This window comes from Janthinobacterium sp. SUN137, assembly GCF_030587265.1.
Classification (GTDB): Bacteria; Pseudomonadota; Gammaproteobacteria; order Burkholderiales; family Burkholderiaceae_D; genus Janthinobacterium; species Janthinobacterium kumbetense.
Genome location: NZ_JAPWHZ010000004.1, coordinates 630,503 through 686,630, shown reverse-complemented (window position 1 = coordinate 686,630; position 56,128 = coordinate 630,503). Strand labels below are relative to the sequence as shown.

At 64.4% G+C, this 56,128-nt stretch carries 53 protein-coding genes (2 of these 53 cut by a window edge); 14 read left to right on the top strand and 39 right to left on the bottom strand.

Going from position 1 to position 56,128, the window contains the following annotated elements; translation table 11 throughout:
* Positions 1 to 32: the start of a hypothetical protein gene (locus O3298_RS23580; RefSeq protein WP_099665627.1), read on the bottom strand. The gene continues 481 nt to the left of window position 1, outside the view; the window shows 32 of its 513 coding nt (coding positions 1-32); it begins with the start codon at positions 30 to 32; the stop codon falls past the left edge of the window.
* A gap of 364 nt (positions 33 to 396) precedes the next feature.
* Between O3298_RS23580 and O3298_RS23575 the strand changes: the two genes are divergently transcribed.
* The gene (locus O3298_RS23575; RefSeq protein WP_305060663.1) at positions 397 to 1,035 is read left to right on the top strand and encodes a PEP-CTERM sorting domain-containing protein; all 639 of its coding nucleotides are present in this window, start codon (positions 397 to 399) and stop codon (positions 1,033 to 1,035) included.
* Between the two features lie 80 nt (positions 1,036 to 1,115).
* Here O3298_RS23575 and O3298_RS23570 read toward each other — a convergent pair whose 3' ends face one another.
* A complete protein-coding gene (locus O3298_RS23570; protein WP_251349295.1) occupies positions 1,116 to 1,352 on the bottom strand; it encodes a hypothetical protein in 237 nt (78 codons plus the stop codon).
* Positions 1,353 to 1,564: 212 nt separating this feature from the next.
* Here O3298_RS23570 and O3298_RS23565 point away from each other — a divergent pair, with 212 nt between their 5' ends.
* Positions 1,565 to 1,945, top strand: a complete 381-nt coding sequence (locus tag O3298_RS23565; protein WP_099665628.1) for a hypothetical protein — start codon at positions 1,565 to 1,567, stop codon at positions 1,943 to 1,945.
* Here the strand turns inward: O3298_RS23565 and O3298_RS23560 are convergent, their stop codons facing one another.
* Positions 1,946 to 4,951, bottom strand: a complete 3,006-nt coding sequence (locus O3298_RS23560; RefSeq protein WP_305060662.1) for a CHASE domain-containing protein — start codon at positions 4,949 to 4,951, stop codon at positions 1,946 to 1,948.
* A gap of 264 nt (positions 4,952 to 5,215) precedes the next feature.
* Between O3298_RS23560 and O3298_RS23555 the strand changes: the two genes are divergently transcribed.
* Positions 5,216 to 5,935 (top strand): AraC family transcriptional regulator, encoded by a 720-nt coding sequence (locus tag O3298_RS23555; RefSeq protein ID WP_305060661.1) that lies wholly within the window; start codon positions 5,216 to 5,218, stop codon positions 5,933 to 5,935.
* Here O3298_RS23555 and O3298_RS23550 read toward each other — a convergent pair.
* The gene (locus tag O3298_RS23550) at positions 5,919 to 6,824 is read right to left on the bottom strand and encodes a sterol desaturase family protein (RefSeq protein ID WP_305060660.1); all 906 of its coding nucleotides are present in this window, start codon (positions 6,822 to 6,824) and stop codon (positions 5,919 to 5,921) included. The two genes, O3298_RS23555 and O3298_RS23550, sit on opposite strands and share 17 nt — an antisense overlap.
* A gap of 78 nt (positions 6,825 to 6,902) precedes the next feature.
* On the bottom strand, positions 6,903 to 7,628 hold the full coding sequence (gene queC / locus O3298_RS23545) for a 7-cyano-7-deazaguanine synthase QueC (RefSeq protein ID WP_305060659.1): 726 nt from the start codon (positions 7,626 to 7,628) through the stop codon (positions 6,903 to 6,905).
* Positions 7,629 to 7,849: 221 nt separating this feature from the next.
* Here queC and O3298_RS23540 point away from each other — a divergent pair, with 221 nt between their 5' ends.
* A complete protein-coding gene (locus tag O3298_RS23540; protein WP_305060658.1) occupies positions 7,850 to 9,763 on the top strand; it encodes an autotransporter assembly complex family protein in 1,914 nt (637 codons plus the stop codon).
* Complete coding sequence (locus O3298_RS23535) at positions 9,763 to 14,190, top strand: translocation/assembly module TamB domain-containing protein (protein WP_305060657.1); 4,428 nt, start codon at positions 9,763 to 9,765, stop codon at positions 14,188 to 14,190. The genes O3298_RS23540 and O3298_RS23535 overlap by 1 nt, the downstream gene beginning before the upstream one ends.
* A 73-nt stretch (positions 14,191 to 14,263) precedes the next feature.
* Here O3298_RS23535 and O3298_RS23530 read toward each other — a convergent pair whose 3' ends face one another.
* Entirely contained in the window at positions 14,264 to 14,503 is a 240-nt protein-coding gene (locus O3298_RS23530; RefSeq protein WP_099378551.1) for a hypothetical protein, read from the bottom strand.
* Between the two features lie 24 nt (positions 14,504 to 14,527).
* Entirely contained in the window at positions 14,528 to 14,680 is a 153-nt protein-coding gene (locus tag O3298_RS23525; protein WP_305060656.1) for a hypothetical protein, read from the bottom strand.
* 223 nt (positions 14,681 to 14,903) lie between these two features.
* Between O3298_RS23525 and O3298_RS23520 the strand changes: the two genes are divergently transcribed.
* Positions 14,904 to 15,422 (top strand): hypothetical protein, encoded by a 519-nt coding sequence (locus O3298_RS23520; RefSeq protein WP_251349301.1) that lies wholly within the window; start codon positions 14,904 to 14,906, stop codon positions 15,420 to 15,422.
* A gap of 9 nt (positions 15,423 to 15,431) precedes the next feature.
* Here the strand turns inward: O3298_RS23520 and O3298_RS23515 are convergent, their stop codons facing one another.
* The 8 genes from O3298_RS23515 to O3298_RS23480 all read right to left on the bottom strand — a co-directional run bounded on the left by O3298_RS23515 (position 15,432) and on the right by O3298_RS23480 (position 24,938).
* The gene (locus O3298_RS23515; protein ID WP_305060655.1) at positions 15,432 to 16,241 is read right to left on the bottom strand and encodes a hypothetical protein; all 810 of its coding nucleotides are present in this window, start codon (positions 16,239 to 16,241) and stop codon (positions 15,432 to 15,434) included.
* 88 nt (positions 16,242 to 16,329) lie between these two features.
* Positions 16,330 to 16,908 (bottom strand): nucleotidyltransferase family protein, encoded by a 579-nt coding sequence (locus tag O3298_RS23510; RefSeq protein ID WP_305060654.1) that lies wholly within the window; start codon positions 16,906 to 16,908, stop codon positions 16,330 to 16,332.
* Positions 16,909 to 16,912: 4 nt separating this feature from the next.
* Positions 16,913 to 17,917 (bottom strand): DUF4424 family protein, encoded by a 1,005-nt coding sequence (locus tag O3298_RS23505; protein ID WP_305060653.1) that lies wholly within the window; start codon positions 17,915 to 17,917, stop codon positions 16,913 to 16,915.
* Complete coding sequence (locus O3298_RS23500) at positions 17,917 to 20,748, bottom strand: ATP-binding protein (RefSeq protein ID WP_305060652.1); 2,832 nt, start codon at positions 20,746 to 20,748, stop codon at positions 17,917 to 17,919. The genes O3298_RS23505 and O3298_RS23500 overlap by 1 nt, the downstream gene beginning before the upstream one ends.
* A gap of 8 nt (positions 20,749 to 20,756) precedes the next feature.
* Positions 20,757 to 21,503 (bottom strand): hypothetical protein, encoded by a 747-nt coding sequence (locus O3298_RS23495; protein ID WP_077399077.1) that lies wholly within the window; start codon positions 21,501 to 21,503, stop codon positions 20,757 to 20,759.
* A complete protein-coding gene (locus tag O3298_RS23490; RefSeq protein WP_092608970.1) occupies positions 21,496 to 22,866 on the bottom strand; it encodes a hypothetical protein in 1,371 nt (456 codons plus the stop codon). The genes O3298_RS23495 and O3298_RS23490 overlap by 8 nt, the downstream gene beginning before the upstream one ends.
* Before the next feature lie 224 nt (positions 22,867 to 23,090).
* Positions 23,091 to 23,855: a DUF3108 domain-containing protein gene (locus O3298_RS23485; protein ID WP_305060651.1), complete on the bottom strand. Its 765-nt coding sequence runs from the start codon at positions 23,853 to 23,855 to the stop codon at positions 23,091 to 23,093.
* Entirely contained in the window at positions 23,856 to 24,938 is a 1,083-nt protein-coding gene (locus O3298_RS23480; RefSeq protein WP_305060650.1) for a DUF3108 domain-containing protein, read from the bottom strand.
* A gap of 149 nt (positions 24,939 to 25,087) precedes the next feature.
* Here O3298_RS23480 and O3298_RS23475 point away from each other — a divergent pair, with 149 nt between their 5' ends.
* A complete protein-coding gene (locus tag O3298_RS23475) occupies positions 25,088 to 25,798 on the top strand; it encodes a PhaM family polyhydroxyalkanoate granule multifunctional regulatory protein (protein WP_305060649.1) in 711 nt (236 codons plus the stop codon).
* Between the two features lie 21 nt (positions 25,799 to 25,819).
* Here the strand turns inward: O3298_RS23475 and O3298_RS23470 are convergent, their stop codons facing one another.
* The 11 genes from O3298_RS23470 to O3298_RS23420 form a co-directional block, all read right to left on the bottom strand.
* Positions 25,820 to 26,116 (bottom strand): hypothetical protein, encoded by a 297-nt coding sequence (locus O3298_RS23470; RefSeq protein WP_251349309.1) that lies wholly within the window; start codon positions 26,114 to 26,116, stop codon positions 25,820 to 25,822.
* A complete protein-coding gene (locus O3298_RS23465; protein WP_305060648.1) occupies positions 26,100 to 27,830 on the bottom strand; it encodes a tetratricopeptide repeat-containing response regulator in 1,731 nt (576 codons plus the stop codon). The genes O3298_RS23470 and O3298_RS23465 overlap by 17 nt, the downstream gene beginning before the upstream one ends.
* An 11-nt stretch (positions 27,831 to 27,841) precedes the next feature.
* Positions 27,842 to 28,561: a sensor histidine kinase KdpD gene (locus tag O3298_RS23460; RefSeq protein WP_289905682.1), complete on the bottom strand. Its 720-nt coding sequence runs from the start codon at positions 28,559 to 28,561 to the stop codon at positions 27,842 to 27,844.
* Between the two features lie 158 nt (positions 28,562 to 28,719).
* On the bottom strand, positions 28,720 to 30,522 hold the full coding sequence (locus O3298_RS23455; protein ID WP_305060647.1) for a family 2A encapsulin nanocompartment cargo protein cysteine desulfurase: 1,803 nt from the start codon (positions 30,520 to 30,522) through the stop codon (positions 28,720 to 28,722).
* Positions 30,497 to 31,429: a family 2A encapsulin nanocompartment shell protein gene (locus tag O3298_RS23450; RefSeq protein WP_071325557.1), complete on the bottom strand. Its 933-nt coding sequence runs from the start codon at positions 31,427 to 31,429 to the stop codon at positions 30,497 to 30,499. The genes O3298_RS23455 and O3298_RS23450 overlap by 26 nt, the downstream gene beginning before the upstream one ends.
* A 119-nt stretch (positions 31,430 to 31,548) precedes the next feature.
* Positions 31,549 to 31,773, bottom strand: a complete 225-nt coding sequence (locus O3298_RS23445; RefSeq protein ID WP_034784364.1) for a helix-turn-helix domain-containing protein — start codon at positions 31,771 to 31,773, stop codon at positions 31,549 to 31,551.
* Positions 31,774 to 31,780: 7 nt separating this feature from the next.
* Positions 31,781 to 32,767, bottom strand: a complete 987-nt coding sequence (epsC, locus tag O3298_RS23440) for a serine O-acetyltransferase EpsC (RefSeq protein WP_305060646.1) — start codon at positions 32,765 to 32,767, stop codon at positions 31,781 to 31,783.
* Positions 32,768 to 32,786: 19 nt separating this feature from the next.
* Positions 32,787 to 33,284 carry a rhodanese-like domain-containing protein gene (locus O3298_RS23435; protein WP_289912315.1) on the bottom strand — a complete coding sequence of 166 codons (498 nt, stop codon included), beginning with the start codon at positions 33,282 to 33,284 and terminating at the stop codon, positions 32,787 to 32,789.
* A gap of 213 nt (positions 33,285 to 33,497) precedes the next feature.
* A complete protein-coding gene (gene mnmC / locus O3298_RS23430; RefSeq protein ID WP_305060645.1) occupies positions 33,498 to 35,129 on the bottom strand; it encodes an FAD-dependent 5-carboxymethylaminomethyl-2-thiouridine(34) oxidoreductase MnmC in 1,632 nt (543 codons plus the stop codon).
* The gene (locus O3298_RS23425) at positions 35,129 to 35,692 is read right to left on the bottom strand and encodes a DNA-3-methyladenine glycosylase I (RefSeq protein ID WP_289919345.1); all 564 of its coding nucleotides are present in this window, start codon (positions 35,690 to 35,692) and stop codon (positions 35,129 to 35,131) included. The genes mnmC and O3298_RS23425 overlap by 1 nt, the downstream gene beginning before the upstream one ends.
* A 38-nt stretch (positions 35,693 to 35,730) precedes the next feature.
* Positions 35,731 to 37,206 carry a PLP-dependent aminotransferase family protein gene (locus O3298_RS23420; protein ID WP_305060644.1) on the bottom strand — a complete coding sequence of 492 codons (1,476 nt, stop codon included), beginning with the start codon at positions 37,204 to 37,206 and terminating at the stop codon, positions 35,731 to 35,733.
* A gap of 108 nt (positions 37,207 to 37,314) precedes the next feature.
* Between O3298_RS23420 and O3298_RS23415 the strand changes: the two genes are divergently transcribed.
* Positions 37,315 to 37,776 (top strand): OsmC family protein, encoded by a 462-nt coding sequence (locus O3298_RS23415; protein ID WP_289899463.1) that lies wholly within the window; start codon positions 37,315 to 37,317, stop codon positions 37,774 to 37,776.
* Positions 37,777 to 38,430, top strand: a complete 654-nt coding sequence (locus O3298_RS23410; RefSeq protein WP_305060643.1) for an FMN-binding negative transcriptional regulator — start codon at positions 37,777 to 37,779, stop codon at positions 38,428 to 38,430.
* Between the two features lie 267 nt (positions 38,431 to 38,697).
* Here O3298_RS23410 and O3298_RS23405 read toward each other — a convergent pair whose 3' ends face one another.
* The 3 genes from O3298_RS23405 to O3298_RS23395 all read right to left on the bottom strand — a co-directional run bounded on the left by O3298_RS23405 (position 38,698) and on the right by O3298_RS23395 (position 40,907).
* A complete protein-coding gene (locus O3298_RS23405) occupies positions 38,698 to 39,651 on the bottom strand; it encodes an AEC family transporter (RefSeq protein ID WP_305060642.1) in 954 nt (317 codons plus the stop codon).
* Between the two features lie 99 nt (positions 39,652 to 39,750).
* Positions 39,751 to 40,188: a CHRD domain-containing protein gene (locus O3298_RS23400; protein WP_305056670.1), complete on the bottom strand. Its 438-nt coding sequence runs from the start codon at positions 40,186 to 40,188 to the stop codon at positions 39,751 to 39,753.
* A gap of 161 nt (positions 40,189 to 40,349) precedes the next feature.
* Entirely contained in the window at positions 40,350 to 40,907 is a 558-nt protein-coding gene (locus O3298_RS23395) for a helix-turn-helix domain-containing protein (RefSeq protein WP_305060641.1), read from the bottom strand.
* Between the two features lie 254 nt (positions 40,908 to 41,161).
* Between O3298_RS23395 and O3298_RS23390 the strand changes: the two genes are divergently transcribed.
* On the top strand, positions 41,162 to 41,398 hold the full coding sequence (locus O3298_RS23390) for a hypothetical protein (protein WP_305060640.1): 237 nt from the start codon (positions 41,162 to 41,164) through the stop codon (positions 41,396 to 41,398).
* Here O3298_RS23390 and O3298_RS23385 read toward each other — a convergent pair.
* The 4 genes from O3298_RS23385 to O3298_RS23370 are packed head-to-tail and all read right to left on the bottom strand — an operon-like array spanning position 41,395 to position 46,079.
* Positions 41,395 to 42,402, bottom strand: a complete 1,008-nt coding sequence (locus O3298_RS23385; protein ID WP_305060639.1) for a spore coat U domain-containing protein — start codon at positions 42,400 to 42,402, stop codon at positions 41,395 to 41,397. The genes O3298_RS23390 and O3298_RS23385 overlap by 4 nt on opposite strands.
* Entirely contained in the window at positions 42,402 to 44,750 is a 2,349-nt protein-coding gene (locus O3298_RS23380; RefSeq protein ID WP_305060638.1) for a fimbria/pilus outer membrane usher protein, read from the bottom strand. Before O3298_RS23380 ends, O3298_RS23385 begins: the two co-directional genes overlap by 1 nt.
* Positions 44,751 to 44,807: 57 nt before the next feature.
* Positions 44,808 to 45,536, bottom strand: coding sequence for a molecular chaperone (locus O3298_RS23375; protein WP_305060637.1), 729 nt, complete (start codon positions 45,534 to 45,536; stop codon positions 44,808 to 44,810).
* A 12-nt stretch (positions 45,537 to 45,548) separates the two neighbouring features.
* A complete protein-coding gene (locus O3298_RS23370; protein ID WP_099665656.1) occupies positions 45,549 to 46,079 on the bottom strand; it encodes a spore coat protein U domain-containing protein in 531 nt (176 codons plus the stop codon).
* Between the two features lie 349 nt (positions 46,080 to 46,428).
* Here O3298_RS23370 and O3298_RS23365 point away from each other — a divergent pair, with 349 nt between their 5' ends.
* Positions 46,429 to 47,232: a response regulator gene (locus tag O3298_RS23365; protein ID WP_305060636.1), complete on the top strand. Its 804-nt coding sequence runs from the start codon at positions 46,429 to 46,431 to the stop codon at positions 47,230 to 47,232.
* Here O3298_RS23365 and O3298_RS23360 read toward each other — a convergent pair.
* The gene (locus O3298_RS23360; RefSeq protein ID WP_305060635.1) at positions 47,229 to 49,796 is read right to left on the bottom strand and encodes a TonB-dependent receptor; all 2,568 of its coding nucleotides are present in this window, start codon (positions 49,794 to 49,796) and stop codon (positions 47,229 to 47,231) included. The two genes, O3298_RS23365 and O3298_RS23360, sit on opposite strands and share 4 nt — an antisense overlap.
* 332 nt (positions 49,797 to 50,128) lie before the next feature.
* Positions 50,129 to 50,719, bottom strand: coding sequence for a nicotinamide riboside transporter PnuC (pnuC, locus tag O3298_RS23355; RefSeq protein WP_289905697.1), 591 nt, complete (start codon positions 50,717 to 50,719; stop codon positions 50,129 to 50,131).
* A gap of 252 nt (positions 50,720 to 50,971) precedes the next feature.
* Here pnuC and O3298_RS23350 point away from each other — a divergent pair, with 252 nt between their 5' ends.
* Positions 50,972 to 51,703 (top strand): ABC transporter substrate-binding protein, encoded by a 732-nt coding sequence (locus O3298_RS23350; RefSeq protein WP_305060634.1) that lies wholly within the window; start codon positions 50,972 to 50,974, stop codon positions 51,701 to 51,703.
* 6 nt (positions 51,704 to 51,709) lie between these two features.
* On the opposite strand, the gene O3298_RS23345 is transcribed toward O3298_RS23350, so the two are convergent.
* Together O3298_RS23345 and O3298_RS23340 are read right to left on the bottom strand one after the other, a co-directional pair.
* Positions 51,710 to 52,411 (bottom strand): isochorismatase family protein, encoded by a 702-nt coding sequence (locus O3298_RS23345; protein WP_305060633.1) that lies wholly within the window; start codon positions 52,409 to 52,411, stop codon positions 51,710 to 51,712.
* A 53-nt stretch (positions 52,412 to 52,464) separates the two neighbouring features.
* Complete coding sequence (locus O3298_RS23340; RefSeq protein WP_305060632.1) at positions 52,465 to 53,331, bottom strand: pirin family protein; 867 nt, start codon at positions 53,329 to 53,331, stop codon at positions 52,465 to 52,467.
* 119 nt (positions 53,332 to 53,450) lie between these two features.
* On the opposite strand from O3298_RS23340, the gene O3298_RS23335 reads away from it, so the two are divergent.
* Complete coding sequence (locus O3298_RS23335) at positions 53,451 to 54,356, top strand: LysR family transcriptional regulator (protein WP_305060631.1); 906 nt, start codon at positions 53,451 to 53,453, stop codon at positions 54,354 to 54,356.
* A 46-nt stretch (positions 54,357 to 54,402) separates the two neighbouring features.
* Positions 54,403 to 55,206 carry a metallophosphoesterase family protein gene (locus tag O3298_RS23330; protein ID WP_305060630.1) on the top strand — a complete coding sequence of 268 codons (804 nt, stop codon included), beginning with the start codon at positions 54,403 to 54,405 and terminating at the stop codon, positions 55,204 to 55,206.
* On the opposite strand, the gene O3298_RS23325 is transcribed toward O3298_RS23330, so the two are convergent.
* A complete protein-coding gene (locus O3298_RS23325) occupies positions 55,203 to 55,376 on the bottom strand; it encodes a hypothetical protein (protein ID WP_219117343.1) in 174 nt (57 codons plus the stop codon). The genes O3298_RS23330 and O3298_RS23325 overlap by 4 nt on opposite strands.
* Positions 55,377 to 55,641: 265 nt before the next feature.
* On the bottom strand, positions 55,642 to 56,128 hold the 3' portion of the coding sequence (bla, locus tag O3298_RS23320) for a subclass B3 metallo-beta-lactamase (protein ID WP_289905704.1). The gene runs 470 nt beyond the window's last position; only the last 487 of its 957 coding nucleotides appear in the window; the start codon falls outside the window, past its right edge; it ends in the stop codon at positions 55,642 to 55,644.

Genomic DNA, 56,128 nt, shown 5'->3' with positions numbered 1-56,128 from the left:
TCGTCAGAAAAATCGGGGAAATCGGTACTCATGGCGGTGCTCGTGATGGAAGGTCGGGGCTAGCATGATAGTCGAAAACGCCCGCCCGTGCCGCCTTGCCGCAAGGTAAGGCGCGGCCCGCCATAGTCGATCCAGGCAAGAAGACAAGCTATCAATGTAGCAGCTTTACTCTAGCAATCGCGCTTTGATATTTTTCAAGTCAACCTATTATTATTTTTGAATCTGAATTATGTTTTTTATATTTAAATATTGCATGTAGTAATGCTTGGCCTCAAGAAACTCCTGCCTCATGCGACGTCCCTCTTCCCCGCACGCCGTACTGCCTCGCCACGCCGGGCACTTTCGTCGTTCCTGATAAAAATAGTTGTGTACACCCATACATTCGAGGGAATCAACATGAAAATCTTGTCCACTCTGGCCTGCGCCACGTTCGCCGTCGCCGCAGGCAGCGCCAGCGCAATTCCCACCTTCACTACCGGCGGTACGGTACTGGCAGGCGAAGGGCTGGTCACATCCGTGGCCGGCGCCACCACCATCGATTTCAATGATGGCCTGGTGCCCGGCAATTACACGGGTAACGTCTTTACCAGCGATCACCCAAGCTACGCCGCGCAGCCACCGAACGATCTGACGGCCTTCTATTCCGTCGGCGTGACGAATGGCCAGATCACCCCTGGCGTCGCGACCTTCGGTGGCGGGTTGAGCTATTTTGGTTTCTACATGGGTTCGCCAGATGCGTATAACAGCGTCGTCTTCACCATGGGTGATCAAAGCACGGTCACCTTGACCGGATCGCAAATCGCCACCTTGGGCAATGTCAGCTCCAATGGCGATCAATCGGTCGGCCTGTATGTGAACGCGTGGGCGGGCGAAGGGGCAAAATTTACCTCCATCGCCTTCCACTCGACAGGCCAGGATGCCTTTGAAAGCGACAACCATGCCTTCATCGCCGCCGTACCCGAACCGGAAACCTATGCCATGCTGCTGGCCGGCCTGGGCTTGCTGGGCTTCATGCTGCGCCGCAAACAATCCTGATTCCAGGCATGCACCAGCAAAAGCCCGCATCGCGGGCTTTTGTCATTACCAGGCTGCTCGTTTCTTTCGACGACCAGGTATCAGCACATGGACATGGCAGGCCGGTTGGGCCAGGTCAGCGGCGGACCGGGCGGTACCCAGCGCGGGTCGATGGCCGGCAGCGGCGCATGGTAATTGAAGGGGTTGATGATGATCGGCGGTATCGCCGATGGCGCGCCGACGGGCTCGGCGCAGGACTGCGTGGCGCTACGCTGGCGCATGATGCGATGGTCAGGGGGGGATAGCGATTGATCCCCGGTATCTGCAAACAAAAGCATGTTGCCCTCCTTGCGAGACTGAGGTATTCAGTATAGGACGGCTTGCGCGCATTACAAGAAAAGAAATCTTGTTCCAGATCAGTGTTTTTCTGGCCCCCAGCGCCTTCCATACCGTGAAAATGACGGCCTGTCGCACGCCGCTGGCGGCAAGCCGGGCGCATCCCTACAGTGTGAGCATGCAACACCCCATCACCCACACACCGAGGCCTATCATGAAAAAATTGCTCACCTTCGTCCTCATCGTCATGCTCGCCTGCCTGTTCCTCGACAAGATCAGCGGCAGTGGCAGCGACATGCACATGCAGTTCAACGGCGACGATGTCGACGGGCCGCTGGAGTGGCTGTTCGGCCTGGTGTTTGCCGGCGGCGGCTTGCTGATCGCCGCCATCGCGGTGGTGTGCGCCGCCGTCATCACGGGAGTGGTCCTGGCCGGCGTGGGCGTGGTGCTGATCGCGGTGGTGGCACTCTGCGTGGTGCTGGCGCTGGCCTTGAGCACGCCCGTGCTGCTGCCGCTGCTCATTCCCGTCGCCATCGTCTGGCTGATCGTCAGCCGCAACCGCAAGCAGGCGCAAGCGCGTCAGCACAGCCTGTAATCACTGCGCCATGAACTTGCTGAGCACGCCGTCGCCGCCGCCGTCATTCTGTTCGATGCGGTTGCGCCCGCCCCGCTTGGCCCGGTACAGCGCCTCGTCGGCGCGCGCCAGCACAGCGTCGCAATCGGCATCGGTACCGGCCATGGCGGCCATGCCGATGCTCACCGTGATGGTGATCACAATGCCGCCATCGATGGTCAGCGAACTTTCCGCCACGCGCCGGCGCAGCCGTTCGGCGAACACGGCGGCGGCGCTCAGATCCGTGCCAGGCAGCAAGATGGCGAATTCTTCGCCGCCCACGCGGCCCGGCACGTCGACCTTGCGCAGCGCCTGGCACATCAGCGCGCCCAGGTGGCGCAGCACGGCATCGCCCACCGCGTGGCCATACTCGTCGTTGACGCGCTTGAAGTGATCGATGTCGAGCATCAGCACGCTGGCGCAGCTGGCCAGCTCGCGCTGCAGCCGCGCATGCTCGTTTTCCAGCGCCGCCATGAAGTGGCGCCGGTTCGGCAAGCCGGTCAAAAAATCCGTGGTGGCCAGTTGCAGCAGTTCCGCGTTCATGCGCTTGCGCTCGGTGATATCGAGCGAGGACACCATGACGAAATCGAGGCTGTCCGCATGGCCCGGCATCACCAGCAAGCTCAATTCATTTTGCCGCGCCGCACCATCGAGACGCACGAAGCTGCTCTCGCACTCGTACAGGTGGGCGCCGCCAGCCAGCGCCAGCAGCGCATCGCCAAAGCGCGGCAAGGCGCTGTCGTCGAAATTCTGCGCCAGGCCCAGCGCGCCGCGACGCTGGTCGTCTTCGTTGGCGCGCACTTGCGCCAGCGCGGCGCCGTTCGCATCGATGATGCGCACCATCCCCGCCAGCCGCTGCAGCGCCTCCGGATGGGCCTGGAAATGGGCGCCCAGGTCGCGCACGCCCGCTTGCTCGAGAACATCGAGCGCGGCGCGCACGGCCGACCAGTCCTGTTCCCACAGGGCCACGGGCGCATGGTCGTACAGGCTGCGGAAACGCGCTTCGCCGGCGCGCAGGGCCAGCGCCACTTGCGCCTGCTCAATGGCCATGCCGGCCAGGTGCGCCGCCTCGCTCAGCCGCGCCAGGTGCGCCGCACCCGGCAAGGTGGGCTGGCGGTGATACGCCATCAGCACGCCCAGCAGCTTGCCCGAGCCGCCACGCACGGGTTCGGCCCAGCACGATTGCAGCTGGGCCCGCCACGCCAGTTCCATCGTCTCTTGCGCATCGGCAACGGCGTGCAAGTCGCCGACGATCACGCGCAAGTCATCGCGCAGGGCTTGCGCGGCGATGCCATGCACGCCCTGCAGGGTGTCGAGGTCATGGCCATGGCTGGCCAGGTTGAAGAACGCGGGCAAGCCCGGCGCCGCGCCCAGCACCAGGCGGTGGCGGCTTTCATCGAGCAGCAAGATGCTGCACAGCATGGCAGGATGGTCCGCTTGCACGCTCAGCACCACGCTTTCCAGCACCCGTTCCAGCGGCGCGCCCGTGGCCAGCATTTCCAGCACTTGCCGCCGCGTATGCTCGCGCCGTTCCATCTGGCTGCGCTCGCTGATATCGCGAAACGTCCACAAGCGCGCCTGTTCATTGCCCAGTTGCATGCTGCGCACATATTGCTCGACCACCCGTCCATCGCGCAGGTGCAGCACGTCGCGCCGCTCGCGGTGGCCGTGCGGCGCATGGACGCGTGCTCCGAGGAAAGGCGCCGCCTGCTCCAGCTGGCTTTCCACATGGCGCACCAGCGCCGCGCCATCGGCTTGCCAGTCGAGCGCATCGGGCACTTGCCACAGGTCGCGGAAGCGCCGATTCGACGTGAAGATGCGGCCATCGATGTTGTCGACCAGAATGCCGTCGATGGTCGAATCGAGGATGCTGCGCAGCATGGCCTGGCTGCGTTGCGCCGCCTCGGCCATCGCCAGCACGCTCGCCTGCCCCTGCTCCAGCTGGCCCGTCAGTTCGCTCGAACGCGCCAGCGCCACCTGGGCGCGGGCGCGGCCCGCCGCCAGCAGCCAGGCGGTCAGCGCCAGCACGATGCTGGCCAGCAAGCCGGTCAAGGCCACCAGGCGGGGCCGCGCCAGCAGTTCGCCATCGAAACCGGGCATGGCGCGCACGCGCAAGGTCCAGGCATGGCCGGCGATGGTGATCGTTTCCTGCGCCACCAGGCTGTCCGAGGCGGCAGACGACAAGGCGCCCGGCAAGCTGTCATACATCAGGGCCGCCTCGGCCAGTTGCGCGCCATCATAGATTTCCAGGTCCAGCTGGCGCGCGCTCTCGCCGCCCACGCCAGCCATCAGGTCGCCCATGCGAAATGGCGCAAATACCCAGGCGCGCAAGGCGGCGCGCCGCTGCTCCACGCTGCCATGCAGCAAGCTATTCTCATACACGGGCAGCACGATGAGAAAACCATGCGACTGGGCGCTGCCGCCATCCTGCACCAGGTGGATCTTGCCCGTCATGGCGGCTTGCCCCGTGTCGCGCGCCTGTTCGAGCGCGGCGCGGCGCACGGGTTCGGAGCCGATATCGTAGCCGAAGGCCAGCAGGTTGCTCTCGCTCAAGGGTTCCAGATAGGTGATCGGCGCATACCAGGCGCGCTGGCCGTGCGGACGCACGGCATAGCCGGGATAGCCTTCCGCGCGCACGCTCGCTTCATGCCGCGCCAGGGCCGCGCCGGACAACAGCGGCAGGTAGCCGATGCCATGGATGCCGGGAAAGTGGCGGTCCACCTGCTGCACCGCCAGGTAGGCGTGGAATTCGCGGCGCGTGACTTCCTGCGAACTGGCATACAGTCCCTGCACCCCGTGCAGCACCTGGATATAGGTCTGCATGCGGCCGGCGATGTTGTTGACCAACTCGTGCACGCGGAAATCGAAATCGGCCCGCACCTGCTGTTCGCTGGCATCGTGGGCATTGCGCCAGGCGCCATACGTCAATCCCAGGCACAGCGCCAGCACCAGCGCGGCCAGCACGCGCGGTCCCACCCAGTGCGACACTGGCCCAGCAAACCACGACGTAGACGCGCGTGTAGGCATGACAGGATGACAAGCAGAACGGATATCAAACCGCTTCACGGCCAGCGACGTGGCTGGCGGCGGGCTGCAGGACTACCATCGGTAGTCGATGAGAATGATAGTACGTTACAGCGGGCGGCCTTGCAATGCTGAATATTGTATTAAAAAAATCACATATTGCGCCAATGCAATGATGTGTGCTCCAGGAAAATTCGATGCCGTGAAAACAATCCACCACTCGCTGATATGATCGCCCCGCAATCCATCACCTGGGAGTCGCGTTTGCAACAGGATAGCTGGCAGGGAACACTCTGGCTGGCGCCGGACTTCGCCATCTTGCATGGCGCGGCGGGCGCCACGGCCAGCCACGCCCATTATGCGCACCAGTTGATGCTGAGCACCGGGGCGCCTTTCACGGCCGAGCTCGACGGCATCGTCCACACGGCGCGGCACTTGCTGGTCGATAGCCTGCGTCCGCACGCCATCCTGGCCGCCCCGGCGCCCCTGCTGACCATCTATGCGGAGCCGCAGCGCCTGGGCGGCCCGGCCCTGCTGGCAGCGGCCGGCAGCGCAGGCATGCCCAGCCTGGACAGCCTGGCCGCCGCGCTGCAGGCGCAGCCGCGCGAGCACTTGCCCGATCCCCGCTTGCGGCGCGCGCTGGACAAGGTCGATGCGTTGTTGTCAGGCAAGGTCAGCGCAGCCGCCGTGGCCGAGGCGGCGCATTTGTCGCTGAGCCAGCTGGAACGCCTGTTCAGCGCCCAGCTGGGCTTGCCCGTGCGGCGGCTGGTGCTGTGGCGCCGCCTGCGCCTGGCCATCCGTTTCATTGTGCTCGGCAGCACCCTGACGGAAGCGGCCCACGGCGCCGGTTTTGCCGATGCCGCGCATTTTTCGCGTACCATGCGCAGCCTGTTCGGCGTGCGCGCCGACCGCAGCTTGCGCCAGCTCAACGTCAAGCTGCTCGATTGATGGCTTTACGCAAGTCCGCCGGCAATGCGGGCGCGCGCACGCCCTCTTCCGCGCGAAACGGTTCCAGCAGCTGCGCCCCGTACGCGGCCGGGTAATCGGGACGGCTGCCGATGCCCAGGTCCTCGCCCCGCATGCGGTAGCCGGGCGCATCGAAACGCGTGCCCAGCAAGCGATCCCAGCAGGTAAAGAACAGGCCGAAATTCACGTCGCCCGCCGTGCCGTATTTCATGTGGTGAAAACGGTGCAATGGCGCCCAGGCAAACACGTGGCGCAATGGCCCCATGCGCATGTCGACATTCGCGTGCTGCAGCAGCAGCTGGATCGCCACGGCAAACGCCAACACGCCCATGACACGCTCCGGTATGCCCAGCAGCAACAAGGGCAGCATGCCGCCCGCCGCTTCCAGCAGCAGGTGCAGCGGGTGTTTCATCCAGCCGTTGAAACCGTACAGGCGCGTCACGCTATGGTGCACGGCATGTAGTTTCCATAGAAAATAATAGCGGTGGCTCAGGTAATGCACGAGCGTGATGCCGCAATCGGCGATGAGGATGGCCAGCAACAGCTGCGCCCAGAACGGCAACTGGCCGGGCCAGAACGGACCCAGCGCCAGGTGCCCGGCCAGCAGGGGGAAGATGGCCAGTCCCAGCAGGTACAGCGCTTCATTGACGAGCGCGTGCGCAATGTCGCGCCAGCCGTCGCCGTGCTCGTGGTTCCACGCGCCGTCATACGGCAGGTAACGCTCGGCCAGAAAGGAGGTGAGCAGGGCCAGCAGCAACAGCGGCGGCAAGACCCGGAGGGAGAATTGGCAAAGCGCCACCAGCACGGTGGCGGCGCCGATGAAGCCGGCCCAGAACACGGGGCCGTACAGCGCGGCAAAGAGGGATTTCATGGCAAGACGCTCCTGTGGCAAAAACCACAGCATGGCCTTGTCCCCCGCCCCGCCGCTTGAAGAAACGGCGCAAACTGCTTATTTGACAGCCGGCTTCGTCGCCTTCCTCGCCGCGTATTGCTGGTAACCATTCGCGCGCAGGGCGCAGGCGGGGCAGGTGCCGCAGCCATAGCCCCAGTCGTGCAATTCGCCCCGCTCACCCAGGTAGCACGTATGCGTGCCGCTGCGGATCAGGTCGACCAGCGGCTGGCCGCCCAGGTCTTCCGCCAGGTCCCAGCTTTGCGCCTTGTCCAGCCACATCAGCGGCGTTTCCAGCTTCAGGCGCGTATCCATGCCCAGGTTCAGGGCCACTTGCAGCGCCTTCATCGTGTCGTCGCGGCAATCCGGATAGCCGGAGAAATCCGTCTCGCACATGCCGCCCACGAGCACCGTCAAGCCGCGGCGGTAGGCCACGGTGGCGGCCACCGTCATGAACAGCAAGTTGCGTCCAGGAACAAACGTGTTCGGCAAGCCGTTTTCCTGCATGACGATCTCGACGTTCTGCGTCATGGCCGTATCGGAAATGGCGGAAATCAGGGACAGGTCGATCATGTGATCCTGGCCCAGGCGGCTGTCCCACTCGGGCGACTGCCGGCGCATCTGTTCCAGCACGCCGGGACGCACGGTCAGTTCGATCGCATGGCGCTGTCCATAGTCAAAGCCGATAGTTTCCACGCGGCTATAGTGTTTCAAGGCCCAGGCCAGGCAGGTGGTGGAATCTTGTCCACCGCTAAAGAGCACCAGTGCGGAGTCCGTTGCTAGCATAATTTCTTTCTTTGAGTTTTGTTCTGTCCAATAGTGCGCGGGGAAACGAGATTCCCCATGCAAAAAATACTTATTCGTCCGCCATCAGTTTACCTATTCCGGTAACATGCAGTCAGCATTTACTCATCTGGAGCACCATGTTTTCTGCACGACCCATACGGCATACGGCTGCCGGCAAGGCGATACGACCACGAATTTTGGCACAAGTAGTGACAAAAGCAATGGGTCAACTGACACTGGCGGCCGCCGGCAGTGTCATCTTGCTGTTCCCCATCGCCCAGGCCGCCGCGCAGGAGGGTGCGCAACAGAGCGCGCAAGACGCGCCCGCCGACAGCGCCGCCACGGAAGCGGCGCCCGCCCCGCTGCAGTACGAGGTCAAGGTCAATGCACCGGGCGACCTCGATGAGTTGCTCGAAAAAAACCTGGACCTGGAACGCTTCCGCGGCAACCCGCGCATGGACCGCGAGCAATTGCAGCGCCTCGTCCGTGATACGCCCGAGCAAGCCAGGAACCTCATCGCCACGGCCGGCTACTATACGCCCGTCGTCACGGTGCGCGTCGATACGTCGGGCGCCAAGCCCGTCGTCATCGTCGACGTCGATCCTGGCCAGGCGGTGACCATCGACAAGGTCGAGCTGGAATTGCGCGGCTTCGACCCCACGCCGCCGCTGGCCGCCAGCGAGCCCTACGATACAGAAGCCCTGAAGCGCAGCTGGTCGCTGAAGACGGGCAGCGTGTTTCGCCAAGCCGACTGGGAATCGGCCAAGCGCGCCCTGCTGCGTGAAGTGGTGCAGACGCGCTACCCGCGCGCCCAGCTGGTCGACACGCAAGCCGTGGTCGACCCGGAAACGCATAAAGTCTCGCTGCTGGTAGTGCTCGACAGCGGCCCCGAGCTGCGCTTCGGCGAGCTGCGCATCGAAGGCTTGAAACGCTACGATCCCAGCATCATCCGCAACCTCGACAAAATACGCCCGGGCGAGTACTACAGCGAATCGGCGCTGCAATCGTTGCAGGCGCGCCTGCAGGACACGGGCTACTTTGCCAGCGTGGAAGTGAGCGCCGACATGAGCAGCATCCTCAGCGAGCAGATCGAGGCCGGCCAGGAAAGCCAGCAAGCCGAGGCCGAAGGTGCCAGCGCCGCCGCCGAAGCCAAGCCCGTCAACCGCGGCCCCGCGCCGCTGCTGCCGCTGGTGGTGCGCGTCACGGAAAACAAGCAGCAGAACGTCAGCGCCGGTCTCGGTTTCAGTACGAACACGGGCAATCGCGCCCAGCTCAACTATGACAACCTGAACGTGTGGGGCACGCGCTTCAAGAGCGCGATCACCATGGAAACGAAGAAACAGGCGGCGCACGCCAATTTTTACTTCCCAACGACCGAGCGCGGCTACAACGACAGCGCGGGCGCCTCGTTCGAGCGCAGCGACATTTCCAACGAAATCACGGCCGTCACGACCATCTCGGCCAAGCGCAACTGGGGCGGTACCAACCTCGAGCGCAGCCTGACGTTCGAGTTCCTCAGCGAGGACAAGACCGTCGTGGGCCTGGAACAGACGCGCAGCAAGAGCTTGCCGTTGACCTATGCCATCACCAAGCGCAGCCTCGACAGCCTGCTGTTTCCCACCAAGGGCTACGTCATCAACGCCCAGGTGGGCGGCGCCCTGCTGCCCGTGCTGACGGACGAGCGCTTCGTGCGCGTGGCCGGCAAGGCCGTGTATTACCGTCCGCTCGGTGAAAAAGGCGAGCTGATCGTGCGCGGCGAAATGGGCGCGCTGGGCTCGAAGGAAAAACGCGGCGTGCCGGCCGTCTACCTGTTCCGCGCGGGCGGCGACCAGTCCGTGCGCGGCTATGGCTACCAGGAACTGGGAGTCAAGGAAGGCGACGCCACCATCGGCGGGCGCTACATGCTCACCGGCAGCGCCGAATACCAGTACTGGTTCAAGCCGAAGTGGGCCATTGCCGCCTTCTATGACGCCGGCAACGCGGCCGATACCGTGAAGGCGGCCATGACGCCGAAATCGGGCTACGGCCTGGGCGGGCGCTACAAGAGCCCCGTCGGTCCCATCAATGTCGACGTGGCGTATGGCCACGCCGTCCACGCTTACCGTTTGCACTTCTCTCTGGGATTCACTTTCTGATGTCCGATATTACTACCGAGTCCCCCAACGGCGCCGCGCCGCCACCGTCGGCGAAAAAGGTCCGCCGCTGGCCCCGCTATGTGGCGATCGCCGTCGCCAGCCTGGCCGTGCTGCTGGGCGGCGCCTTCTGGTTCCTGGGCCGCGAATCGACCCTGCAGATGCTGGTGCAAAAAGTGGCCAGCGCCAGCGGCGGCGAAATCGCAGTGTCGGGCGTGTCCGGCTCGCTGTACAACCGCATGCACCTGGGCCACGTCAGCTACCGCAGCAAGACGCAGCACATCACGGCCGAGAATATCGACATCAACTGGTCGCCGTTCCAGTTCTTCTCGGAAGGCATCGCGATCAGCGAACTGCATGTGGCCAGCCTGTCCGTGGAAAGCACGGCGCCCTCCGAGGAACCGTCGACGATGCCCGCCAGCCTGGCTTCGCCGTTCAAGATCGGCATTGCCGACGCGCGCCTGGACAAGGTGACCCTGGTGAGTCCGGGCGGCAACACGGTATTTGAAAAGATCCATTTCACCTTGTCGGGCGACAAGACACAATGGCAGCTGGAAGACGCCTCGGCGCTCACGCCCTTCGGCCAGGCCACGGCCAGCGCGACGATTGCCGCCACGCAACCGTTCAAGCTGTCTGGCAAAGCCGGCTTGACGCAGATCAACCCCGCCGCCGGCGAAAAACCGGCCGCCCTGGCCCTGCAACTGGGCGGCGACCTGAATGTGCTGAACGTGACGGCCAAGGGCAGCGCGGGCGCGGCCACGGCCGACGCCCAATTGGCGCTGGCGCCGTTCGACCCCGTCATCATCCTGCGCTCGGCCAGCATCAAAGGCCGCAACATCAATCCGGGCAAGTTTGACGCGACCTTGCCGCAGGCGGACCTGAGCCTGGAACTCGACGCCGCCATCGATACGCGCCCAAGCGCGCAAAGCGTCTCGGGCAAGCTGGCCATCCTCAACCACGCGACACCGGGCCCCATCGACCAGCAAAAGCTGCCGCTGCGCCAGTTCGAGGCGAGATTAGGCGGTACCCTGACGGCCACCACCCTGGAGTCGGCCCTCATCGATTTCGGCACCGCAGGCAAATTCACGGGCAGCGGCAAGCTCAACCGCGACGCGGCCGATGCGCCCATCGGCAATGCGCAGCTGACCTTGCACACAGACAAGATCGACTTGCAGCACATTTACAGCAGCATCAACAGCACGAAGATCGTCGGCGATATCGTGCTCGACAGCGACGGCAAGACGCAAACCCTGCGCGCCAAGCTGGGCGAAGCCAAGCTGCGCCTGGACGTGGAAGCCACCCTCGCCGATTCCCTCGTGCAATTGCGCAAGGCGACCTTGCAAGCGGGCAAAAGCAGCGTCAACGCGACGGGCCAGATCAGCCTGAAGGATGAACAACCGTTCAAGGCCGTGGCCAGCACCAGCCGCCTGAACCCCGCCGACTTCGGCGCCTTCCCCGTGGCCGACCTGAACCTCGACGTGCGCGCCAACGGCCACGTGGCGCCGCAATGGCTGGCGAATGCGGACTTCACCGTGCGCCCCAGCAAGCTGCTCGACCAGCCCCTGTCCGGCAAGGGCAAGCTGACGGCCGATGCAGCCCATTTCAGCGGCATCGACGTGCAATTGGCGCTGGGCAAGAACAACGTGACGGCCAAGGGCAACTTCGGCGGCGCCGGCGAAAAACTCAACTGGAATGTCGATGCGCGGCAACTGTCCGCCCTGCAGTCCGACTTGCTGGGCAGCGTGCTGGCCAGCGGCGTGGTGCAAGGCACCATGCAGCAGCCGCGCACGACGTTTGTTGCCGATGCGAAAGGGCTTGGCTTGACCAGCGGCAAGCGTCCCGCGCCGGACAGCGCCATCCATGCCAGCGGCGACGTGGGCTTGACGGGGCCGAAGCAGGCAGCGGAACTGAAAGTGACGGGTTCCTTGCAAAAGATCAACCCGGCCGCGTTTGGTGCTGCACTGCCCAACGGCAACGTCAACGCGGATTTCAACGGCAGCGGCCGCCTGAGCGGCGACTGGCAAGTGGCCCTCAACCTGGCCCTGCGCGAATCGACCTTGCAAAATGCCCCGCTGGCCGGCTATGCCAAGCTGTCGGCCAATGCGAAACGGATCGACAGCGTGGATACGGAACTGCGCCTGGGGCCGAACAGCCTGCTGGCCAAGGGCGCGCTGGGCGGCGCCACGGACAAGCTGACGTGGAAACTTGATGCGCCGCAACTGTCGACCCTGGGCCCCCGCTTTGCCGGCGTGCTGCAGGCAGCCGGTTCCGTCAGCGGCAAGATGGACGCGCCGGCCGCGCAGCTGACGCTCGATGGCCGCGATCTGACCTTCTTTGGCGACCAGCAATTGAAATCCATCAAGGGCAGCGCCAGCGTGGGCGCCGGCCAAGGCGCGCTCGACCCCATGGTCAGCAGCCTGGACATCACGGGCTACAGCACGCCCACCTTCAAGCTGGGCAGCGCACGCCTGGCCACGACGGGCACGCGCGGCAGCCATACCGTGAGCCTGGCGGCGCGCAACGACGATTTCGATGCCACCGTGCAAATCCGCGGCAGCCAGAGCGGCGCCAGCTGGACGGGCACGATCGACAGCCTGCAAAACAAGGGCCGCTATGCGCTCGTGCTGCAAGCGCCCGTGCCCGTGAAAGTGGCGGGCCCTGCCGGCAGCGGCGTGGCGGGCCTGGGCCAGCCGGAGCAGATCAGCGTGGGCAACACCGCCATCAAATTGCCTGCGGGCAGCATCACCATGCAAAGCCTGGTCAAGAACGGTCCCCGCTGGACCAGTTCCGGCCAGGCGGCGGGCGTGGCGCTGACGTATCTGGCGCAAGTGATTCCCTCGCTGCAAGCCAATGCGCGCAGCGACCTGACCTTGGGCGCGCAATGGTCGCTCGACATGCAGGTGCCGACGGCGCAGCAGAAAGATCCCTCCCTGGCGGGCATGCTGCACATCTACCGCGAAAAAGGCGACGTAACGGTGGGCGTGGAGCAGCCGCTGGCGCTGGGTTTGCGCACCCTCGACGCCCGCGTGGATGTTGCCAACCAGCAGCTGCGCCTGGCCGTGAAACTCGACGGCGCACGCGCGGGGCAGAGCGATATCAATGCCACCGTGCAAATGCTGGGCGGCCGCATCAGCAACGACAGCGCCCTCTCCCTGACGGGCACGACCAGCATCGATTCGCTGGCCTGGCTGGCGCCGCTGTCGGGCCAGCCAGGCCTGGAACTGGGCGGCGCCTTGAAAGTGGCGCTGTCCGGCAGCGGCACCATCGGCGCGCCGCAATTGAATGGCGACATCAACGGCAGCAAGCTGCTGGTGAACTGGGCCGACCAGGGCTTGAAATTGCGCAATGGCGTGCTGCAAGCCAAGCTGGCCGGCGATCAATTGCAATTGCAGCGCCTGAGCTTTGACGGCGGCGATGGCAAGGTGCAGGCAGATGGCTGGGTACGCTTTGCGAATGGCGAAGCGAGCCTGGAACTGAAATTGATGGCCGACCGGCTGCAGGCGCTGTCGCGCCCCGACCGCACCTTGATCCTGTCGGGCAACAGCACCCTGGTGCGCAACGACAAGCGCTTCAGCTTCGAGGGCAAGTTCAAGGCCAACCGCGCGCTGATCGAGCTGGCGCCGCAAGACACGCCCACGCAAAGCAGCGACGTGGTGGTACTGGGCAAGGAAGTCAAGGGCAGCAAGGAAGCACCATCCTTGCCATTGAATATCGACCTCGAGTTTGACCTGGGCAATGCCTTCCACTTGCGCGGCATGGGTATCGATGCGGACCTGGCGGGCAATGTGCGCGCCAGGGTCATCAACCGCGCTGCGCCGCGCGTGACGGGCAGCATCAAGGTTGTCACAGGTCAATACGCCGCCTACGGACAAAAGCTGTCGATCGAACGGGGCTTGATCGCCTTCACGGGCGCCTACGACAACCCGTCGCTGAACATCCTGGCCGTGCGCAAGCGTCCGGAAGGCGAAGCCTTGTCGGAAACAAATGTGGAAGCGGGCGTGGAAGTGCGCGGCACGGCCCAGGCGCCGACGGCCAAGCTGGTGTCCACCCCGAGCGTATCGGACAGCGACAAGCTGGCCTGGCTGATCCTGGGCCACGGCGCGGAAACGGCGGCCGGCGATGAAATGGCCCTCTTGACGACGGCGGCAGGCGCCCTCTTCGGCGGCTCCGGCGGCGGCTTGCAAGGCAAGCTGGCCAATTCGCTGGGACTCGACGAAGTGGGCCTGTCGCAGGCGCAAGGTCTGGAAAGCACGGTCGTCACCGTCGGCAAGCGCCTGTCCTCGCGCGCCTACCTGACGTTCGAGCAAGGCACGAGCACGGCGACGAGCTTGGTCAAGCTGCGTTACAAGCTGAACCGCCGCATCACCCTGCAATTCCAGACCGGCACGAACAATGCCCTGGACGTGTTGTACACGTGGGCGTTCGACTAATCAGACGTTGAAGTGCAAGAAACAACAAAGGGCGCCTCGGCGCCCTTTTCTTTGATCTGCCGCAAAGGCAAACTTACTCGGCCACGTCGAGGCCCCGCTCGATCATGCCTTCGACGTACGCGCGCAGATATTGTTCCAGCGCGGGGCCGGACAGCACGTTGGCCGTCAGCGCGCCATGGGGCGAGCCTTTCAGCACGCCGTCGTGATACACGCGCGCAATCCAGGCCACGTCCGTGCCCTGGGTGTAATCGAGTTCATAGTCGAACGATTCTCCGCTGACTTTGCGTGTGTAGACTTCCTTGACAATTGCCATCTAAAACAGCCTTTCTTGACGAGATTAACTGGGATGCGGGTGCGGCACGGGATCGTCCTGCGGCACCGGGTGCACGGGCCCCGGATGGTACCCGGGCGCTTCTTGCGGCTCCGGCGCCGGCATGGGTTCATCGACGGGCGCCGGGTCGGGCGCGCGGTGGGCATGGATGACGGACATGGCTGGCCTCCCGGCGGACAAAAGAAGACCATACCACGAGATGCCCGCCGGCTGTCCATGTTTGCCTGCCGGCTTGACGTCCGCGGCCGGCGGCACGGCGTGACAAGGCATAGTGCTTGCATGCCATGTAAATGTCAACATGCAACTTTTACCGTTTGACAAGCATCGCCGCCCGTCCCCATCTGGCTTACAATCGCTGTTTTACCCGTACCCGATTGCATACATGGAAACCACCACCCTCGCCCTGCTGTTACTGGTCCCGCTGCTGGTCTGGCGCATCTACTCGCGCCTGAAGAAACTGGTGGCGCGCCAGAAGTCGCAGCTGTGGCGGCACTGGACGGTGGCGATCGCCTTCCCCGCGCTGCTGCTGTTCCTGGCGACGACGACAAAGTTCGACGTCCTGCCCCTGTCCAGCCTGGGCGCGGCCGCGCTGGCCGGCGGCTGGCTGGGCGTGCTGGGCTTGAAGCTGACGCGCTTCGAACAGGTCGGCAAGGACTTTTTCTTTACCCAGCACCGCTACCTGGGCCTGGCCATCACGATGCTGTTCATCGCCCGCCTGCTGTACCGTGGCATGGAAATCTACCTGAACTCGCGCCTCGACGTGCCCGTGCCGCCGCCACCGTTCGGCCAGAGCGCGCTGACGATGGCCGCCTACGGCCTCGTCATCGGCTACTACGCCGTGTATGCGTGGGGCCTGGTGCGCTGGCGCCAGCGCAACCAACCGCTGCAGGCGCCCGAATAAGTCATCCCGTCAGTAGTACTGGCACAGGCCTTCGCAGGTCGTCACCGACAGTGCCTGGCGTATCGTCGCCAGCGCAGGCGCCAGGGCGGGATCGAGGTCCTTGTCCGCACCAGCCAGGCTGGCCAGCAAACGCTCGCGCAACGGCGGCGCCATCAGCGCGACGTTCGGCGTTGCGTACTGCGCCGCCGCTTCCAGCATGCGCTTCTTTTGCGCCACGGTCCAGAACGGCACTTGCACGAACTGCACCACGCCGACATACAGGGTGGTCGAGCCCTTGCTGAAGGCGCGCGCCCGCATGCGCTCCGTACCGCTCACTACCTGCAGCGGCTGGGTACTGAATTCCTGCTCCATCAAGCCAATCAAGTGCGCATGGCAATGCATGCCAAAGGCAAAAAAAGTACTCATTTCATCGCCATAATTGGCCAGGTTCTCCGTTACCTGGTCATTGCGCGCCTGCTGCAACTCGGCGCCGGACAGCGGCAGCGGCCGCTCGCTGCCAAACGTGTAATACGCCTTGCCAATGTTGGTTGCCCGCTCGCACAGGGCCACGCTCGGGTTGATGTCCTGCAACGCCGCGACGGGCGCCCGGAACAGGCCCGGCGCATCGGTAATCCGGGCAATCAGCGCTGCCACTTCAGGTTCACTCAGGCGCGGCAAGCCGCTTTGCAGCGTGGCCTTGGCCATCAGCGCTTCCAGGCGGGCACTGGCTTGCTGGAAATCGGTATAGCTGTCGGCCCAGGCGGCGGGCGCCACGAGAGCGGAGGAAAGACAGAACAGGCGGCCGAGGCGGCACAACGGCATGGAAATCGACAGGGACATGGGATCAGGAAAACACTATTGGAAAATTGGCAATTATAGGCAATCTGTATCCACAGTGCATTAAATTGTGTTTTACATCACAATTTACCTAGGCGATGATGGTGACGCGCGGCCAGCGCGCCGCATAATCCTTGCTGGCCAGGCGCTGCGCATAGCCGTCCAGGCTGATGCGCGCCGGGTTGCGCCGCACCACCATATCGAACAGGTCGTCGAGGCCATGCGGCGCAATGATGCCGATCCCGCCGTCAGGCTGCAGCGAGATGCCAACCGAGGTGGCAAACTCGGGCCAGGTGGCGATGGCGTCGTCGAGCGACAGCAGGGGCGGCACGGCGTAGCCGAACGCGTCTTCGAACCACAGGTGCACCCGCGCCTGGTTGCAGACCTCCCACGGCACGCCGGGCAGCACGGTTTCCAGGCGCTGGCGCAGTTCCACCTCACGCCGGGGTTGCAAATTGTGCGCATCGAAATACGCCACGTCGACGTCGCTCAAGGCAGACGCTTGCGCGTAACCATGCAAGGCATCCCACACGAGGTTGCGCACGGCGCCGGCGCCGATGCAGCAGTGTGGCAAGCCCAGCTGCGCCACAGCGTGCAGGACTTGCATGCACCACGGCGTGGCGCCGGCGATGGCGCGCAAGCGCGCCGCCAGTGCTTCCTGCCTGCTCATGCAGCTAGGGGCGGATCTGCGGCGCCACGCCGTCGTGGCTAACCGTGCCTTCGACATTGCCGAAGTACACATCCAGGTCTTGCTTCGGATGGAAGTTGCGCAACTTGACTTGCAAGGTGGTGGGATTGATTTTGGTAAACGTACCGGGGAAGCACAGGCTGACCAGCTCGTCCGACTTGCCCTTGATTAAGTTCAAGGTAAAGTCTTCGATGCCATTCTTCCACGTATTGCCGGTCGTCAAAATGTACGACACCCACACGGCATTGACGAAGCCGCTTTCGCCCTGCTGGGCCGCCAGGCGGTTCCACGTCTTGTAGAAGGCCTTGTCGCCGCAGTATTTCTTTTCAAATGTATTGCCATCGCCCAGGTAGGACGCGCCGGGACCGGCCGCGACGAACGGTGCATATTGATGGCGCACGCGCACGACTTTGCCGGCAGGGAATTTCTGCTGCCACAGGTAGATGACTTTCACGGTCCAGGCCGGTACCCATTCCTCGTCGTACAGCTGGGCCAGCAAGCCTTCGCGGATCATGATCTTGCTCTGCGCGGCCGTCAGCGGCGCCACTTTCTTGTCGAACGGCGTGTGCGAGGGGAAATACGCAATTTGCGCATCGGACAAGCCCAGCTGGCGCAATCGGCCCGTCACGTCCTCTGCGTCGAGCTTGGCGACGAAGGTGGTTTTATATTCCTTGCGCTTGCCATCCACGTCGACGGTAAACTGTTGCGGCTGGCCATAATACGTGGGCGAGCCGTGGTAGCCGGAAGAGTATTCGGGCAGCGGGAAGAAGATCGTCTCTTCCACATCCGTTTTCGACTCATTGAGGAACTCGTATTCGACCTTGATCAATTCCGCGCTCACGCTGAGCACTTCCTTTTTCATGGCCACGGCATCCGTCTTGCCGAACAGGATGCCGCCCGCGCTCACGGAGCCGATGCCGTCGTTGGCCATGGCGGGCGCCGAACACGCCAGCGCCAGCGCGGCAGATGCCAGCAAGGTGCGCACCAGCATCACGCCACCTTGCCCGAGACGGGATCGACCCGGCGCTGCAGCACGAAAATCGGTTGCGCCCATTGGGTATCCTTTTTCTTCTTGCTCGTAATCAACGTCAGTTCCGATGGATCGTAGACATCCGTGTTGTGCGTCAACGGCGTCGTCATCAGGTATTGCGCTTCCGTGTTCTTCAGGAATTCGCCAACCAATTGAATGTTGCGGATATCGAGGTGGGCAAACGGTTCGTCGATGAAGACGAAGCCGCCGGAACCGTCTTCCGATTTCAGCAAGCCGATCAGGAGCACCAGCGATTTCATCACTTGCTGGCCGCCCGACGCTTCGCCATCGTTCATGCCGATGACGCCCTTGCCGTCGAACTTGAAGCGCACGTGCAAGCCCGCCTGCGACAGCTGCACGTCGTCGTTTTCCAGGCGCACGGGGTCGGCATGCACTTCGATGCCGGCCAGTTCGCCCAGCTCCTTGATGTTCTTGCTGTAGGTCTTGATGGTGTAGCGCAAGCGTTCCATGTAGGCGCCGCGGGCATTGCCCGTCGCTTCGATGGCGCGGTTGTTCTGGTAGCGGCGCTCGTCCGTTTCCGACTGGCGGCCATGCAACTGGTCCGACAGGCGGTGGTGCTGGTCGATGACGGTGGCGTCCAGTTCCCAGTCGTCGCGCGCCAGGCTGTTTTGCAGGCTGGCCACGCGCAAGTCGACCTGGTGCGCATTCTGATGCTCGGCCACGAGGGCCGCGCGGCGTGCGGGACGGCGCCAGCTTTTCGGCAAGTGGCGCCACGCATGGCGCAGGGCCAACAAGGCGCGCGCATGCTCGGCGCGCTGTTCGATCTGCTTCTTGTAGCCGAGGCGCGAGCCCGCTTCCGCCTCGGACAGGGCCAGGCGCGCGTTTTGCCACACGGTATCGGCACGCGTGCGCGCCACGGTGGCGTTCTTCGTCAGGTTTTGCAGCTCGCCCAGGCGGCCACCCACTTCCAGGCGCTCTTCCTTGAGCGGCTTGGAATTGCGCAGCGCTTCGGCGAACTCTTCCTGGCGGGCACTGAGTTCCTTGGCCGCGTCGACGCCGGCGATGCGCGCTTTCAAGGCGCCCACTTCGGCCGCCAGTTTCGAAATCGCCAGGGTCAGGGTGTCTTCCTGTCCTTCCAGGCCCGGCAGGGAGCGCAGCAGCGCTTCCAGGCGGCCGCTGCGGCCAGCCTGGCCAAAGCGGTAGCGCGACGCTTCCACGAACAGCGAGCGCCCGCCGCGGCGTTCGCGGTGGTACGCCTCGGGCGTGATCCACTCTTCGTGGTTGCCCAGCTTGAAACCTGCTTCGACGGAATCGACGCGGGAAATGCGCGACAATTGCTCGATCAGCCAGCTGGGCACGGGCGCGGAAAATTTCACCACCGCCAGCAGGCTCTCGTCTTTCGCGACAGGCGCCGTGACCAGGTCGGGCACGATGAAGTGGCGATAGCGTTCCTTCTCGGCCAAACGGTAAGCGGCCGCCGCATCCTTGGCCTTGTCCAGCAGCACCACCGAAGCGTAGCCGCCCAGCACGCCTTCGACGGCGCCCTGCCAGCGGCTGTCCGTCACTTCGACGATATCGGACAGCATCGCGTGACTGATCCCGGCATCGCGCAGCGCGCGGCGCATGCCGCGCACGTTGTCCGGCTCCGGCATGGCCGTCTTGCCTTGCAGCGCGGCAATAGTTGCCTGTTCGCCCGCGATGCGCGCCGCCAAGGCGTCGCGCTGCTGGCGCTGCTGCAGCAATTGCGCTTCCTTCTGTTCCAGCTGGGCCGCCACTTCGGCGATGTCGCTGCCCGAGTCCGCCGCCAGCTTGTGCAAACGGTCTTTCTGCTCGAGCAGGCTGTCCAGCGGTTTGAGCTTGCTATTGATCAAGGACAAACGACTCTGCAAGCCGATCGATTCCTGTTCCAGCAAGGTTTCGTTCATTTGCGCGTCGGACAGGGCCTTCGCCTGCGATGCCAGCGCGTTGCGTTTATCCGTCAGCTGCTGGTCCGCCTGCGCCATCGGTTTGCGCGCATCGCGCAATTGCCGGCTGGCCGTGGCCGCTTTTTCGCGCGCCTCGTGGTACTGCAGGCTGGGCAGCACTTCTTCCAGCAGGTTGCGGCGCTCTTTATGCAGCCCTTCCCACTGGTGGTAATTGGCCACGCGCAGGCGCAAGCCTTCCAGGTTGGTCTTCGACGCTTCCAGTTCCGTCTCGAAGCGTTTCAGTTCCACTTCCGTGTCGCGCTGGTGGCGCTTGGCTTCGTCGTAGGCGTCCAGCACTTCCTTGTCGCCAAACACCTGGAACACGAGGTCGAGCAGCTGGCGCGGCGCGTATTCGCACAATTTGTCCGTCTCGCCCTGCTCCAGCGCCAGCACTTTCGACATGGCGGGCGACAGGCCCGCATTGGCCAGGCGCTTGCGGTAGTTTTCCACACCGAGCCAGTCGTTGGTGTCCGTGATGTCCTCGATCTGCACATTGCCAGGACGCATCAGATACTGGCGCTTCCAGTCGCCGCCATTCTTCTGGATCTGGCAAAACAGGGTCACTTCATCATCGCTGAAGAAGCCGGAACTGCGGAACGGCCGGTTCGACAGTTGCTTGCCCACGTTCTTGTTGTCGACCACGGCGCGCAGCCAGGCCGTCTGCTGGCCCGAGTGGCGCGCATAGTGTTTATACGTGCGCCCCATCGAGCAATCGAGGCCGAACAGGGTGCGCAAGGCGTCGAGCAAGGTGGTCTTGCCCGAGCCGTTCTGCCCCGCGATGGTGATGATCTTCGCGTCGAGCGGAATATTCTTGATGCGCTGCCAGTAATCCCAGTGCACCAGTTCAAGTGATTTGATATGAAACATGGGCGCTTTCAGTGAGGGAGGTCGGACGCGGGCTCATCGCCGTCGTCGGGCAGGTCGCCGATGTCGGCGGACAAGTCGTCCGCCAGGTCGGCGTCGGGCAACGTATCGCCGCTGACGGCCACCAGGCGCGCCGGCGCCCGCTTGAACACGTCGGCCAGGGCGCCGTTGATGATGCGCTCTTTCAAGACGTCCGTGTCCATCATCAGGTCCAGCAGCGGACCTTCCAGGATGAAGTCGCCGCGCCGCTCGATAAAGCCCAGCTTGGCCAGGGTGCCCAGATTCATGTCCATGCGCGTCTTCTTGCCCAGCTTGTCGCCGAAGTCCGACAGCAGCGCCTTGTAGGAAATGCCGATCGACGCATCTTCCGCGCGCGGCAGCGGCTTTTCCGTGCCAAACATGTCGTTCTGGTCATCGTCCGCGTGCTGGTGCGTTTCCTGGCGTTCACGCTTGGGCAGGATGATCTGCGCCCACAGCACCACCAGCAAGGCCACGCCATCGCGCGCCAGGCCGAAATTGTTGTTTTGCCACACGTCGCGCGCGCCGAAAATCTTCGGTTCGATGGTGCGCGTCAGGGCCAGGGTGACATGGTCGGCGTACACGTTGTCGAGCAGTTTCAAGCCGCAGGCCAGCAGGCGCGCATCGATTTCGGCGCGGAACAGCTCGTCGGACAGCACGCGCTTGACGAGCTTGTCGTCGCGGCGCAGGGTTTGATGCGTGAGCAGGCGCGCAATCAGGATTTGGGAATCGTCATTCATCGGCGGTGCCGCTATCTAAATCAAGTGAAACATTCAGTGAAAGCGAGGCGATCGACATGGCCGCCACGTGGGGGTCGGTCAGTTGGACCATCTCGTCGGTCGGAGTAAAAGTGATCGGCAAACGGGCCAGTTCGGCCGTGGATCCCTGCAAGCTCGCTTCGGAGACGTCGCCCAGCAGCGGCAGCATGGAGGCGCGGTACGAGGCCACGGCAAAGCTGGCCGGCAACAGGGAATCCTGCACGGGCACCGATTTCGGCCCTTCTTCGCCGATGCTGGGGAAATTGCCCAGGCTGGCGAAGTTCGACAGGCGTTCGAGCAAGTCATCGAGTTCGAGTTGCATGGCGGGACCGTCGCTGATGGTGGTGGGCGCGTCCTCTCCGCTGGGCAGGCCCGTGTTGATGACACCCGCCGCCCGTTCGGACAGCAGTTCCGTTTCGGCCACGTCGATCATCTCGGCCGGCGTGGAGAACAGGGGCACGACGGGCTGGTCGATGGCACCCTCGGCCAGGCTGGCCAGGTCGTCATGCAGCAAGAGCCAGCGCTTGATGTCCGTGGTCGACAAGCCCGACTGGCCCAGGTGGACCCGCTGGCGCTCGATCTGGTTCAGGGCGCGCGAAAACATGCCTTGCATGTTCAGCAATTTACTTTGCGCGCGGCCGATCGCCTGCGCCGCCTTGTGCGTGGCGCTGTCCGCGTTTTCATCGGAGGTGATCGCCACGAGGATCTCGGAACCCTTCTCGACCCAGTCACAAGCCATGTTCCACTTCGCTTGCGCCGTGCGCAGGCGGAATTCGGAACCGGAGGCAATCGCGTCGGAAAATTCTTCCGTCAAGTCCACCAGGCGGCCCAGCAAATGCTGAAGTTGCTCGACCGACACGCCACCGACGGCTTGCGCGCCCGCCACCTGCGACAGCAGGAAACCCATTTCCGCTTCATCTTCCGTCTGCCCCAGGCCCAGCAAGCTGTCGATGGCGGACAGCACATTGCGCGCCATCGGGGTCACGCGGTACACGCCCTGCTGCGCATCCCAGGCCAGCAACTGGTTCGAGCGCAGGCGCAGCAAGACCGTTTCCAGGCTTTCCGGCAACAGATATGCGAGTTTCGTATTGATATCGGCGCGCGTATAGGCGGACGTGGCCGCATCGGACGCGAGCTCGCGCAACACCAGCAGACGCACCAGCACGCCATCGAAACCGCCGTGGAACAGGGCCGTAAACACTTGCAGCAGGGGCTGCGCCCGCTTCAAGTGAAAAACTTGCTCAATTTCATCGGCCGAAATATTGGGCTGGAAATGCGCCTGCAAGGAATCGTGATGCTCTTGCTCTGTCTGATTTGCATCCGTAGCCACGGCTGCACTTGCCATTATATCAATCATTCTTTTCCGGATGAGTGTTCAGCGGGCGGCGCTGCGGGCTAACGCGGCGCTGCGGGGCGGGGGCGTCAGTATATCAGTTCTGACATGCAATTTAGCGCATGGGAGGGGGCGGTGCGGACATGGCGCAACACGGCAGGTGCGCCGTGCCAGGCCAGGACGTTGAAATGGGGGGCCAAACACGGCATGCCTGGCCCCGAGCCATTAGTGAACACTTACTTCCTGACGATCTTTTGCAAGGTTTGCTCGACGTAATCGCCGTCTTCATCGGCGAACGTCACCTTCACGGGATACCATTCCAGCGACGGCGCCAGCCACAGGTCCACTTGCTGGCCCTTCTTGTCCGGCGGCGGCGCCTTGACCAGGTGCACGGCTTCCACCAAACCCTGGCCGGTGGCGACGGTCTCCTGCTTGACGACCTTGAAGGTCCACGGTTCGGCGTCATGGCGGCCGGCAACGAAGAAGCTCCATTCCGAGCCGGGCGTGAATTTCTCCGGGGTGGCGCGCGCCACGCTGACCAGTTGCCAGACGGTGCTGTTGCGGTCCTGCTCGCCGCCTTTCAGCGGATACGTTTCATCGCCTTCGCTGAAGACGATGCTCTTGCTGTCGCGCTTGAAGGTGGTCGTGGCCGCTTCCTTGCGGAAACGTTTTTCCACGAACTGCGCCGGCGCCAGGCCGTAATCGTCGACCGTGCCTTCGCTGCGCTGTTCCAGGATCTTGCCGAACAGGGCGGCCTTGGTTTCGGCCAGCAGCGAGTACTTGCCGTCGCCGGCGCGCCAGTTGCTGACCGATTCGCCGGACAACGCAATGCCGCGCTGTTTCGCCTTGATCGAATAGACGAGGTCGGCCGAAGGCGCCAGCTTGTACGGGCGCTTGATGACGGGATGGTCCACGGGCTCGTCCGCCGCCATGGCGGGCGTCAGGGTGGCCGCCAGCAGGCTGGCAGCCAGGATGCGTTTCAAGGTAGTCAAAGTAGTCATTTATTTTCCTGTTGATTCATTTACGGAGATCTTGGTCACGGTTTGCGTGGTCAGCGCCCCGTTCGCTTCGGTATTGCGTATTTGTACCGGATACCATTGCATGGACGGCGCCAGCCAGACATCGAGCTGCGACGAATACGTGCCGGGCTTCGGCGGCCGGCGCAGATGCCACGTCACCAGGCGGCCCATTTTCGTGTCCAGTTCTTCCTCGCCCACCAGGTGGAAGCGGAACACGGTCGCTTCCTTTTCCTCGCCGACGAGAATGTCGATATTGCCCACCAGCTGGTTGACGTCGGCACGGCCGATGGCGGCCAGCTGGAACGGCACGGTGGCCTTGTCCTGCGCCCCTTCCTGCCATGGCGCCGTGGCCGTCGTGGCCGAAAACGTGATGGCCTTGGCGTCGCGGTTGAAATGCGTGGCCGTTTGCGCGCGGCCCTTGCGTTTCTCCGTGGCCGTGACGGGCACGATGCCGCTGCCATCGATCCGGCCCTCGCTCGTCAGCACCAGCAGGTTGATGCGCGTGATCAGCATGCTCAAGCCCACTTCCAGTTTCAGCTGATACGTGTCGCCCCGGTTTTCCCACGCCATCGCGGCCACGCCCTGCCACTTGGTGCCGTCCGCATCGCGCCGGTCCACGTGCAGGTCGAACTGGGCCGAAGCGGGCGCGTTCGTCTTGTAGTGGCGTGCCTGCTCGACGGGCGGTGGCGGCGGTTCGCTGGCCGGCGCGGGCGCGGCGGCCACGGCGGCCGGCTCGCTCGTGGCCGGGCCTTCCGGCACGTCGCTGACGGGCGCCGTCAACTGCGGCGTTTCGCTCGACGCCAGCTCCGTCGGCGGCGGTGGTGGCGGCGGCCTGGGCTTGGGCACTGGCCGCAGTTCGGGCGGCGGCAGCGGCACCACCGGCAGGGGTTTGGGCGGCTCGGCGATCAAGGCCATGCTGACCATCTGCGCATGATTCTGTCCCAGCGGCACCATGCTGGCGCGCGAGGTGAGCCATTCCAACGCCACGTAATGCAGTACGCCGATGACCGCGACAAAGATGACGGTGCGGCGGCGCGGTGGCGAAAAGAAGGAGTCAGGCATCATAGGCCGTAGTGTAACGCTTCCGCCCCGCTTCCCGCTTCTTGCCCGTGCTCAACTCTTAATGTTTTATGTAAGAAAATGTTGGCGGCATTGCGTCAGTTGCAAGCCGATATCTGCTACGCTAAGGCTATCCACCTACCAGGAGATTTCGCATGGCAAACCCGCAAATGCCCCAAATGCCGGGCGCAGCAGTTGTGACCGATACGCTCGACTTCGTCAAAAACCTGTGGGGCAGCATGAGCGTGCCCGGCATGGGCATGCCTGGCATCACGGCGCCCACCATGTCGGTGGAAGAGCTGGACAAGAAAATCAATGACTTGAAGGCCGTCGAAGCATGGCTGAACCTCAACACCAGCATGCTGCGCGGCAGTATCCAGGCGCTGGAAGTGCAGCGCGGCACCATCGCCACCTTGAAATCGATGGGCGCGTCCCTGGCGGCAGCCATCACCCAGCCCGGCGCCAGCGAAAAATCCGTGTTTGAATCGGTGCCCTACGCTTCCGCGTTTTTCCAGCAAGCCGCACCTGCGGCGCCTGAACCGAAACCGGCGCCTGCGCCCGCACCGCCACCCGCTGCGGCGGCGCCCGCCGATGCCGGCAGCCAGGCCGGAGCCCAGCTGGCCAATCCAAGTGCCTGGTGGAATTTGTTACAAGATCAGTTCACGCAGGCCGTCTCGACAGCGATGTCGCCCGACGCCGCCAGCGCGGCAGCGGCCAGCTTTGGCGGCGTGAGCAAAGCCAAGCCAGCGGCCAGCAAGCCGGCCAAACCTGCCGAAGCAGGCACGGCAGCCAAGGCCAAGGCCCCGCTGCGCAAGGCGCCCGCAAAACGCGCAGCGCCCAAGGCTAAAGCACCAGGCAAGGCCTGATGTTTCAAGCCGGCAATATGATCAGGCGATACGATGAATGCGGATCGCCTCGATCATGTTGTCGGCCTGGCGTTTTACGTCACCGATCGTGATCAGGCCTTCGTCGGCCAGCGCCTTGGCGTGCTCGTACGAAGACTGGAATGTTTCCAGCGTGTCTCCCTTGGCGGCGACCGGGCGTACCCAGGCAACGGCGCCGACCTTCATTTTTTTGTATACTTCATTGACCACATCACGCATAGTTTCTTCCTTATTGTTGTAAAGCAACTCAAGCACGGGCGAACCCACGCTGGCCCCTAGTTTATCATCCGGCACGCTCACGCACGGCTTTTCCCCCTTTTTCCGCTGCCGGCGGCGCATTTTCCGGCGCCGCGACGGCTTCTTCCGGCCCGGGCGGCGGCGTCAGCTGCACCAGTTGCTCCATCAATTGCGCGAAGCGCTGCTGCCCTGGTGCAATTTTGTCTACATACAACAACACTTCCATGGCTTCGGCCGCCAAATCGGCCTGAAACCCGCGCTGCTGCAGGAAGGAAACGATGATTTGCGCGGAATTGAACAGGATGCGCAAGTTGTTCGGCAGTTTTTCGCGCGCCGCGCGCATCCAGGCGACCGCTTCGTTGAGCTTGTCCGTCTTCCACAGCAGCACACCCTTGTTCATCAAGTCCGACGCTTCCTTGCGCGAGGCGATGATCAGGCTCGTGCCTTCGTCGCCCATCTTCGCCTTGTCGAATATCTTTTGCACTTCATCCTGCACCACTTGGTTGTCGTGGTTGTTCTTCACCACGTAGCACAGCAGGCCGGCCGGCGCATCCTTGACGCCGACGGCGAACAGCAGGGTCGCCAGTTCCATACAGATGGCCTTCTCGGGCCGCGCCGGGTCTTCCAGCAGCATGGCTTCGAGCTCGTCGCCGCACTTGCGCGCGCGCCGGTAATCGCCCGTTTCGTGGTGCACCATGCCTTCCGTGATCTTCGCGCGCAAGCCGATCTGTTCGGGCGAGAATTCGCGCTGCGCCAGCAGCAGCCACTGCAGCGCCTCCTTCGCATCCTTCTTCAGGCCGCACACGCGCGCCAGTCCCAGGTAGGCGTCCGGCGTCTTCATGACGGAAAACTCGCCGATGGAAATACACTTGCGGAAAGCCTTTTCCGCCATGCTGACATTGCCCACTTTCAGGGCCGCCAGTCCCAGGTTGCGCTGGCGCGGCACGGAATTGGGCGACAGGCGCGCCGCCTTTTCCAGCACGCCGCACGCTTCCTCGTGCTGGCCCATCAGCTGGTAGGCGACGGCCATCTGGTCGTAGGCGTCGATGTAGTACTTGTTTTCGACGATCACGCCCTGGAATATCTGCCGCGCCGCCTCGTGTTCGCCGTTGTTCATGCGTATCTTGCCCAGGCCCGCCTTGGCCCAGCTGTAATCGCGCTCGGCCAGCACTTTTTCGTACACGGCGCGGGCTTTTTCCGGCTCGCCGCTTTTCAGCAGCAAACTGGCCTTCATGCGCAGCAATTCCAGCTCGTGCAGCTTGTTGACCTCGATCTGCGCGTCGCACAGCTTGGCGGCGCGCAGATAATCCTTTTCCATGCAAGCCTGGTCGATTTCGCGGAACACCTGCTTCTTGTGCCACACGCGGTTCAGCCGCGTCAGCAGCACGCCTTCCGTGATCGGCTTGATCAGGTAGGCGTCGGGCTGGTGCTCGGCCGCGCCCATCACGGATTCCACGCTTTTCTCGGCCGACACCATCAGCCACACGCTCGATGGCGCCGTCAGGTTGCGCACGCGCGTCTCTTCCAGCACTTGCTGGCCATTCTTGCCTTCGCCCAGGTTGTAATCGCACAGCACCACGTCGTAGCGCGTCTTGGCCAGCAGCTTCATGGCTTCGCCGCCGCTGGCCGCCTGGTCGATATGGCGCGCGCCCAGGTTGCGCAGCGATTCGCGCAGCAGGATGCGGATGCCGATGAAATCGTCGACCAGCAGATAATGTTTGTCGGCCCAGTCGGTGCTGCCCGCTTCGGCGGCGGTGGCGTGGCTGTCTGTCGTCATGGATTCCTCGTTCAGGGCAGGCGCAGGATGAAACAGCCGCCGCCCAGCGCGCCGCCATTTTCCAGGGCGATGCTGCCGCTGCTGCCCCGGTGCTTGTGCATCTTTGCCACTTCGCTGGAAAAATACAGGCCCAGTCCCGTGCTGTTGGTGGAAAAATTCACGCCGGCGGCCATGCCATCCATGGCCGCGCTGCCCGCGTCCAGCAATGCCTGGGTATAGCCGTCGCCATTGTCTTCCACGCGCAGCTCCAGCATGTCGTCGTGCTCCCGCACTGACAGGCGGATCGTGTCTTTCGTGTAGCGGATGGCGTTGTTGATGGCATGCGCGAGCACGCCGATGACCAGGTCTTCATCGAGGGTCCAGATCAGCTCGGGCGGACAGGCCGTCTCCAGCTGGATGCCTTTCGAGGCCAGCAGGATCTTTTCCTGGTCCACCACCTGGTCGATGACCTGGCTCACCAGTTGCGGCTGCACGTCGAAGGGGTAGCCGGGCTTGCCCACTTCCTTGTACAGGGCCAGCAGCTGGATCAGGTTATCGTTGAGGCGCTTGGTCTGGTACAGCATCTGCGCCATCTGCAGGTAGGCGGGGTCGGCCTGGGGCGCGGGCTTGGCCTGCTCGGCCGCCAGCAGCGACTCCAAGGTGCCGCTGACAACGCTGATCGAGTTTTTCATGTCGTGCACGGTCGACGCCAGGAACAGGAAAAGCTCGGGCGAGCTGTGTTGATCTTCCACCGGATATCTCCTTGGGGGCCGCGGCTTGAATATTGCCAAGGATAAATTATACCGCCAGCCTGCGGGCGCCTGCCAGCCAGGCGCAAAGTCCGTGACATGACGCAACAATGCCGCCCCCGCAGGCGCAGGGGCGGCATCGGCTTGACAAGGCGGCAAGATCAGCGGCGCGCGCCCGCCAGGCGTCTGACCACGACGATCATGCGGTCGATTTCCTCATACGTGTTGTAGAAGGCGAACGAAGGGCGCACGGTCGCTTCCACACCGAAGCGGCGCAGAATCGGCTGGGCGCAGTGGTGGCCCGAGCGCACGGCGATACCCTCGTCATTGAGGGCGCGCCCCACTTCCGCCGGCTCGTAACCGGCCAGCACGAACGAGGCCACGCTGGCCTTGTCCAGCGCCGTGCCGATCAGGCGCACGCCGGGAATGGCTTGCAAGTGGTGCGTCGCGTATTCCAGCAGCGCGTGCTCGTAGGCGGCAATGTTTTCCAGGCCGATGCGCTGCACGTAGTCGATGGCCGCGCCCAGGCCCACGGCATCGGCGATATTGCCCGTGCCCGCCTCGAAACGGTTCGGCACGCCCTGGTAGACGGTGCGCTCGAACGTGACGTCGGCGATCATGTTGCCGCCGCCCTGCCATGGCGGCAATTGCTCGAGCAAGTCCGCCTTGCCATACACGGCGCCGATGCCCGTCGGACCGAACACTTTATGCCCCGAAAACACATAGAAATCGGCGCCCAGCGCCTGCACGTCCACGCGCAGGTGCGACACGGCTTGCGCCCCGTCGACCAGCACGCGCACGCCGGCCGCATGCGCGAGCGCGATGATCTGCGCCACGGGCGTGACCGTCCCCAGCGCATTCGACACCTGCGTCACGGACACCAGCTTGGTGCGCCCGTTGAGCAGCTTGCGGAATTCATCAAGGATGATCTGCCCGCTGTCGTCGACGGGAATCACGCGCAATGTCGCGCCCTTTTCCGCCGCCAGCTGCTGCCACGGCACGATGTTGGCGTGGTGTTCGAGCTGCGAGACGATGATCTCGTCGCCGCTGGCTATGTACTTGCGGCCAAAGGTATTGGCGACCAGGTTGATGCCTTCCGTGGCGCCCCGCACGAAGATGATTTCATTGGCCGAGGCGGCGCCCAGAAAACTGGCGACCTTGGCGCGTGCCGCTTCATACGCATCGCTGGCGCGCGCCGCCAGCGCGTGCGCCGCGCGATGGATGTTCGAATTTTCGTGCGCATAGAAATACGACACGCGGTCGATCACCGACTGCGGCTTGTGCGTGGTGGCCGCATTGTCGAACCAGGCCAGCGGCTTGCCATTGACCCGCTCGGCCAGCACGGGAAAATCGCGCCGCACGGCGTGTACATCGAACGGCGCCGGCGTCTGGTGCTGGCCAGGCGTCGTCGCCGAGGGCAGCTCGGTCTGGAAATAGAACGCGGGCTGGCCACTGGCTGGCGAGACGGGCAGCTGGCGCGCGGGCGCCTGCTGCGGCGTGGCAAACAGGCCCCGCACATCATCGGGCGCTGCCTGCCCTTGCCCCTGCCGCGCCAGGCCATCAAGGCCATTGCCCGACGCGGGATAACCATGCGCGCCACCGATAAAATAATACGGCGACGGCGCGGCTGGCGCATTGATCGCCGACAAGCGCGGCGTCGGCACGGACGCGGGGGCCGGCGCGATCGGCGCTTCCAGGGGCGCCGTCACGGGCGGCACCTGCGCCGTCGCCACGCCGGGAGCGATGGCGGCGAACGCAGGACCGGGTTGCGGCGGCGGACGGTTCGCATAGCGGGAAGCCGCATCGAGCACGCTGCCGGAACCGCCGAGGCTGGGCGACTTGTCCAAGCCCGGCAGGCGCGCAAAGAATTCTCCCGCCAGGCGGTTCAAGGTCGCTTCGTCGGGTAAAAACGGGACGGCAGGCAAGCCCGCCGCGCCATCACTTGTAGGTGTCTGGGTAGTCATGGTATTTACCGATCTCCACGTCTTCCAGTACGGCCAGCGCATCGTCGGTCAGCACGGCCAGCGAGCAATACAGCGAAATCAGATAGGACGAAATCGCGTGGCGGTTGATGCCCATGAAACGCACGGACAGACCCGGGCTTTGCTCGCCCGCCAGGCCAGGCTGGAACAGGCCGATCACGCCCTGGCGCTGTTCACCCGCGCGCAGCAGGATGATCTTCGTCTTGCCGTCTTCGATGGGCAGCTTGTCGGACGGCACCAGCGGCACGCCGCGCCACGTGAGGAACTGCGAACCGAACAGGCTGACGGTCGGTGGCGGCACGCCGCGGCGCGTGCATTCGCGGCCGAAGGCGGCAATGGCCAGCGGGTGCGCGAGGAAGAAGCCCGGCTCCTTCCACACTTTCGTCAGCAGTTCGTCGAGGTCGTCCGGCGTGGGCGCACCCGTCAGGGTAAAGATGCGCTGGTCGTCGTGCACGCTGGCCAGCAGGCCGTAGTCGGGATTGTTGATCAATTCGCTTTCCTGGCGCTCCTTGATCGTTTCGATGGTCAGGCGCAGCTGCTCCTTGATCTGGTCGTGCGGACTGCTGTACAGGTCCGACACGCGCGTGTGCACATCGAGCACCGTGCTGACGGCATTGAGGAAGTATTCGCGCGGCTGGTCGTCGTAGTCGACGAAGGTTTGCGGCAGTTCCGACTCGTCGCGCTGCGAGCAGGCGACGCGCACGTCCTTCGGATTTTTCACGCGGTTCAGGCGGTAGATACCCGCTTCCACGGGCAGCCATTGCAGCAGGTGCACGAGCCAGCGCGGCGTAATCGTGGACAGCTGGGGGACGCTCTTGCTTGCATTGGCCAGCTGGCGCGCGGCGTTGTCGCCCAGCGCAAACTGGCTATCGGGGGTTGCTTCGGCCATCTACGACTCCTAATGAGAAAAGTGAATATGCTTATCTGAAAAACAAATAAAGTATCAAGCGTCTCCCCTGATCTCTCAACATGCTATCGCCATCAACGCGACGTTTTAATCCACCCGCATTAATCCACCAATTCCGGCTCGCAGCGCGCCATCAAGCCCGCCAGGCCGATGCCCAGCGCGCCGGCCAGTTTTTCCACCGTCAGCAGCGACGGCGTGGCGGCGCCCCGTTCGATTTCGCCGATGAACGAGCGGTTCAAGTCGGCCGCTTCGGCCAGGCGCTCCTGCGACCAGCCATGCCCTTCGCGCAACTGGCGCACGGCCAGTCCAAACTGTTTGATCAACATGCTGTCCTCATGGGTGATGGGCAAAAGCGGGGTGGGATGGCGCTGGCAACTCCGGCGCCTCCTGCTGGTTATGCGCTTGCGTGACATGGCTGCCGGGCGCCACGCTGCGGGTCAGCCAGACATTGCCGCCGATGACGGAGCCCTGGCCGATGGTCACCCGTCCCAGGATCGTCGCGCCCGCGTAGATGACCACGTCGTCCTGCACGATGGGGTGGCGCGCCAGTCCCTTTTTCAGCACGCCATCGGCGCCGGCGGGAAAGCGCTTGGCGCCCAGGGTGACGGCTTGGTAGATACGCACCCGTTCGCCGATGATGGCCGTCTCGCCGATCACCACGCCCGTGCCATGGTCGATGAAAAAGCCGCTGCCGATGATGGCGCCCGGGTGGATGTCGATGCCCGTCTGCGAATGGGCCACTTCGGCGATGATGCGCGCCACCAGCGGCGCGCCCAGTGCATACAAGGTGTGCGCCAGGCGGTAATGGATGATGGCCAGGATGCCCGGATAGCACAGCAGCACTTCGTCGACGCTGTGCGCAGCCGGGTCGCCATGGAAGGCGGCCGCCACGTCCGTGTCGAGCTGGGCACGGATGCGCGGCAGCGCGCGGGCGAAGCGCTGCACGATGGCCAGCGCCTGCTGTTCGATGGACACCGTCTGCTGCAAGCCATGCTGGCGCGCGTGGTAACTGAGTTCGCGCCGCACCTGTTCGTGCAAGCCCGTCAGGGTCGTGTCGAGCGTGTGGCCGACAAAGAAATCCTCGCTCTCCTGCTGCAGGTCGAGGGGCCCCAGGCGCATGGGGAACAGGGCCGCGCACAGGGCTCCGACGATGTCGCGCAAATGCTGGCGCGACGGGAACTCGCGCGCGCCGCACTCCTGGTTGCTGGCCAATCCTTCGCGCCACTGCTCGCGCACGGCGCGCAATTCATCGACTATCTGGCGCAATTCCCACTGCGGCTGCGCGGCTAGGGAGGCGGGGGGGATGGCTCGCTGGTTCATGGTGATCCTGAAGGGAGATTTAATCTTGCAGCCAGGGCAGCGCATGCCAGCGCCAGCCGCCGCTGTGGCCGCGCTGCTGCTGCTCGTCGAGGTCGCCCTCGAAGCCTTGCGCGATATTGAAGACGTGCGTGAAGCCGGCCTTGGCCGCCGCTTCGGCAGCTGCGGCCGAGCGCTTGCCGCTGCGGCACAGCAGCACCACGACGGCGTCCTTGCCGCCCACTTTCGCTTCCAGTTCGCGCGTAAAGCGGGGATTGCGGTTCATGGACGTGCCGGTCGCCCACGCCACGTGCAGCGAGGCGGGCACGTAGCCGACGAAGGTACGTTCTTCATTCGTGCGCACGTCGACCAGCACGGCTTTGCCGGCCTGCACCAGCTGCCATGCATCCTGCGCACTGACGATGCCCGCATACGGCAAGCCTTGCGCCTGCGCCTGGGTACGCGCGAGATTGAGCACTTCGTCAAACGCCGCCTCGCCGTGCGCGGCGCGGGGATCGAAAATCAGTTCTTCAGCAGCCATCTTTCCACCTCTTTATTCCGTCGTCAAAAACCAGCACGAGTCCACTGTAGCGAACTTATGTTGTTCGGAAAACAAATTAAAAAGAGTTTGGAAAGCTGAAAAACGTATATGGAGAAATCGAAGGGGGAGCGTCTGGAAATGCCCAGGGCCAGGCGGAGTGCCGAAGACAGTACGAACGTACGGCGAGGCAGGACAACAACGCCATGGGCTTTTTCAGGCGTTCCGGCGGCGCTCGCGCAGCAGGAAGCGCGCAGGGTCCAAAGCGGCGGCCAATTGACTCTCCAGCGGCAGCGGCTCGCCCTCCAGCTGGCAAGCCAGCAGCTCAGCCGCCAGCGGCGCCCAGATCAGGCCGCGCGAGGCATAAGCGAGCAAGCCGAACAGGCCGGGCCAGCGGGGCACGTCGCGCAGGCGCTCGCAGCGGCCCGGCACGCCGGGATCGGGCAAGGCGCCCGCCAACGGCAAACGGTCCGGCGCCACGCAGCGAAAGCCCGTGCGCCCGGCCAGCGGCGCCTCGAACGGGGCCACGCCAAGGATGTCGGCGATCTTCGCGATATTTTCTTCCTGGCTCGATGGGCGCAACGTGGTGTCCGCGTCCGCATCGTAGCTGGCGCCCACGCACACGACACCCTGGTGCGCCGGCGTCATATAGGCTTCGCGGCAGACGACGAACGGCAACGAAGGCAAGCTGCCTTCGGCCAGGTGCGTGACCTGCCCGCGCACGGCGTCCAGCGGCAGGCCGGCCGCTTGCTCGACATCCACGGCCCCCGTACCCGCCGCCAGGATGACGGTAGGTGCGGCCGCGATCAGGGTGCCTTGCGCATCGCGCACCAGCCATTCCTGATCGCCGCGTTCCAGGCGCAGGGCGCTACTGGAAAAGCGCCGCGTGAGCAAGGCGCCGCAAGCGTCCAGCATGGCGGCGCAGACGGAGGACGGGCGCGCCCAGCCGCCCTGTTCGAACCACCAGGCGCCATCGGGCGCCGGCGCGCCCAGCATGGAGGCCGCCTCGGGCGCTTCCAGCCAGCGGGCGAATTCGCGCGGATACATGCCGCTGGCGGCGATCTGCCGCTGCACCTGCGCATGCGCGTCATCGCGCGCCAGTTGCAGCACGCCGCATTGCGCGCCATCAAAAGCGCTGCCGATGCCGCCCAAATCTTGCCAGTAGCGCAGCGAGTACAGGTAGGCGGCGCGCACCAGGCGCGTGGCGATATTGTCGTCCTTCGACAGCTGCGGCATGAAGATGCCGGCCAGGTTGCCCGACGCCTCGCTGGCCGGCCGTGCGTGGCGTTCGATCAAGGTCACCTTCCAGCCGCGCGCGGCCAGGCGTTCGCAGGCGGCCGCACCGGCCACGCCCGCGCCGATGACGATAGCGCGCCGCTCGGGCGCCACGGCAGCCACCTGCTCTGCGCGCCGCGCATAAAACATGGCGCGCAAGCGGCTCTCGTCGAAGACAAAACCGTTCTTTTGCAGCGCCATGCGCTGCGCCTCGTCCAGGTGCACGGCCTGCAGGCGGGCGCCATCGACCATCAGGCGCGCCAGCACGGGCGTGGCTGCCGGCACCCAGGCCAGGTGCACTTCGTCGACACGCGCCGACAATTGCGCCAGGCAGGCATCGGGCTCGCCGATCAGCACATCGAGCGTGACGAGGCCATCGTGCGAGACCATGCGGTGCAGGCCCGGCACGCAGGGCGGCCACTGCGCGCGCCACTGCTCGGGCAAGTGGTTGGCGTCGACGGGACGCGGCGCCAGCGCGATGTAATGCAGGCGGCGGCCGCCATGCGCCGCGCAGGCGGCACGCAAGCGGGCGCCGTCAAAATCCGTGTCGAGCAGGACCAGCGCGCGGCGCATCAATGCCCCGCGCGGCAAAAGCAGGCGGGCGCATGGTCGTCGACCATGCCGATACCCTGCATGTAGGCGTAGATGATGGTCGAACCGACGAACTTGAAGCCCCGCTTGAGCAAATCTTTCGACAGTTTGTCGGACAAGGCCGTCCTGGCGGGACGCTCGCCGGTCTGCCAGCTGTTGACGATGGGCTGGCCATCGACATACGCCCACAGGAAGCTGTCCAGGGTCTGCCCTTCCGCGCGCAGGCGCAAATAGGCTTGCGCATTCGTGATGGCCGCCGCCACCTTCAGGCGGTTGCGCACGATGCCCGGGTCGAGCAGCAGCTGCGCCACCTTGTCCGGGCCATACGCGGCGATCTTTTCCGCATCCCAGTTATCGAAGGCGGCGCGGTAGGTGTCGCGCTTGTTGAGGATGGTTTCCCAGCTCAGGCCAGCCTGCGCGCCTTCCAGGTTCAGCATCTCGAACAGCCGGCGCTCGTCGTGGCAGGGCACGCCCCACTCCGTATCGTGGTAATCGAGATAACGGGGATTGGCCGGATTGGCCCAGGAGCAGCGGGTAATATTCATGGTCGTGTTCTTCATGTGCAGGCAAGTGCCAGTATAGTTTATCGGCCGCGCAGGAGGCGCCCCAGTTCCTGCAAGCCGTGCGCCATCTCGGCCGGGGGAATCGCAGCAAAGCCCAGCAGCAGCCCGGGCGGCGTGGCGCACTCCGGCCCCGCCGCCGGATCGGCATAGTGGCCCAGCGGACGCAATTCGATGCCCCGCGCCAGGCCCGCGCGCGACACCGCTTCCTCGTCATGGCTGCCGCGGAAATACGCGCACAGTTCCAGGCCGCTGTCGGCCGGACCGCAGGCGAGCTGGTCGTCGAGTTCGCGCGCCAGGCCACGCACCAGCAGGTCGAGCCGCTCGGCATTGCTGTCGCGCGTGCGGCGGATATGCCGGCCAAAGTGGCCCTCGGCGATGAAGTCGGCCAGCGCCATCTGCGGCACGATGGCCGTGTGGCGGTCCATCACGGCCTTGGCCTGCACCAGCGCTTCGGCCAGTGCGGGCGGCGCCACCATGTAGCCCAGGCGCAGGCCCGGGAACAGCACTTTCGACAAGGTGCCCACATAGACCACGCAGCCGGCCCGGTCCAGGCTTTGCAGCGAGGCCAGCGGCGCGCCCGTGTAGCGATATTCGCTGTCGTAATCGTCTTCCACCAGCCAGGCTTTGTTTTGCGCGGCCCAGGCCAGCAAGGCCAGGCGGCGGGGCAAACTCATGCTCACGCCCAGCGGCATTTGGTGCGATGGCGTCACGTACGCCAGCTTCGCCTGCGGGCAATGCGCCACGCCATACGCCACGTCCAGCCCCTGCGCATCGACGGGCACGGGAAAGACGCGCGCGCCGGCCGCGCGCAGCGGGCCGCTGGCGCCCCGGTAGCCGGGCGACTCCATCCAGGCCGCGTCGCCTGGCGCCAGCAGGATGGTCGACAGCAAAAACAGCGCCTGCTGCGAGCCGGAGGTGATGACGATCTGCTGCGGCGTGCACTGGACGCCGCGCGACGCCTTCAGGTACACGCACAGCAGTTCGCGCAGCGGCAGGTAGCCGGCCGGGTCGCTGTAGCCGAAATGGTGATCGGGACGGCGCCAGCGCCGCGCTTCCAGGCGGTTCCACACGTCGAACGGGAAATGGTCGATGCGCGGCATGCCGACGCGAAAGGCGCGCAGCGGCCCCCGGTGGAACGCCACCTGGCGCATGGCCGCCACCACGCCCTGCCCGCGCGCCGACAGGGGCCGCAGCAAGCCCGGCGCCGCGGCAGGAACAGGCAGAGGAACGTCGCGGCTGACAAAGGTGCCGCGCCCCACGGCGCCATCGAGATAGCCTTCGGCCGCCAGCTGCGCATACGCATTGAGCACCGTCTGGCGCGACACGGCCAGCAGGCGGCAAAAGTCGCGCGTGGGCGGCAGCTGCATGCCGGGACTCATGCGGCCATCGAGGATGGCGGCCTTGATGGCCGCATACAGCTGGCGAAACAGCGGTTCGCTGGCGCCGCGCTGCAGCGGCAAGGCGGCGATGATCTGGTGCAGGTGGGAAACTGGCATGGTGGCATTCTTGAATTGGTAGCTTCAAGATAGCACTTATTGGCTGTTTTAAATAGCCAAGACTGGCGCTAAGATGGTGCATCCCCCTTCTACTCTTGCGGAGCACCCATGCATCAGTTTTTCGCCACCGTGGCCTGGCAGCGTGACGGCCACGATTTCGCCGGCCAGCGCTACAGCCGCGGCCATGAATGGCAGTTCGACGGCGGCCTGACGGTACCCGCTTCGTCGTCGCCCCTGTCCGTGCCGCTGCCCATGTCGGTGGCGGCCAACGTCGATCCGGAAGAAGCGCTGGTGGCCGCCACGTCGAGCTGCCACATGCTGTTCTTCCTGTCGCTGGCAGCGCAGCGCGGCTACGTCATCGACGACTACCGCGACGACGCCGTCGGCGAGCTGGGCAAGAATGCCGCCGGGCGCCTGGCCATGACGCGCATCGTGCTGCGTCCGCGCATCGTCTTCGCGGGAACGCCGCCCTCGCCCGAGGCGCTGGCCGCCCTGCACCACGACGCGCACGAGCGCTGCTACATCGCCAATTCGCTGACGGCCGACGTGGTCGTGGAAGGAGCCCACTAGATGTACACGCCCTCCACCTTCCGCGAAGAGCGCCTCGATGTGCTGCATGGCCTGATCGCCGCGCATCCGCTGGGCGCGCTGGTGCGCCATGGCGCCGATGGCCTGTGCGCCGACCACCTGCCGTTCGAGATCGCCGCGCCCACGCTTGATGCGCCATTCGGCATCCTGCGCGCCCACGTGGCGCGCGCCAACCCGCTGTGGCGCGCGGCCGGCAGTGAGGATGACTGCATGGTGATCTTCCAGGGGCCGCGCGCCTACATCACGCCCTCCTGGTATGCGGAAAAGCAGCGCAGCGGCAAGGAAGTCCCCACCTTCAACTACGCGGTCGTGCACGCGCACGGCCCCCTGCGCGCCGTCGACGACGCGGCGTGGCTGCTGGCATTGGTGGAGCGCCTGACGGCGCGCCATGAGGCAGATCAAGCCGCGCCTTGGAAGGTGGGCGATGCGCCGGCCGGCTACATCGAGAAACTCTTGAAAGCCATCGTCGGCATCGAGATTCCCCTCGCGCGCATCACGGGCAAATGGAAGCTGGGGCAGAACCGCAGCACGCAGGACCAGGCCAGCATGGCGCATGGCCTGGCGCTGGACACGCAAGCCGGCGCGGCGCAGGCCCTGGGCGCGCTGATCGCCGCCAACGTCAAGTCAGCCAGCTGACGGCCGCCGAAAACGTCAAAAACGACAGCGCCGTCGAGACCAAAATGATGCGGGCGATGCGCGCTGCGCAGTGCTCACGATGATGCGCAAGGCGCGAGGCGCGGCCCGGGCCAACGCGTCCACCCTCACGCCAGCAAGCTGACGGCCGCCGAAAACGTCAGAAACGACAGCGCCGTCGAGACCAAAATGATGCGGGCGATGCGCGCTGCGCAGTGCTCACGATGATGCGCAAGGCGCGAGGCGCGGCCCGGGCCAACGCGTCCACCCTCACGCCAGCCAGCTGACGGCCGCCGAAAACGTCAGAAACGACAGCGCCGTCGAGACCAAAATGATGCGGGCGATGCGCGCCGTGTTCGCGCCGAAGCGTTCCGACAGCAGCGAGACGTTGCTGGCGCTGGGCAGGCAAGCCACCAGCACCATGCAGGTCAGCGCAAACGGATCGAGCGGCGCGCCCAGCGCGATGGCCGCGTGGCCGATGCCCCACACCAGCAGCGGATGCAGCAGCAGTTTTTTCAGCGCCACGGGCACGTACTCTTTCATCGGCGCCGGGTCGGCCGTGCTCATTTGCGAACGGGCCAGCACGGCGCCGATGGTAAACAGGGCGACGGGCGAGGCGGCGTCGGCCAGCAGGCCCACCGTCTGCATCAAAGGCTTGGGCAAGGCCAGTTCCAGCCACGACGTCAGGGCACCGAGCACAATGGCCCACGGCATCGGATTGCCCACCATGCCCTTCAGGGCATTCATGACGGCGGCGCGGCTGCCGTGCGCGCCGCCGCTGCCGATGCGCGACAGGGCGATACACAGCGAGCTGGTAATGAGCATGTCGACGACGATGGTGACGATGACGGGACCCGAGGAGCGGGGACCGAGCAAGGTCAAAAGCAGGGGCACGCCCATGAAGCCCGTATTCGGGAAGGCCGCCACCAGCGCGCCGAAGGCGGCGTTGTTCCAGTCGATGCGGTGGCTCAGGGTCATGGCCATGGTGACGCCCACCATGATCAGGGCGCACAGCAGGTAGACGCCGAACACGCTGGCGTCGAGCAGCTGGGCGATGGGCGTGGCGGCGCCAAAGCGGTACAGCATGCAGGGCAGCGCAAAGTACAGGACAAAACTGTTCAAGCCGCCGATGGCGGCCAGCGGCAGCAGCTTGCGCCGCACGGCCAGGTAGCCGCACAGCACCAGGGCGAAGAAGGGAAAGGTGATGGCGAGGATGGTCAGCATGGAGCGCCATTGTAGCGCGCTGCACCGGCCGGCCGCCTGGCGCAAAAAAAGGCCGCTCGCGCGGCCCAAGGAGGTTTTCGGAAAAACGCAGGCGGCCGGCTAGGGTTTGAGCTGAGCGCGGATCTCGCCGGCCGGATAGGCGGCGCTATGCACGTTCACGTACAGGTTGCCGGCCTGGTAGCTCGCATACTGGGGCGGCGTGAGCATGGTGCCAGCCGGCACGGAAAACATGCCTTCGGCGGTTTTCACCAGCGGCACGATGACGGGGCCGTTGGCGCCGGCGGGCGCTTCATGGATGTGCGCGACGGTGGCCACCATGCCCGTGTAGCGCACGCCGCCGCTGACGCTGCGGTCGTGGGCGACGCGGATATTGCTGCTGCCGCTGGCCGTGCTGGTATTGGCCGGCACTTCCTGCGCGCCCGTCAAGGTGACGTCAAGGCCGCCCGGGTGATGCGGGCCGTGGGAACAGGCGCCCAGCAGGGCGGCCAGCGCCAGCACGCTGGCGGCGCGGCGTACGTGTTGTTGCAGTGTGCTCATCGCAATACTCCCTCAACGGACATCGGATCACGGATGGCGCCCTGCCCGTACAGCCGAGCCGGGCGTACGCCGCACTTGAGTTGCATAGTGCGACAGTAACGCCATGCCGCCGTGTCCGCTTTGCTGTACGCCAAACTTGCTGCTCGCCTGCCAACTCGTGTTCAGGCCAGGTGGCCTTCCGCCACCCAGCCGCGGTTGGCGGCCGGCGCCTTCGGCTTGGGCGCGATGCCGCTGCTTTTTTCCGCATCGAGGATGATGCTGCGCATGCTGTCGCTGGCGGCAGGCCCTGGCGCGAACGCGTAGTACTCGTCGTTGATGGGCAAGCCCGTCGTGGCGTCGACCAGCACCGGATCGGCGGCCAGGCCCGTGTCGCGGCTGGCGATGACGAGGCTGGCGCCTTCAGGCGCGAAGTTTTCATTACCCCAGGCAATAAACGCCAGCAAGACAGGCTTGAAGGCGCGCCCGGACTTGGTCAGCACATAGTCGTAGCGGGGCGGCTTGACGCAATACAGGCGGCGCGTCATCAAGCCCCCTTCCACCAGGTCGGCCAGGCGGCGCGTCAGGATGGTGGGCGCAATCTTGAGGCTTTTTTCAAATTCGTCGAAACGCGTCTTGCCGTAAAACGCTTCGCGCAGGATGAGGATGCTCCACCATTCGCCCACCTTGCCCAGGCTGCGTGCGATCGGGCAAGGCAAATTATTAAAGTTGGTATGTTTCATGACCATCTCCTCACGTTGATTCAACACAACAATCGAAAAAGTATTTCAGTTGCAATACGGAAACTTAGTTACTATCATCTTGAAAGCTACGCTCACCCCATGATGGCGGCCTGAAAATACGCACAAACCCACACTTTTCTTGTTCCAGTACAATCATGGCTCGTTCTGTCCCCCTCAACCCGGTACGAAAAATGGTGTCAGCCTTGCCATGCGGCATCGCTGACCACGCCCGTTTTTCGCCAGATGCATCCAAGATGACTCCTTTGAAGCTTGCCGTACTGCCAGCCCTGTTTGCCCTTGCCGTTTGCCAGACCACCACCGCAGGTACCGTCTCTTCCGCATCGTTCCAGGCCACCTTCGTCGTCCACGATGCGTGCACCATCGTCTCGCAGCGCGGCAGCGCCCAGGTGCGCTGCCAGCACAACACGCCCTATTTTCTGCACCAGCAGGCAGCGCCATCGGGCGCCGACCTCGTCACCGTCACGTTCTAAAAGTAAATCGTTGCCGTCACCGTGTCCTTGTAATCGCCAGGGCGCGGCGACACCTGCGCCGGCACGCGGCCGTAGATCGTCAGCGGCACGCTGGCGCCCGTTCCCGTCCCCGTCACCATGCTCGTGCCTGCCGTGCCATCGCCCCATGGCGCACCATCGAGGGTGGCGGACAGCAAATAGCTGACCTTGTCCGTCGTCACCGTGTTCTTCATTTGCCGATTGGCCACATTGGCCGCCACGCTGCCGCCGTTGAGGGCAATCTGGTAAGCGTTGTTATTGACGCAGCGCACCGACAAGGTGCTGGTGCTGCGCAAGTTGCCCGTCAGGATGGAGGCGTTCGCAAACGCCATCGGCGTGGCCGTGATGGTGCAATCGTTGACAGCCGTGGCATTCACCGTGAAACCGAAGCTGCCGCTGGTGGCCGTGCAACCCTGCAAGTTGACGAGGCCATACGTGGTGTAGGTGTAGGTGCCGACGCCGGCAAAGCTCGACGTATAGACGGTATTGGCGTTGGCGACCGTGGGCACGGCGGCCAGGGCGGTGCCGGCAGGGATCTTCGCGTACACGGTAAAGGTGGTGGAATACGTGCCGGGCGGGGCCAGCAAGCCGGCCGACAGGATCATGCCAAAGGTCGAAGGCGCGCCCGCCACGCCGGCGCCGCCCCATATCTTCGCCGTCGCATACGAATTGTCCACGTACACGTTGTACTCCATGCGGTTGCTGCCATTGCCCAGCTTGCGCGGCAGGGCCGACGTGGAATTCGTGCCCAGCCCCAGCGAGATGCACACTTGCGCATTGGGCGTGAGCAATTGCCCCAGGTTCAGCGACGAAAACAGGCAGCTGAAGGTCCCCGTGGCCTGCGCCACGTGATCGGTGCCGGAAATCGGGCTGACGGTGCCGAAATCGATATTCGTCACGCTGACCGTGCAGGTATCGGCCGCCTGCGCCACGCCGCCCCAGGCGCAGCCCAGCAGCAGGGTCAGCCATAGCAGCAGGCGGCGCATCAGCGGCCTGCCCCGGCGCTGGCAGCGGCGCAGCGCAACGGCCCGATCACGGGCAAGCCGCCCGCGGCCGGACGCACATAGGCAAAACGCAGCGTGCATGCGCCGTCGCCTTCGCCGACTTGCAACTCGTTTTGTTCGAGCAGGTCGTCGACGAAAACGATGCCGTCGAATCCCACCACCGTCTGCTTGCCGCTTTGCACGTGCAACACGGGCAAGCCCGTGGCCAGCGCCTTGCCCTGCGCATCCTGGACGATGACGGTGACCGCGCTGTAACGCTCGATGGGAAAGGCCGCCAGCACGCCCGCCAGGTATTGCGGCACGACATTGATATTGCTCACAGGCACCCGCGCATCAACATCAAGCTCATCCGTGGCGATGCTGATCTGGTTATTGCCATAGGGATTCAAATTCGGCACCAGCAGATAGCCGCCCCTGCCTGTCACGCCGATCTGGCGGTTTTCATGCAGCACAGGAATATTACCCACGCCGCCCGTGGAGACCAGCGCAAAACCGTTGCCCACCTGGCGCGCCGCCTCGACATGGCCATCCATCAGCACCAGCGCGCCGGCCGCGCCCAGCGAGGAGGCACTGCCCATGCTGCTGCTTTGCGTGCGCGCGCTCACGCGGCCGTCGTTGCCCAGGTATTCCACTTGCGCCTGCCGGTAGGCATTGCTGCCTGCCGTGCCAGCCTGCACGCTCCAGCCGAAGCCGCCGCCAAAGTCCGCCGCGCGCTGCGCGCTGACGCTGCGGCCGCTCTCGCCGTTTTGCCGGCTGCTGTTCACGCTGAGGGCCAGATTATTGTCGAAAGCCATGCTCAAGCCAAAGTAAAAGCCCCGCTTCTCGCGTTGCCGCAAGTCCTGGAACAGGCTGGCGTTGAAGAACAGGCCGTGGAACAGGGTGGCCGAATAGCCCACGGTAGCCAGTTTCGATGGCGGCGCGCCAGGCGTGCGGTAGCTGATATAGCTGCTGCTGATACTGCTTCCTGCAGGCAATGGCAGGCTGACGGTGAGGCGGTCGGCCGCGCGCACCACGGCGCTGCCGTCGCGCGAGGCCAGGTCGCCAAAGCCGGCGCTGGCGCGCACGCTTTGCACATCGACGCTGAAGCGCGGCCCCATGTATTGATAGCCGGCACCCAGCTGCGCACCACGGCTGCGGCCGGCGCTGGCCGACAGCGAACCGCTCAGCACACCCGCCTGGCCCAGCCGCACCAGCGCGCCCGCCCCCGCCTGATACAGGCCGGCGGCCAGTTCCGCATGGCCTTCGAGGGTGAAGTTGTCGCTGACGCCGTGGCGGCCGGAAGCGCTGGCAACCAGTTGCCGTTCATAGCCGAACAGGCGGCGGCCATAGTCGCGCCGCACGGCGCCCGCCTCGACCGAGTAATCGCTCAAGCCGCTGGCCAGCATGCGCGTATCGACATACAGGGGCAACACGGTCGTCACGCTGCGCCCCAGCGCATCGCGCGTGATAATGGTGGCTTGCCCTGCGCCATTGATGCCGGCCACCTGGTTCAGCACAAATGGCCCGCTGGGCACGCTGGCAGCATATTGCTGTACGCCATTGACATACAGGCTCAGCGACGAAGGCACGAGCGCCGTGCCATCGACGGAAGCGACGGGAAAGGTCAGCAAGTCGGGGCGCAGCTGGAAATTCTTGCGCCACTGCACGCCGCCGACGCGCACGGCGCGGCTCCAGCTCAGCGACGAAGAAATCAGGTCGCCCACTTGCCACGTTTGCAAGGTGTCGGGGTCGGCGTGGCTCCAGAAGGTGTCAAAGCGCATGTACTTGCGCTGGTCCGACCCCAGGTTCACGGTGCCGGTATTGCTGAAGACCCCGCTGTCATTGAAGTAGCGCAAGTCGTTGAAGATGGCGGCGCGCCGCGTCCGGCCCAGTTCCGCATAGGCTTCGTAATTGAGGACGGCGCCGGGCGTGACCGTCGATGGCGGCGTCTGCGCCGCCGTGCGCGCGCTGATGCGGTAAGGCGAGCGCAAGTCGTCCGCCACCCGCAGCGACACGCTCTGGCGTGCCGCATCATATTCATAGCTGAGTCCGGGAATCGCGTCGAGCGCCACCTCGGTCTGACCGGGTGCGACCAGGCGCGCGGGGTCCAGCCCCAGCTGCTGCAAGTTCGCCACACTGCTGCGCAAGCCTTTGCCCACCTGGGTAAAGCGCAAGATCAGCCCGGTTGATTCAGCATTCACAGTGACCTCCAGATACAGTTCATTCGGCGCCGCCGGATCGCTGGGCAAGCTGGCAGGACCCGGATCGGCGCCCGTCAGGCCCGCCGCGCCATCGGCCCTGGCCAGCGGCGCCATGACCAGCAACAGCCACGCTGCCAGTGCGCGTTTCATGGTGTGGCCGCTTGCACCCGGGGCGCACAGCAAGCCGCCCCGTCATGGCAGCCATGTTCAAGGTGTCGAAGTCTTGGCAATGAGTGCCTTGGCATTCACATTTACCGCAATACTCAACGGCCCATCCAGTTCGGCCTCCTTGGCAACGGGCAGGCGCCAGACGCGCATACGTGCCGCCAGGACATAACCAAACAGCCCCTTGCTGATGACAAACTCCTTGCCCGCCGGGTTCGTCAACGTCATCGCACCGATCTGCGCATGGAAATTGCCGCTGTTCTTGATGCGCAACATCCACTCGCCCTGTTCGCGGAAAACTTGCCAGTCGAGCACTTCCTTGCCCGGAGCACCGGCCGGCAGCACGAACACGGGCACCGAATAGCGCAGGCGGATATCGACGCCGCTGCGGCCCGCCTCATCCTCGCGGCTGACTTCATCGATGAGCACGCGATACGTCTTTTCCTGCGCGACAGGGCCAGCCTGGGCACGCACGAGGCGGATGGTCTGCCGGCTGTTGGCGGCGATTTCGACGATCGGCGGACTGGCCACCAGCTCCTGCGTCGGCGCCAGCGTTTCCTCGCCATCGCGCTGGTCCCAGACGAATACCCGCACTTGCCCGTAGATGGGCTGGTCACCGAGGTTTTGCAGGGTGAGGCCGGCCGCATTCTGCGCCGCGCGCAAATTGAGCGTCACCGGCGAAATCTGCAGGCTGGCACCGTGCGCGCCCGCGGCGCAGCAAGCCAGCAGCGCCAGCACGCCTTTCATCAGGGAAACAACACCGGCCTTCACGCGGCGCCTGGCTTAAAAGTAAACGGTGGCCGTGATGGTCGACTTGTAGGTATCGGGCGCCGGTGTCGCCTGCGGCGGAATATTGCCGTACACCGTGATCGGCTGCGAGGAGCCGTTGCCGGTGCCGCCGACGGTATTCGTGCCCTGGGTATCGCCCCACAAGGTGCTGCCGGCCGTCTGGTACAGATTGAATTGCACCGTTCCCAGGTTGCCGCCGGTACCACTCAGGTAGCGCGTCGTGCCGGTCGAGCCGGTGCCCGTTCCCGCCGTCAAGCCCACGTTATACAGCGTGGTATTGGTGCAGGTGACATTCACGGTCGTATTGACGTTCACGGCAGTAGCCAGTACACCCTGACTTTGGCCAAAGTCGAGATTGGCCGCCGCGATGGTGCAATTGGCGATGATCTTCAGGGTGACGTCGAAGGTGGTGCTGGCGCTGCCATTCAGATACACGGCTGCGTCGGCGCCACGTGGCAGAAGCGCCGTGGCGGCAATAGCCACGCTGGCGGCAACGATAAGACGGGGGAAAATAACTCGCAACATGATACCTCCTGATGATGGAACATCATTAATGAGCCCGCCAATTTGAGGGGCGTCGAGGATAGTCACGGTATTGCCGGCGTTTTCTTGGGCACGCAAACCAGGACGACAAAATACATGTGCCGGGAGTCAGGAACCCGGGGACTCCGGCACTTTTTGCAGCATTGGCAAAACAGATTTTTTAGCAATCGACATTGCTTAAAATCAATGCACGAATGAATTATTGGCGATCTGGGAAATCTGCGCTTCTTCTGGCGGAGAAACATCTTTTGAAACACGAGAAAAGCAGAAAAAAAAGAAAAAGCGAGGCATAATAAGCCACAACTTGTTATTTGGTTAAGTCATCCATGCCATGCCATTGACCAGCGAAACCATCAAAAAGAACATCTTGCTCGTGGACGATTCCGCGTTCGAGCAGCGCATGCTGATGGAGCTGCTCAGCGAGCAGCCCTATCGTTTCAGCATCGCGTTCAACGGCTACCAGGGCTACCAGCTGGCACTGGCCACGCACCCCGACCTGATCCTGCTCGATGTGCGCATGCCCGAGATGGATGGCTACACGGCGTGCCGTTTGCTCAAGGCCAATCCCGAAACGGAACAGATACCCGTGATCTTCCTCAGCGGCGCCGATGCCGCCAAGGAACGCATCATGGGCTTGCAGGTGGGGGGCGTCGACTACATTTCGAAGCCATTTACGCCGGAAGAACTGGCCGCGCGCATCCATATCCACCTGGGATTGATGCGTAAAAGCAACAGTACCCTGCCGGCGACGGCACCGATCAGCGACAAGCTGCAGCATCCCGACCTGGTCTTCGTTAATGCCGTTAAGCAACTTATTCTCGACAACCTGGGCAGCCTGCCGAACCTGTCCGAGATCGCCCGCAGCGTCGGCACCTACCGCGAAAAGCTGACCCTGATGTTCCGCGAGCAGACGGGCATGACGGTCTTCGCCTTCATCCGCGAAGCGCGCATTGCCCGCGGCGTGGAATTGCTGCAGCAGACGGACATCGACGTGCAGGATATCGCCCTGCTGATCGGCTTTCATAACGCGGGCAACTTCGCCACGGCCTTTCGCGAACGCATGGGCGTGCCCCCCAGCGCCTACCGCCAGCGCCTGCAGGAGCAGACGAGCCAGCGGCAGGCGGCGGGCGGCTAGAACTTGTAGTTCAGCTTGAGCGCCGCAACGCGTCCGCGCGGGTCGGCCTGGGTAAAGTCAAAGCCGGTGGAGGCATAGTCCCAGGGCGCGCGCTTGTTGGCCAGGTTTTGCACGATGAAGGTGACGTTCGCCTGTGGCGTCACCTGCCAGCTGCTGGTCGCGTCAAAGGTGCTGAAGGCGGCCACCGACTCATCGAGGTGCGTCTCCTGCGCATAGCTGCCCACATAGTTCCAGGTCAGGGTCGACGACCATTTGCCCTGTTCCCAGGTGGCCGAGCTGACGCCGCGCCATTTCGGAATGGAACCGAAGTGATTGGTGCCGGCGCCGTTGGTGAGCGGCGCGCCATCGGACAGCGGCTCGGCAAAGCGCAGCACGCGGCTCAGCTGACCTGCCAGGGTCAGCTTGCCCCAGTCCTTGTCGACAAAGCGCTGGCGCAGGTCGATATCGATGCCAGACACTTCGCGCTGTCCCTGGTTGCGGAACTGGCGGTACAGGGTCGTGATGCGTCCATCGGCGCCGCGCGTGATCTGTTGCGGCGCCGTGCCTTCATTCTCGAGGATGGTGGTGGCGCTGGCCGTGCCGATCACGCCATCCTGCTTGATGCGGTAGTAATCGAGGCCGATGCTCGAGCTGCTGGTGGGCGACACCACCACGCCCAGGTTCAGGTTTTTCGAGCGCTCGGGGCGCAGGTTCGGATTGGCGATCGTCATCACCGTCACGCCGCGCGCCTGCGTCGGCGTCAGCGGATCGCGGGCATCGATCACGCTGGTATAGCTGACGGCCGTGCTGTCGGTGATTTCCGGCAGCGACGGCGCGCGGAAGGCGCGTGAAACAGTGCCGCGCAGCAACAACCATGGCGCCGCCTGGTAGCGCGCGCTGGCTTTCGGCGAAAATGCATTGCCGAAATCGCTGTAATGGTCGGCGCGGCCGGCCACGTTGACGGACAGATCCTTCACCACGGGCACGTTGAATTCGGCGAACAGGGCCGACACATTGCGCGAGCCGTTGATGATATTGAGCGCGGGGCGCAGTTCCGTGCCCGACAGCACGGCCGTCGAGGTTTGCGAATCCATCTTTTCGCGGCGCCATTGAGCGCCGGCGGCAAAGCCCAGCGGACCCGCGGCCAAGTCCCAGATATCCTTGGCCGCCGAGAAGTCGAGCGTGTCGAGCGTCGATTCGGCCGGGCGCAGGGTCGACAGGCGCAGGCGGTTGCGCACCGCTTCGCTGTTTTGCGATTGATCAAAGAAATTGTAGCTGCCTTCGGCCAGCACTTTCTGGAATTCGTAGCGGTTGACGAAGTTCTGCACCGTTTCCTCCAGCTTGCTGCTGGAATGGGCCACGGCCGTATCCCAGTCCCAGCCCGCCCAAGTGCCCTTGGCGCCGGCCAGCGCGCGGTAGAAGGTGACGCGGTCCTGCTTCAGGCGCGGCCCCAGGTCGAACAGGGTGGCCGTGAAGGGCAAGGGCGTCGTGCCCGGATTGTTCGGGTGCCCCACGGGCAGCACCACGGGGATGGTGTCGAGCAGCTTGGTGCTGTTGTTCCACACGCGCGTGGCGTTATTCACGCTCAACGGCGCGCTGAAGGTCTGGTCGGCGCGCGAATAACTGTGCAGCAAGTCCACATAGGCTTCCGTGTCCGCGTTCAGCTTGAGGGTGCCGCGCAGCGAGGAGTGGATGCGCTGGATGCCCGGAATCAGCGTTTTATACGGCGCCGGATTGTAGGCCAGCACCTGGCCGCTGCGATCGGGATTGATATCGTTGTACGACACCAGTTGCAGCGGGCCGCGCACGCCGCCCAGGGTCTGCGTGGGATCGTTGCCCGCGTAATTCGTGACAGCCCAGCCCAGGCTGCCGCGCTGCTGCTTGCGGTAATCGGCATCGCGCAGCCATGCCACGTCGCTTTGCTGCAGCTTGTCGCGCTGCTGCGCGTCGACGGAGAAGACCACGCTGTAGCCATCTTCCTCGAGCTTGCCGAAACCCGTTTGCAGCGCCGCGCTCTTTTCATGCTGGCCCGTGCCTTGTGTCGAGCCGCCCCATTGCGCCGTGATGTCCGTGCCCGTGAATTCCTTGTACAGGATGATGTTGACCACGCCGGCCACGGCGTCGGAGCCGTACACGGACGAGGCGCCATCCTTGAGCACTTCGATGCGCTGCACGGCCGCCATCGGCAAGCTGTTCAGGTCGACGAAGGTCTGCTGCAAATCCTGCGCCGTGGCATAGCTGGCCACGCGGCGGCCATTCACGAGGATCAGGGTGTTTTGCTGGCCGATGCCGCGCAGCGACAGGCCCGAGGTGCCGGCCGAGAAACTGCCCGTATATTGTTCGTTGTAGCTGTTGCCGCTGTTGGCGGAGATGGCGCGCAGCACGTCCGACACGCTGGTCTTGCCGCCGGCTTTCAATTCCTTGGCCGTGATGACCTGCACGGCGCTGGCGCCCTCCTTTTCGCTGACGCGGATATTCGATCCGGTGACATTCACGCGCAGCATGTCGTCTTCGGCATGGGCAAGAGTGGTGACAGCGGGAAAGGCAGCGGCGATGGCAAGACTGATGGCGAGTGGTTTGAACATGGTTTCCTCTTATTGGGATTGCAGCCTTTTTCCGATAAAAAAGGCCGAGCAGGGGCACGCGGACCGGGTGGGCCAGCGGGCAAACGACAACGAAATGGATGGAGTGACTTAGGGGATGCGTGGACGGGCACGCATCGGCATCCACTGCGCCATGCATTGCATGGTCAGCTGATGACGAATAGCGTAAAAACTGGCAGAAGGGGTAGAACGCAACATAAAAGACACCGGTAAGCGGGGAAAGGCCACTATATCCCGGTGTCTTTATCGCGTGAACGAATTAAAAATTGATTGTATATACGATTTGAATCTAAGGACTTGTCGTTTGACAACATTCAAGCATCGGCATGCGCCACTGGCGCCAGCGCCGCACGGCGCGCCTGCACGCTCCACCAATACCAGGAAATCACGGCATTGACCCAGTAAGCCGCATACAGCACAGCCGTCAGGTGCAGGCCGCGGCTGTAGTACAGCGGCACGGCCACGGTGTTGACCAGCAGCCAGAAAGCCCAGGTTTCAATGCGCCGGCTCATCAGCAGGAATTGCGCGATGATGCTAAATACCAACACTGCCGAATCGATGAACGGCGCGTAGGCATTCGTAAAGCGGTGCAGCAGCATGCCGTAGATCACCACGGAGGCGATGCCGGCCGGCACCACCCACGCCAGGCTGCGCCAGCCCGTGCGCGTGATCGGCAACGGCTTGCCGCCGGCGCCACGCCGCCATTGCAGCCAGCCGATGACGCAGGTGACGATGAAAAACAGTTGCAGCATCACGTCGGCATACAGGTTGACCTGGAAAAACAGCACGGCAAACAGCACGCAGCCGACCATGCCGATCCACCAGGAATGAATATTATTGCGTCCGGCCAGGATGATGGAGGCAGTCATCAGTACATTGGCGGCGATCTCGAGCGGGGCAGTCAAGCGGTCTTCCTTTGCGGGGCAGTGGTGGCACCGCGCCACTATAGCCGATTACACTGCACGGTGTTCACCGCGCCGGAGGCGATTTCCATGGGGAAAAGCGGCAAAAAACGCGCAAACATCGAAGAAATGCGAACCAAGCCCGCCTTCCGCAGCCTCAGCCCTTGACTTCCGCGGCCATTCTGGCAAATTGAATATCAAGTTGAAACTCCTGGAAACCTCCATATGCGCATGCGCCATCTCCTGTTTGCGGCAATGCTCGGCATAACTGCCCTGCCCGCCGTGGCTTGCCGCATGACGATGGCGCTGGAACAGTGGCCGCCGTATATCTACCGCGATGCCCGGGGCCGCTTTACGGGCCTGGACCTGGAGTTGCTGCAAGCCATTTTCAAGGAAGCCCGGTGCACCCTCGTCACCTTGCCGGAATTGCCCACCGCGCGGCGCCAGCTGCTGTTCCAGAAAGGGGGGCTGGACCTGATGCTGGCCGCGTCCGAGACGCCGGAGCGCCAGTCCTATGCCCGCTTTTCCCTCTCGTATCGCGACGAAGCCGTGGGCCTCTTCAGCAAATCCGGCGCGCCCGCCGGCCACCGCCAGATCGCCAGCTTCGCGCAGCTCATGCGCGGCAACTCGACCTTGCTGGCGCCCAAGGTGGGCTGGTATGGCGCGCAGTACGCGGCGGCCCGGCCGGCGCTGGAAAAGGCTGGCCGCCTGAATGCGTTCGGCAGCTTCCAGCAAGGCGTGCGCATGCTCGATGCGGGCCGCGCCGACCTGCTGCTGGGCGACGTGCTGGCCGTGCGCCACGAAGCGCGCCTGCAGGGCGTAGCCTTGAACACCCTGCCCTTCCTCGTCCTGCGCGCCCCCGTGCACCTGATGCTCAATGCGCGCACGACCAGCGCCGACGACCTCGCGCGCCTGAACGCCGCCATCACGCGCCTGGAACAACGCGGCGTGCTGGCGGCGATACGCAGCAGCTACGAAGCGCCGTAGCGGCGGTCAGCCCTTGCTGGCCGCTTCGAGGATTTCCAGCTTCGTTTCGCGGCCGTTCTTTTGCACGCCCTGCGCCTTGTCGTAGCTTTCGATCAGGGCGCGGTACGGCGGCACGATGTGGTCCGTCATGATGGCGGCAAACGCCATCGCGTCGGCGCGGTTCCAGGTGCTCATCACTTCAGCCAGCACGGCATACGTGTCGATCGGCACGGCGCCTGCCTGCGTCACGCGCGCCATGGTGATGTCGGTGGCCATCTTCGACCAGTTGCCCGAGGCGTCGATGATGGCAAACACCTTGTAGCCGGCCGCCAGCGCGCTGATGGTGGGAAAAGCCATGCACACGCTGGTGAGCGTGCCGGCGATCAGCAGGGTCTTGCGGCCCGTCTTTTCGATGGCTTCGACCCAGGCCGGATTGTCCCAGGCATTGATCTGGCCCGTGCGCGGGATATAGACCGCTTCCGGGTTGAAATGGTGGATTTCCGGGATCAGGGGGCCGTTCGGGCCGTCGGGCACGGAAGCGGTGGTAAACGTCGGCATGTTGGCCAGACGCGACAGCTTGGCCAGCGCCGTGACATGGCCGCGCAGCACGTGCTGCTCGATGTCGCGCACCAGCTGGAACAAGCCGCTCTGGTGGTCGATCAGCAGCATGACGGCGTCGTCGGGATCGATCATCGGCGGCAAACCTTGAAAGTTGGCGGGGGTGCTCATGGTGGTCTCCTCAAAAAACCATGCCGCGGGATGCGGCATGGGTACTGCACACACTACTTCTCGATGCGGGCAAAGCGGCCGCTGTTGAAATCCTCGAACGCCTGCGCGATTTCCGCTTCGCTGTTCATGACGAAGGGGCCATGGCCGACGATGGGCTCGTCAATCGGCTCGCCGCTCAGCAGCAGCACCACGGCGTCGTTGTTCGCTTCGATGGTGATGCTGTCGCCATCGCGCTCGAACAGCGCCATCTGCGCTTCGCGCACCACGCTCTCGCCGTTGACCAGCACCGTGCCATGCAGGACGATCAGCGCCGTGCTCCAGCCTCGGGGCACGGGCAGCTGCGTCAGCTTGCCCTGGGCCAGGCGCATGTCCCACACCTGCATCGGCGAGAACGTGCGGGCCGGGCCATGCTGGCCGTCGAAGTCGCCGGCGATCACGCGCACGGAACCGGCATCGTCCGGCAGCGCCACGGTGGGAATCGTGCCGCTGGTGATGGCCTGGTAGCCGGGTGCCGTCATCTTGTTTTTGGCCGGCAGGTTCACCCACAGCTGCACCATTTCCAGGGTGCCGCCCGACTGCGTGAAGGCAGGCGAGTGAAATTCTTCATGCAGGATGCCGGCGCCGGCCGTCATCCATTGCACGTCGCCGGGGCCGATCACGCCGCCCTGGCCAGTCGAATCGCGGTGCGCCACTTCGCCCTTGTAGACGATGGTCACCGTTTCAAAGCCGCGGTGCGGGTGCGAGCCGACGCCGGGCGGACGGGTGCCGGGCGCAAACTCGGCGGGGCCGGCATAGTCGAGCAGCAGGAATGGGCTCAGCTGCTTGCCATGGCCGTTATACGAAAACATCGAGCGCACGGGAAAACCGTCGCCGACCCAGTGCTGGCGGGGTGCGCTGTAGATACCTGTGACTGTGTTCATCTCGATCTCCTGTTGGGGTTTGCATTACGATGAAGACAGAATACGCTTGCAACGATGAAGGCGGTAGACGGTAAAATATGCCATCAGCGTTCCAAAAATAGAACGATCAAGGAGGCGGCATGCAGGATCTGAATGACTTGTATTACTTTGTGCAGGTGGTCGACCATGGCGGTTTCGCGCCGGCCGGGCGCGCACTGGGCATGCCGAAATCCAAGCTGAGCCGGCGCATCGCCCTGCTCGAAGAGCGCCTCGGCGCGCGCCTGCTGCAGCGCACGACGCGGCATTTTTCCGTCACCGACGTGGGCCAGACGTTCTACGAGCATTGCAAGGCCATGCTGGTGGAAGCGGAGGCGGCGCAGGAAGCCATCGAGCTGACGCGGGCCGCGCCGCGCGGCACGGTGCGCCTGTCCTGCCCCATCGCCCTGCTGCATACGCTGGTGGGTCCCATGCTGGCCGGTTTCATGCGCGCGCATCCGCAGGTGACCCTGCTGCTCGAAGCGAGCAACCGCCGCGTCGACCTGGTGGCCGAAGGCATCGACGTGGCCATCCGCGTGCGCCCGCCGCCGCTGCCCGACAGCGACCTGGTGCTGCGCGTGCTGGCCGAACGCAGCCAGTGCATGGTGGGCAGCCCGCTGCTGTTCGCCGGCGCGCCCGCGCCGCAGGCACCAGCCGACCTGGCCGACTGGCCCAGCCTGGCCCTGGGCGTGCCGCAACAGCACTACCAGTGGGATTTGCATGGCCCGGACGGTGCACGCGCCCAGCTGCGCCACGTGCCGCGCTTCGTCACGGGCGACATGCTGACCCTGCGCGACGCGGCCGTGGCCGGCGTCGGCGTGGTGCAGCTGCCGACCATGATGATCACCGAGCAGGTGGCCGATGGCAGTTTGCTGCCGCTGATGGAGCAGTGGCGGCCGCAGCGCGAAATCATCCACGCCGTGTTCCCGTCGCGGCGCGGCCTGCTGCCGGCCGTGCGCGCGCTGCTCGACTACCTGGCGCACGGCTTCGCCGCGCTGGAGGAAGAGTGAGGGTTTTCAGGTACGATGGCGTACCCTCCCATCGCCTGGATGCCGCATGCGTTTATTGATCCTGTCGGACCTGCACCATGAGCTGTGGCGCGACGAAGCGCCGCAAGGCGACCTTGCGCTCAGCTGCCCCGATACCGTCATCCTGGCCGGCGACATCGACACGGGCGCCCGCGCCGTCGCCTGGGCCGCCACCGCGTTTGCGGGGCTGCCGGTGCTGTACGTGCATGGCAACCACGAAGGCTATGGCCACCACCTCGACAAGGTGCGCCAGGAGCTGCGCAGCGCCTGCGCCGCCACGGACAACGTGCACTTCCTCGACTGCGGCACGCACGTCATCACCGACCCGGCAGGCAACGCCGTGCGCTTCCTGGGAGCCACCCTGTGGACGGATTTCCGCCTGCTGGGCGACGACACGCGCCAGGCGGCCATGCGCGACGCGGAAGCCGTCATGAACGACTACAAGCGCATCCGCCTGGCCAACATGGGCTTTCGCAAGCTGCGCGCAGCCGACACGGCCATGTTCCACGCGCAGCAAAAAGCATGGCTGGCGCGCGAACTGGCGCAACCGTTCGACGGCCGCACGGTGGTCATCAGCCACATGGCGCCGTCGCTGCTCTCGGTCGACGATGCCTACGGCAGCGAAGGCTGTTCGCCCGCCTATGCCTCGCGCCTGGACGAACTGGCCGCGCAGGCGGACCTGTGGGTGCATGGCCACATCCACGCTTCGCGCGATTACCGCATCGGCCGCTGCCGCGTCGTCTCGAATCCCTGCGGTTACCGGACGCGCAGCGGCACGCCGCAAAATCCTGCTTTTGATCCGAACTACATCGTCGAGCTGCCGGCCCGCTAATCGTCAGCTTTGAGGCGGCCCGCCAGCCATTGCTGCAGGCGGTGCTTGCCGGCCCGGCGCGCCGCGCGCGGCGACGCTACCGACTGGTGCGCGCCGGCGCCGCCGCGCAGCCTGGCGGCAGCCACCAGCGGATTGCGCGGCTTGGGCGTGGCTTTCACTTTGATTTTCATGGTATTTCCTTTCAATCCGGTCGTCCAAAACAAAAAAACCCGGCGAGTTTCCTCACCGGGGTTTGAAGGACACCGGCTCGGGGTCGGCAATGCTGCCGATGGCCCCGAGCGTCATGCGCGGGGCTAGTGGTCGTACAATTTGCTGCCAGCCTGCTCGAACATGGGTTTCCTTTCCTTTATCTGGTTAATCTGCACTGCGGACGCTGATTCTGCGCCGTATGCTGCAGTGCGTCAACCGATTTTCATGGTGCATGCGCCAACGTTGTTATTTTGTCGCAGCCTCGCCGGCCATGGCTTGTTCCTTGGCGATGCGGGCGTCGAGCTTCGCTTCATTTTTGGCAGCGTAGTTGCTGCACGCCTGCGCATCGATGAAGGGATTCGGCGTGACGCCTTCCAGCAGTTGCGTGAGCTTGCGGTCGCCGTCCGAGTGGTCCGGGTGGGCCGAGATCAGGATGTCGCACGGCAGTTTGGCGAAGTCCTGCATGACGCGGCGGAAGGCCGGCGTCAGGTCCGCATGGCGTTCATCGCCCAAGTAGTGAAAGTCGTCGGCCGCCACCGGCGTGAGGCTCGCGCCAAACACCACGTTCAGGCATTCCTGACGCTCCGCATCCTCGCACGACACCCAGGTCCAGCTGGTGCTGCCTGGCGTATGGCCAGGCGTATGGCGCGCCGTGATGGTCACGTCGCCCAGTTGCAGGGTTTCGCCATCGGCGATCTCGCGCACGTTTTCCACGGCCGGCATGGGATCGATT

Bases quoted from the DNA above. Each gene is read 5' to 3' on its own strand.
- O3298_RS23575 (WP_305060663.1), top strand. From the start codon at position 397: ATGAAAATCTTGTCCACTCTGGCCTGCGCCACGTTCGCCGTCGCCGCA.
- O3298_RS23570 (WP_251349295.1), bottom strand. From the start codon at position 1,352: ATGCTTTTGTTTGCAGATACCGGGGATCAATCGCTATCCCCCCCTGAC.
- O3298_RS23565 (WP_099665628.1), top strand. From the start codon at position 1,565: ATGAAAAAATTGCTCACCTTCGTCCTCATCGTCATGCTCGCCTGCCTG.
- O3298_RS23555 (WP_305060661.1), top strand. From the start codon at position 5,216: ATGATCGCCCCGCAATCCATCACCTGGGAGTCGCGTTTGCAACAGGAT.
- O3298_RS23550 (WP_305060660.1), bottom strand. From the start codon at position 6,824: ATGAAATCCCTCTTTGCCGCGCTGTACGGCCCCGTGTTCTGGGCCGGC.
- queC (WP_305060659.1), bottom strand. From the start codon at position 7,628: ATGCTAGCAACGGACTCCGCACTGGTGCTCTTTAGCGGTGGACAAGAT.
- O3298_RS23540 (WP_305060658.1), top strand. From the start codon at position 7,850: ATGGGTCAACTGACACTGGCGGCCGCCGGCAGTGTCATCTTGCTGTTC.
- O3298_RS23535 (WP_305060657.1), top strand. From the start codon at position 9,763: ATGTCCGATATTACTACCGAGTCCCCCAACGGCGCCGCGCCGCCACCG.
- O3298_RS23530 (WP_099378551.1), bottom strand. From the start codon at position 14,503: ATGGCAATTGTCAAGGAAGTCTACACACGCAAAGTCAGCGGAGAATCG.
- O3298_RS23525 (WP_305060656.1), bottom strand. From the start codon at position 14,680: ATGTCCGTCATCCATGCCCACCGCGCGCCCGACCCGGCGCCCGTCGAT.
- O3298_RS23520 (WP_251349301.1), top strand. From the start codon at position 14,904: ATGGAAACCACCACCCTCGCCCTGCTGTTACTGGTCCCGCTGCTGGTC.
- O3298_RS23515 (WP_305060655.1), bottom strand. From the start codon at position 16,241: ATGTCCCTGTCGATTTCCATGCCGTTGTGCCGCCTCGGCCGCCTGTTC.
- O3298_RS23510 (WP_305060654.1), bottom strand. From the start codon at position 16,908: ATGAGCAGGCAGGAAGCACTGGCGGCGCGCTTGCGCGCCATCGCCGGC.
- O3298_RS23505 (WP_305060653.1), bottom strand. From the start codon at position 17,917: ATGCTGGTGCGCACCTTGCTGGCATCTGCCGCGCTGGCGCTGGCGTGT.
- O3298_RS23500 (WP_305060652.1), bottom strand. From the start codon at position 20,748: ATGTTTCATATCAAATCACTTGAACTGGTGCACTGGGATTACTGGCAG.
- O3298_RS23495 (WP_077399077.1), bottom strand. From the start codon at position 21,503: ATGAATGACGATTCCCAAATCCTGATTGCGCGCCTGCTCACGCATCAA.
- O3298_RS23490 (WP_092608970.1), bottom strand. From the start codon at position 22,866: ATGGCAAGTGCAGCCGTGGCTACGGATGCAAATCAGACAGAGCAAGAG.
- O3298_RS23485 (WP_305060651.1), bottom strand. From the start codon at position 23,855: ATGACTACTTTGACTACCTTGAAACGCATCCTGGCTGCCAGCCTGCTG.
- O3298_RS23480 (WP_305060650.1), bottom strand. From the start codon at position 24,938: ATGATGCCTGACTCCTTCTTTTCGCCACCGCGCCGCCGCACCGTCATC.
- O3298_RS23475 (WP_305060649.1), top strand. From the start codon at position 25,088: ATGGCAAACCCGCAAATGCCCCAAATGCCGGGCGCAGCAGTTGTGACC.
- O3298_RS23465 (WP_305060648.1), bottom strand. From the start codon at position 27,830: ATGACGACAGACAGCCACGCCACCGCCGCCGAAGCGGGCAGCACCGAC.
- O3298_RS23455 (WP_305060647.1), bottom strand. From the start codon at position 30,522: ATGACTACCCAGACACCTACAAGTGATGGCGCGGCGGGCTTGCCTGCC.
- O3298_RS23450 (WP_071325557.1), bottom strand. From the start codon at position 31,429: ATGGCCGAAGCAACCCCCGATAGCCAGTTTGCGCTGGGCGACAACGCC.
- O3298_RS23445 (WP_034784364.1), bottom strand. From the start codon at position 31,773: ATGTTGATCAAACAGTTTGGACTGGCCGTGCGCCAGTTGCGCGAAGGG.
- epsC (WP_305060646.1), bottom strand. From the start codon at position 32,767: ATGAACCAGCGAGCCATCCCCCCCGCCTCCCTAGCCGCGCAGCCGCAG.
- O3298_RS23435 (WP_289912315.1), bottom strand. From the start codon at position 33,284: ATGGCTGCTGAAGAACTGATTTTCGATCCCCGCGCCGCGCACGGCGAG.
- mnmC (WP_305060645.1), bottom strand. From the start codon at position 35,129: ATGCGCCGCGCGCTGGTCCTGCTCGACACGGATTTTGACGGCGCCCGC.
- O3298_RS23425 (WP_289919345.1), bottom strand. From the start codon at position 35,692: ATGAATATTACCCGCTGCTCCTGGGCCAATCCGGCCAATCCCCGTTAT.
- O3298_RS23420 (WP_305060644.1), bottom strand. From the start codon at position 37,206: ATGCCAGTTTCCCACCTGCACCAGATCATCGCCGCCTTGCCGCTGCAG.
- O3298_RS23415 (WP_289899463.1), top strand. From the start codon at position 37,315: ATGCATCAGTTTTTCGCCACCGTGGCCTGGCAGCGTGACGGCCACGAT.
- O3298_RS23410 (WP_305060643.1), top strand. From the start codon at position 37,777: ATGTACACGCCCTCCACCTTCCGCGAAGAGCGCCTCGATGTGCTGCAT.
- O3298_RS23405 (WP_305060642.1), bottom strand. From the start codon at position 39,651: ATGCTGACCATCCTCGCCATCACCTTTCCCTTCTTCGCCCTGGTGCTG.
- O3298_RS23400 (WP_305056670.1), bottom strand. From the start codon at position 40,188: ATGAGCACACTGCAACAACACGTACGCCGCGCCGCCAGCGTGCTGGCG.
- O3298_RS23395 (WP_305060641.1), bottom strand. From the start codon at position 40,907: ATGAAACATACCAACTTTAATAATTTGCCTTGCCCGATCGCACGCAGC.
- O3298_RS23390 (WP_305060640.1), top strand. From the start codon at position 41,162: ATGACTCCTTTGAAGCTTGCCGTACTGCCAGCCCTGTTTGCCCTTGCC.
- O3298_RS23385 (WP_305060639.1), bottom strand. From the start codon at position 42,402: ATGCGCCGCCTGCTGCTATGGCTGACCCTGCTGCTGGGCTGCGCCTGG.
- O3298_RS23380 (WP_305060638.1), bottom strand. From the start codon at position 44,750: ATGAAACGCGCACTGGCAGCGTGGCTGTTGCTGGTCATGGCGCCGCTG.
- O3298_RS23370 (WP_099665656.1), bottom strand. From the start codon at position 46,079: ATGTTGCGAGTTATTTTCCCCCGTCTTATCGTTGCCGCCAGCGTGGCT.
- O3298_RS23365 (WP_305060636.1), top strand. From the start codon at position 46,429: ATGCCATTGACCAGCGAAACCATCAAAAAGAACATCTTGCTCGTGGAC.
- O3298_RS23360 (WP_305060635.1), bottom strand. From the start codon at position 49,796: ATGTTCAAACCACTCGCCATCAGTCTTGCCATCGCCGCTGCCTTTCCC.
- O3298_RS23350 (WP_305060634.1), top strand. From the start codon at position 50,972: ATGCTCGGCATAACTGCCCTGCCCGCCGTGGCTTGCCGCATGACGATG.
- O3298_RS23345 (WP_305060633.1), bottom strand. From the start codon at position 52,411: ATGAGCACCCCCGCCAACTTTCAAGGTTTGCCGCCGATGATCGATCCC.
- O3298_RS23340 (WP_305060632.1), bottom strand. From the start codon at position 53,331: ATGAACACAGTCACAGGTATCTACAGCGCACCCCGCCAGCACTGGGTC.
- O3298_RS23335 (WP_305060631.1), top strand. From the start codon at position 53,451: ATGCAGGATCTGAATGACTTGTATTACTTTGTGCAGGTGGTCGACCAT.
- O3298_RS23330 (WP_305060630.1), top strand. From the start codon at position 54,403: ATGCGTTTATTGATCCTGTCGGACCTGCACCATGAGCTGTGGCGCGAC.
- O3298_RS23325 (WP_219117343.1), bottom strand. From the start codon at position 55,376: ATGAAAATCAAAGTGAAAGCCACGCCCAAGCCGCGCAATCCGCTGGTG.